Genomic DNA, 46,214 nt, shown 5'->3' with positions numbered 1-46,214 from the left:
AACGTTCATGCGTTGGAAACAAGAGATTTTACAGTCATTCATGTATCCATTTCATAATGGTATATCGAGGGAATAAACAATACGATAAAGGTTTTAAAACGAGATTCCTTTAGAATCAAAGACTTTGGACGATTTAAGCATGAAACTTCATGGCAGCAAGCGGTTAAAAAGGCTCTGTAGAGCGCAATAGCGTAGCAGAGGAAATAAGCGAGACTCCTGCGGAAAAACGGGCGGCCGAGACCCCACAGCGGGTTTTGCGAGGGGGCTCGGGCGTTCGTCCGCGGAAAGCGAGTTTATTTCCTCTGCGGTCTGAGTAAAATAGCTGTTTTTAGATTGAGCCTTTCGATAAAGAGAGGGTGGAAGAAAAATCACACCGCCACATTTGACAGAGAACCTGCATTCTGAGGAAGTGGAAGCCCGTAGTATCTTGCCGTAGCAATTTGGAGCACGCCTCAAGACAACAGGAGAAAACCAGAATATACAAATAAAAACCGAACGAATCTGATTGCATTTAGAATCCGTTCGATCTTTACTTTGGTGGCCACGGATTTTCTGCAGGGTATAACTGTTCAAGCAGAATAAATTTTGATAAAGTAATGTATAGGTGTAAAGGAGGTCATAAGATATGCCAGTGTTTTTTGCTATTTTCGCTTTGTTCGTACTATTTCTATTTAATTCTTTAACCCATAAACTTGTAGTAAGAACAGAAATGTCTCAGGAACGACAGCCGAATGTATTCAGAACAATCAATATATTGATAACCATCTTGTTGATCTCTTCTTATGTAGAGGTGTTATTCACTTAAATCAACAGACAAGAAGATTCGCCCTCGCAAGCTTAAGTTAAACCCTGGAGTACCGTTTTCGCGCACAGAGGTTTTACTTAGAATTTGAGAGGGCAGGGGCAACATTGCACCAAAATTACTCACTTTCAAAAAGGGATGACCGGGAGCGAATACGCCCACTGGTCATCCCTTTTTACAACCGGAAAAATGGTAATTTCTCATTGTATTAAAGCCATGCTGCTCCGACAATGATCAGCAAAATGAATAAAACGACAATTAACGCAAAACCGCCTTGGTATCCTGCGCCCATCCATAACACCCCCTTGTTGTCTTTTGTTCCATCCTATGCAACGGAGAGTCATCTAGCATAGGCGTATGCCCGAAATTTAGTAAAAAGTGTGTAATTATAGGAATGGACTATTTTTTTCACTGCTAAATGTGTTATATTATTTCAAGAGCTTGTCAAAGCTTGTACGAAAAGTTTTTGGAGAGTAGGAGTGTTTATATAATGAAAAAAATCGCATTATCGGCATCCTTGGCATTCGGAATCCTGGCTCTGTCCGCTTGTTCTTCGGATGACCCGGAAACAGTGGCGGAAACAGATTCAGGCAATGTCAGTAAAGAAGAGTTCTACCAGGAATTGAAAGATCAGAATGGCGAAACTGTCCTGCAGCAACTGGTCATGAGAAAAATTCTCGAAGGCAACTATGACGTGAAAGATGACCAGGTACAAGAAGAACTCGATTCATTAAAAGAACAATACGGGGACCAATTTGAAATGGTGCTTCAGCAAAGCGGTTTCTCTGATGAAGAGGAATTCAAAGAGGTTCTGCGTTTGAATATGCTTCAAGAAAAAGCAGTTACCGAAGATGTAGAAGTCTCTGACGAAGAAATTAAGCAAAGATATGAAAACATGCAAACGGACCTTGTGGCGAGACATATTCTTGTCCAAGATGAAGAAACAGCTAAAGAAGTGAAGCAGAAGTTGGATGACGGCGGGGACTTTGCCGAATTGGCAAAAGAATACTCTACCGATACTGGTTCTGCTGAAAATGGCGGTGACCTGGGTACATTCGGTGTAGGCGATATGGTACCGGAATTTGAAAAAGCTGCCTACAATCTGGAAGTGGACGAAATCAGTGATCCTGTACAAACTTCCAATGGCTGGCACATCATTCAAGTAACCGAACGCAAAGACGCTGAAGAGGAAGTCGAACCACTTGAAGATATCCGCGATCAAATCCGCAGAGACATCGCTTCGACAAAAGTAGATGACGCGGCTGCACAAGAAAAAATGCAGAAATTGATGGAAGATGCAAATATCGATGTGAAAATCGAAGACTTTAAAGACCTCTTCGAAACTACCACACCAGAAGTAGAAGAGCCAGCGGAAGACTCCGGCAATTCAGATTCAGAAGAAGGTTCTTCTGATGAAGGCTCTAGTGAAGACCAGGAAAGCTCTGAAGAATAAATCTCCGAATAGCAAGGGTGGGACAACAAGCTTGGCCACCAAAACAAAAAACCGAGCGGATTTGAACTATCAATCAAATCCGCTCGGTTTTTACTATTTGTGTTCCTTAGATAGACTTCTTATTATCCTCTTGTTTGATGCGTTCTTCGTATGCTATGACAAATCCTTCACTACGTGTTCGGGGTCTAACTTTTATATGATCAAGACGAAAAACAGCACGAAAGCTTTTTTATTTAGAAATTGAAACTCTCCATGTAACGGCATGAAAAGAAAACAGAAATCAACCAGGAGTACGAGCATCACTTGTTTGCGAGTAATTCTACGTCAACGAAGGCAAGGTACGCGACTCCTGCGGGAGGAGCGCGAGCTGAAGATCCACTTGGTAAAGTGCTTTTCTTTACCAAGTTAGCTGAACCCGTGCCCGCGGAAAGCGAAGTACCTTGCCGAAGTAAAGCGTTGCTCTTTAGGTTAGTGAATGTTAGAACGATTTACTTTTTATAACCCAAAAACCGAGCGATTGGAATCGTTCGGTTTTTGGGTTGACCATTATGTTTTTGTCTCGGTTACATGGATGTCATTTGTTTTTTTTCTGGCTCTTCCTCATTTTGCTGTCTCTGTCCCCGTTCATTTTGAATCCGGTCCATGTATATTTTTCCTTCCCGCTCAATAAACTGCATTTCCAGCTTTTTCTCTGCTCTAACGGCTCTAAAAGCCATATATCCACTGAAGAAAATAAAAAGGATGAACATATAAACCCACCAAGGAATCCCCAATATCATCGCATAGCCCTCCTTGTCCCTATTTGCTATTTAAAATATATGCAGGGACACGTCAAATATGCCAGGACGGTAGTCAGATTTCGGTTTGAATCTGTTTGGTTTCCAATTTTTTAAACATATACCAATATACTAAAGCACTCAGGACAGCAAACATTCCTAAAGTCGCAAACACAATTGGATAGGCAAGATAATTCGTCAAAACCAAGCTTAAAGGCGCCATTAATTTGCCGACTGTAAAACGAAGGCTTGCTGCTGAAAAATACTGTCCGCGCATATGCTTCGGAGCTAGCTTGGCGACGAAGCTTTCCTGGATGCCGACCACCATCAGCTCGGCCATAGTGAATAAGGCCATGGCAAAAATGAACATCCAAATATTTTCCGTAACCCCATATAAGAATATGCCGACAGCATAAAGAAGACTGGATGCCACGAACACTGGCTTTTCCTTGAACCGGTTCATTATGCGGGTAATAAATACTGTAAATATAGCTACCAGCAGTCCATTTTCGGCCAGAACCAGGGCAAATGCTTTTTCTCCACTAATACTCAGCCCGAAATCTCCCAGATGGAACAAGGTCTGGTTATCGATGACTTCGCTTGTGTACACCGCTATGAGGATGTCGAGTTGCATAAAAGTCTGTGCCACGAGAACGCCAGCAATGATAAACAATAAAAAAGTGCGATCTTTAGCTATGATCCGATAATCACTTAGTTCATCCCATACAGCTTTGTACCAACGGACCTTCGCTTCTTTCTTCCGAAACTGCACTGTCACCGTTTCTCCCAGGAACCGCTGCAGGATAATCGACAACACCCCGGTCAAAAATGCACCGGCCAGCAGCATTTCAAACCGGTAACTGTAAAATAAAAAGCTGCCGATGATCGGACCGACTACGACGGCGATATTGATCGACGTATAAAATACAGCAAATACGGAAGCACGATGTTTTTCCGACACAACGTCTGCCACCATAGCGTGCGATGCCGGCCAATATAACGCTCCCCATATTCCGAGAAGACTGAATGCTAAAAATGTCCCTATCGGCGATTGATACCAAGGAGAGTTTGCAAATGCAAATAAGAGAAAGGTCAAAAACTGTCCGAAGGAGGAAATGACCATCATCCGTTTCCTGCCGAATCGGTCTGCGCAGTAACCTCCTGTCAAACTGGCTATCACGGAAAACGCCTGCGATAACACTAACAGCCAGCCGGCCTTGTCCTTTCCAAAGGAATTTTCAAATAAAATGGTCATAAACGGAAAATAAGACCAAAAAAGAAAATTTGTTGTCCCTTCTCCAAATAAACGGATTTTTAAGTTGCGATCCCAATCCTTCCACTTCATCGTTCTTCGCCCCTGTTTCTGTCTAATTTTCCATGCCTTTTCTATTCGTCCTGAACAATTGCCGGTCTTTCGGCACTGATTTTTTCATTATACCAGAAATGAAATGTTAAAAAGCACGTAACATTCCAGAAAAAATTCCAGCGATAGAAATTGATATTCATCCGTTCGGCATTGCGTTACAATAGGGGGAGAATCTATGCCCTTTGTGGTAGTTAAAGAAGTTTGAAGATAAATGGAGTGATAGAATATGGCTGAAAAAGCCACCTATTTTTATGAGTTTATCCCGATTGACTATACAGTAGATCAAGCAAAGCGGGAACAAATTCTTGCTGAGTTCCCCCCGCCTGCGCTCCCGGACAGCAGTGAATATTTTGTGCTGGACGACCAAGTACCTGGCAGCACTGTCAACCTCCGGCTTTTACTGAACGACTTTCAAGTCCAGCTCACTAAAACCAATAAACAGTTTTTGAAACTCCGATTCAGCAATAATGCCGGAGTCATCAATGCAAAGATGTGGGACAATCAAGGCTCTGTCGAACAAAACCAGCCACTTTTGGAAAAGTTCGCTGTGTTTGATGTGGAAGCTTTGGTCGATGAATTCAGAGGATTTAAATCGCTCACTATCCAACAACTTACACCTTGCGAAACAAAGATAAACCCTTTTTCTCTGTTGCCATATACTCATCAAAGCATCGAAGACTTAACGGTGGAGTTGTTCAGCTACTTGGATGAGTTACAACACCCTTACCGCCAAATCGCCCGTGCCGTCATGACCCGTTTTTGGGATCAATTCCGGATCAGGCCGGCTGCAAAAGGATATCATCACAATTATTTGGGGGGACTGTTAAAGCATACTGTAGGTCTGATGCGATTCGCCCGCTACATACTGAAACAAGAAGAAAACCATTTTCAGGCAGCAATGAAGCTGATCAATGTAGTGGAGAAAGCGTACAAAAATGAACTTTGGTCGCAATTCCAGTCGGACAATGGCCTTCAGCAGTTAGTCTGGAAGGACACGATTGATCATCTCTATCGACAACTGCAAGGGATGATGGATCATAAAGAAAAACAACCGGACCATGATGTAATCATGACGAGTATATTGTTTCATGATATCGGCAAGCTGCTTGAATACGACCATGCAGGCAAGACGTTCGATACTTTTCACTTTTTATTCCCGACAGCGGCACACACGGGGCAGGAAAATCGGAAACAGGCCGGTATTACGATGGACGACCTGGGAGTGATGGTCGGGCATATTCCCTATGGAGTCCTTCTGTTGAATAAAATAATCGAAACAGAGGGGATTTCTTTATCTCTGGAAGCCATCCATCAAATGGCCCATTGTATTTTGTGTCATCATGGGCTTCCGGAATGGGGATCATGCATTCAAAAGCCGCAAACAATCGAAGGATACATCATCCATTTTGTCGATTACTTGGACAGCCGTTATGAAAACAGCGAAGCAGTCAAGTGAATGGCACCTTCTTATTTCCAAGCATTTCGTGAAGTCAATTTAAACATTAGACAAACCAAGTGAAAATTCATCGTACATATACCGAACGAATTCGAATGCTAGTTGCTTTGCCAACATGTATTGATATCAGCTATGTACTTAAAAACCCTTGCCAGGCAGGCAAGGGTTTTTGAATTCCTAGTTTTTGGGGACGTACTTGAAAATTTCGCCGGATTCGACAACCTGGATGAATTTCATCAGCCAGCGATAATAATTTTGAGCATATTTCAGTCTGTCGATATCACTGGCAATTTTCTGCTTCAAATGGTCATCATCAGTCTGAGCATGAATTTGTTCCAGCTCATGAATAGCTTCTTCCGCTTCCTCGATGTTCGTCTCTGTATGATGACGCCACCGGTTCCCGAACAAAGAGGTAAAGGATTTGTACCAATCCTCTTCAGATTTATACAAGTCCTTTCGCACCCCTTTTTTATAAGCCGGCTGAACCATTTTCATCTCAGACAAGGACCTGACCCCTGTCGACATACTTGTCTTGCTCATTTCCAGCGCGTCACGCATATCATCAAGGGTCATCGGCTCCTCCGCAAAATACAAAGCGCCGTACAGACGGCCGACTGAGGAAGTAATCCCGTAAAGGTTCATGTTTTTTGCAATCACTTGTATGAATTTTTCAATGGTTTCTTCATATTCAGACCATTCGCTTGATTTGTCACTATTTGGCAATGGAATACCCTCCAACCACTTTATCTTCAGTTATTTTATCATTCCTTTGCCGATTATGCTAATTCAATTACTTCTCTATTTTCTAAATCGATAACAGGTATCTCTCCCAAGGTTTTTTGGATTGATTTGCTGCTGGAAAATAGAATGATTTGTTGCTGTTGTTCTGAAATATTTTTAAGAATGCTGCCAAACTCCCGTTTTCGTTTTCGATCAAAATGGACAAAGGCATCGTCTATAAAAAAGGGCATATTTTCTGCTTGATATACACTGCTTAAGGCAAGCCGGAGAGAAACGTAAAGTTGATCGGCCGTTCCTTTGGACAATTCATCCACTGCATACCGGAATCCTTCCTGGTCTGTTACGGAAAACGGACGGCCGTCTTCTGGTGGAAAAATATCCACATACTTGCCGTCTGTCAGTTGATGAAAGTGAGCTCCAGCGGCTTTGAGTGTGTGCGGCAAGTAATCTTTTTGATAGCTTATCTTAGTCTCCATCAGCATTTCTTTGGCCGTTTGGTAAACCGCCCATTGTTTCACTTGTTTTTTCAACTGTTCGATTTCTCCAGAATACCGGTGCTTGAACTGAGAAAAATGTTCCGACCGCTCCATCCTGCTAATCTTGGAGCGAATGTCCGATAACTGTTGCCTTGCTGCATCCATTAGGGATTCCAGCTTTTCCAATTCTGTTTCGAATTGTTCCAATGCCTGTTTCGCTTCTGCCTGATCGGGTAGATTGTCAAGGTAATGGTTTATCTCTTCACCTGACAACAGTGGAGCAAGTTGATTGTAATAACTGTCCATTTTCTCCTTAATGGACAGGGCCTCTTGCTGTTGTCTTCCAAGACGCCGGAAATCCTCTTCGTTTTCAACACCTGCAGTCTTGAGCAGCGAGCCTGTGTCCTGTTCATAAGGCTGCATTTCCTCCAACAGCTGTTCTCTTTCCCTTACAGCTCTTTCCAACCATTCCTCATACTGTGACAGGGTTTGCCTGTTTTGTCTTTGTTTTTCCAGCTGCTCCTGAAGTTGACGGACAAACTCACTCGTTTCATCGGATTCATCCAGCCCTGTCTCTTTAAAAAACGCTGTTAAGGTTTTTCTGTATTCGTCCAACTGTTGAAGGAGTTCCTCTTGCTCCATGTCTAAACGGATAAGGGAATGGTATTTTTCCATACAGGCATCCAATTTATGAAACAGTTTCGGCCAATAAGCCGGATCCACATCAATAAGAAAAGGATAGCGCCTTTTTTGTTCTCTGATCTGCCGTTCAACCTGCTGACGTTTTTCTTCGAGAAATTTTTTCCGCTCGGAAACCTTCAATAATTGTAACGAACGCTGTTTGATTTGTCCGCTGATGGAGTGCTGTTCATCCAATAGCTGATAATGACGGCGAAGCTGCTGCTCGGCCTCCTTGTAATCGGACGCCGTCCACTGTAATGCAATCGGTTCACCTTCGGATGAAGGGCTGGAAAGCCTCCCGGATGATTTTTTCACTTTCCATACTGGTACCATTCCGGCCAGGAACAAAATCAGGCCGACCGCATAAAAACTTTTAATATCGGATAAGAATGCTGCTGCTCCAAACAACACGGCTCCTATTACAGCTGAACCAGATAACGTCCAAGCCTGTCTTTTCTTCCACTTGTCGACCTCAGGAAAAATCGGACGCCCTTCAGATGATTCAACATATTCTTGCGTACGTTTTGCATCGACGATTTTTTGTAATTCTGCAGCTTTTGATTCCTCGAGTATTCCTGTATCCAAACGTGCCTTTTCTTCCTGCAAGGAACGCAGCTGTTCCTGTGTACTCCGTTCTTCGCGTTCTGCGCTCTCCCATTCTGCTTCCGTCTGCTGCACGGCCTCTTTTATTTGATTCCAGCTGTCCTCAAGATGAAAAGGCATGGAAAGAGAACCAAGTTGATCCCAGTTTAAATCAAGGTGAAGATCGTCTATCTGCTGTTCTAGTTCCGCAACCGATTTTTTCCGTCTCTTCTTCAGATAATCAAGCTGGCTGGCCTGTTGCTGATACGTATTGGAAGCAGCAGCTAACGCCTCTGCCTTTTCCCGTTTCTTTTGCTGCCATAATTGCTGCTGAAGTGTCGATATTTCGTACCGGTAATCCCGTTCATTGCTTTCCAGAACCGCCAACCTGCTCCGCAACGGCAGCAGCTGTTCCTGGAGATATTCATAACGCTCCAGACCATTTTCCGGAAAATGACTGACTTCGGGAAGCTGCTCCAACTTGGCTTGTTCCCCTGCAAGCATGTAAAGAATCGGCAAAGCCTGTACTAGTTTTCCTTGTTTCGTCCTTGCCGCTTTCGTATTCTCCAAATCCCTCTGTAACATTTCTATATTTCCAACGAGTCCGGCTTCCGTTTTCTTTTGCTGCTGGTAGGATTCCTCCTGTTCCTGCAACTGATTCCACTCTTGCTGCATCGATGTTAATTTATTTAGCTGGCTGTTTATTTCCGGATTCTTTCCCTGTGGTTTGAACCGTTTGTCCAACTCGTTTTCCAGCTGTTTTTCAACGGTGTATATTTTTTCAGTACCGGTCATTCCTACGCCAAGGAGAAGTTCCCCGAGCTCATCCGGCTTCATGGCATGGAGTTCCATCAAGTCATCGGCATCAAATGAAAACACGGATTCAAAACTATCCCGGTTCATGCCATTTAACTGTTTGCTCCACCAGTCACTTCCCTTGATGCTTCCGTCAGATAGATAACAAACAGCTTCTCCATTCTGTTTTTCGTGCGTTCTTTCGACATAAAACATACCTGCTTCTTCTGTCCACAGTTTCAATCTTCCTCCGATTTTCCCGCCGGTTTTGGGTCGGTGGAATTCACGCTGTTTCGGCGGGAGGCCGAATAGGATAAACAACATGAATTGACGGATTGTCGATTTACCAGATTCGTTTGGCCCACTGATCAGAAACAGGTTTTCCTCCGGGAATTCAACCCGGAAGTCCTGCCATTTACCAAAACCATATATATGGGCTGCTAACAGCTTCATTGCTTCACCCTCATTTCTTTAACAGCTGATTCATCAACAAGTTTTCAGCCATCCGTTTGATTTCCGACTGCTCTTCTTCCGTAAATCCGGACAGATACTTCCTTGCCTTGCGGTGATGCAGGATCGGGTGTAAATAACGGGTGATGTCATCTGTCTCCTGAAACCGTTTTGCCAATTCACCCGCAAAATGATGTCCTTTCTCCAGCTCCTCCTGGTTCCAACTGTGTTCGACTTGGATCGAGTACCCTTGTATATAAGCCCATCTATTGTCGAACTGATCGATTTCATTACAAAAATCAACTGTATCATCCAGATAACCAGTTTGATGCCAATCTTCGAGGACGGAACAATTGCTAAAAAAGGTCAAATGGAGAATCGCCTTTCCGTAACGATTTCGACAATCTTCCAGATGCCTTTCGATAACCGGAACCATCTCTTGTGGATCAGTGCAGGAGGAGACATCCACCGTGAGGTTTTCAAAGCGGATTTGCTGCAAAGAATGAAAAGTCGTTTCTGCCTCTCCGTTTTTCAACTCAACATGATAACAACCTTTTTCACCTGATTCTTTTTTTGATCGTCCCTGGATATTTCCCGGGTACACGACCGGGGGCAGCTGGTTCAAAACATCACGAGAATGGATATGTCCCAGAGCCCAATAATCAAATTCCTTTTCCGTCAGGTCACGCAAGTGGAACGGCGCATAAACATCATGTTCCTTGTCGCTGTGAAGGCTTCCGTGGAGCATGGCGATATGATATGGGGCTGTTCCTTCTATGGTGTACTCCTGTGTTTTATTTTCCGTAACCGCTCTTTCCCGATAACTGAAACCATAAATCTTGGCAGCAGTCTTACCGTTTTTCCGGAAAGGAAGCGAACGGACCTGCTGGTCGGTAAATACATGGACATTTTCAGGAAATTGATCTGTAAACTGGCTGCCCTCTGTAAAGTCATGATTTCCATAAGACATGTAAACCTCAATGTGGTGTGCGTCCAGCTTTTCAAAGGCTGCTTTCAACTGCATCCTTGCCAACAGACTGTGCTGATTTTCATCAAACACGTCACCCGCAATCAAAACAAAATCGACTTGCTTTTCGATTGCCAGACGGACAAGTGCTTCCAAAGCATCGAAGGTACTTCCTCTGATTTGCTCAAAAATCGCCGCTGGTACATTTCCCAAGCCTTTGAACGGGCTGTCCAAATGCAAATCGGCACTATGTAAAAAAGATATTTTTTCTTTGGCCATATAAATTTTCCTTTCAAAATTGGCTGTACCTCTTCATTTTAGCAAATCCAAAAGCCGAATGCACGTTCGTCACGAAGGTAAGCAGTGGTCTTCCGATCACTAAATGTAACTTGAAACAACGTGTCCGATATCAGCCGGTAAAAAGGGGTCAAAGCAAAAACCGAACGATCATTCGAAATTAAAGCAATCGAACTCGTTCGGTTTTCATCGTTTTATTAAAGTTGTTTTATTTGATTACTTTTCCAAAGAAACATGTCGCATCCACTCCAGCCAGGCTTCCACGGGACGGCTTCGCCCCGTGTCCTTCCCGCTGGAAACTGCGCTCCAATGGATGGAACGCTCGATTCTGTTGTGTGATCTCCTGCGAAAGTGTTGTCAATCAGGAAACCTCTTATGATTTTTTGGAAAGCTGTAGTGCTTTTTTGAAGTCTTTTAAGGAAGATGCTTTGCCGTACATCAAAACACCCCCGCGATAAACACGGGCTCCCAATGCCGCCAGCAAGCCTATCGAAGCAAGCATGATGACGATCGACAAGGCAACTTCCCATGTTGGTATATCCAGCATGCCCACTCGCAGGAACATCAACATCGGAGTAAAAAACGGGATATAAGAAGTGACTGTCACGAAACTGGATTCAGGTACATTCAATCCGAACATAGCGATGAAAAAGGCGATCATCACCAGGAATATCATCGGCATCATCAACTGCTGCACATCCTCGATGCGGCTGACGAGTGAGCCAAGCATCGCCGCCAGCGTCGCATACAACAAGTAACCAAGCACAAAAAATACAATCGCGTAGATAAAAGTGGAAGCAGTCACTCCGGACAGGCCAAAATATTCAAAAACTCCGCCTGTCATTTCTGATTGTTTTTGTTGCAGGACGATATAACCGACTACAATAAATAAACCGACCTGTGTCAAACCGAGAAGTGCTATCCCAAGTATCTTGGCAAACATCTGACTCACCGGCGAAGCACTGGAAATCAAAATTTCCATCACCCGGGATGTCTTTTCATTGGCAATATCCATGGCAATCATATTTCCATAAGTTATCACCGATATATATAGTAGAAACAATATAATATATACGAGACCGCGCGCCTCACTCAATTCTTCCTCTGTTTTCGCACTCTCCTGCAATGCGACTGCTTCAAACGCAACTGGTTGATAAATTTCTTCGAGCTGCGACTGATCAATGCCTGCATTGTTCGTCGCCATGGCTACTTTGATTTGCTGCAGCTGCTGCTCCAACGTATTGCTCAATTCCGATGAGGCAATTTGATTAGCGTAATAGGAAGCCTGCGGCAAGTTTTGTCCATCATAGCTTATGGAAAGAAACGCCTCATAATCTTCTTCCTCTACTGCCTCTTTCGCTTCATCTGCTGTACCTCCGTATTGCTTCAGCGTAACATCAGAAGCTGTGTTTTCCACACTTTCTTTGAGCGGAGAAAAGATTTCTCCCGTCTCATCGAGAACTGCTACTTCCCTATTTTCCTCACTATCAAACATTTCGATAATCGAAGTGATATTGGCCAATCCCACGATAACGAGTAAAGCGATGATATTGGTGATCAAAAATGACTTCGTTTTGAAACGGGTCATGTATGTATGGGACAAGACGATCCAAAATTTATTCATAAGATGCACCTGCTTTCTCAATAAAAATATCGTTCAAGGACGGCTCTTCAAGTGCAAACCTTCTCACGAACCCTCGATCGTGGAGGGCATTCAGTACTTCTTGTGATACTGCTTCCTCATTGATTTGGAGCTCGCACCCTTCTGTCGTTGCTTTATAATGAACGACACCGGTGATATCCTGTAAAAATGTCAAATCAAAATCTGCATGGATGAATAGGTTTTTCTTGCCAAACGCACGCTTGATTTCTTTTAAGGAACCGTGGACAACCGGACTGCCATGCTGCATGATGCACAAATACTCGCAAAGCTCTTCCACATGCTCCATCCGGTGCGAAGAAAACACGATTGAAGTGCCCTGACTTTTCAGGTCCACTACAGCCTGCTTAAGCATTTCTACGTTGACGGGATCCAGACCGGAGAACGGTTCATCCAATATCAGCAGCTTGGGCCGGTGAATGACTGCAGAAATAAATTGTATTTTTTGTTGGTTCCCCTTTGATAGTTCCTCGATCTTTTTGTCCAAATAATCAGGAACCCGGAACTTTTCCAGCCAACCTTTCAGTTCGCCGATAATTTCATTTTTTTGCATGCCACGCAGCCGGCCAAGATAAACAATTTGGTCTTTCACGGTCAGCTTTGGATATAACCCCCGTTCTTCTGGTAAATATCCGATGGCATCACTGTTGCTGTAATTGATTTTTTCGCCATCCCAATCGATGCTGCCCTCTGTAATATCCAGCAATCCCAGTATCATCCGGAATGTTGTCGTTTTACCTGCTCCATTGGCACCAAGAAAGCCGAAAATTTGGCCTTCCGGAATCTCAAGCGACAGATTGTCGACCGCTGTGAAGTTGCCAAACCGCTTGGTAACATTACTGATTTTCAATGTCATAGAACATCTCCTCTCTCCATCTCCCCTGTAATTACGTACTGTATAATAGAAAAGTTCCGTATTCATTATATATTTTTCTGCCGAAAGGGTATAGAGTTATAAGCAGTTTTTCCTAAGGCTTTTTGTTAGGCTGCGTTCATAACTGTAGATATAAAGGAATTTGACCAGGTAACAAAGAATTAGTATATGGAATGATCATACAGGAGGGTAACTAGTGAAAGCTTATGTATTGACTGTATTTGACCAAGAAGGAAAAAAACTGCTCGAGGAAACGTTCGAAGCGGCGAGTGACAAAGATGCTGAACAAATCGGCACAAATCGGCTCGAAGATCTGGATTACAGCAATTATACTCATCGCTGTGTTTCACCTGACGGGAAATTGGTATTGTTTCATCGCTGAGCGCTCTGAGTACGTCCGTCTTAAGCAAAAAAGGAGTGGAAATCACAATCCCTTGCGACTAGCTTCAACGGATGCCTTGAACACTGGGGAGCAGGGGCTGTCATGCCAATCGTATTACTTTTCCAAAGAAGAAAAAGTGGCCAGGACAAAAGCATGGCCACCAAAGCAAAAACCGAACGAATTAATCGTTCGGTTTTATGCTGGTCACTATGCTTTTGTGTCAAGCTCTTCTAATTCTTACTGTTGCTGATCCGGATTACCGTACAGCTCTTCCAAAGGTTTCGTAATGATTCTGCTCACATCATTGATGACGACATTCAATCGTTGTTCTTCTTCCATCAGCTTCGAAATCTCTGTATGCTGCTGGACCAATTCTACAACACCTTTTGCTTTTTCGACTTCTTCTTCGGTGATTTCCTGGCCTTGCATTTGTTTTTCTTGAAGCTGCATTTGTGTCGTACGGAAATCATCAAACATTTTCTTCGCTGATTCGTCGGCCATCACCTTATCATAAGCTTCTTTCAGCCCTTTGAACTCATCGCTTTCACGGATTGCCTTTTCCAAATCATAGGCACTGTCATAAATATTCGCCATTTGTAAAATCCTCCTATATTTGCGTTCTCACGCTACTTTCCCCACTATAACAAACCTAAAATGCAATGTATAGTGATAGGGATGAGAGATTGCAGGACTCGATTAGTTCATCAGCATAACAATGATTCCCTGGATAAAACCGATTGCTCCCCCAAGCAGTGCACCCAGATAGGTAATCATCTTGAACTCCCGTCTGGATATATCCAAAACAAGCTGTTCAATTCTTTTGGTCGGAAAAGCCTCTACTTCTTTTTCAACGATTTCGGCCAGATGCAGACTGTCCATCAATTCTTCCATCCTGTCGCCGAGAGCACCGGCAGCCTTGTCGACCATGTTTGGAACCATATTAGTCAGAACTTGCTGTTTAAACGATTCTGTCCAGGCTTGAACGGTTCTGTTCATCCAACGGTCGACCGGAACAGACCGGGAAACCACATGGCCGACCACACCAGCGACTTCATCCGCCCCCACTTTTTGTTCTAGTTGGCCGATCGTTGTCTGATAGTAAAGACGTTCTACTTCCCGTCCGAGCATTTTTTCGATGATGGCGCCTGCCTCCTCGGACCGGGCATAATCGACTAGTAATGGCTGAATTTTGTCGGCAAGTCCTTCATTCCCAAGAAAAGAGGAAATCATATTTCCGAAAAAACCCTTCCCATCCAAATAACTCTCCACGACTGTTCCTATTTTATTTTTTGCCTCCGCGCTCGATAAGTACTCCACCAGTTTGTCCTGGGCAAATTCACCGGCACGATTCACTCCGTCCTTCATTTTTTGTTCCCATTCCGGCGGCAAAAAATCATGTAACGTCTTCTCATGCATCGATGAAACAAACTCCCGGTATTGGCGCTCAGATAACTTGGCAATTTTTTCTCGTATTTCCTGCTCGTTTACAGTGAATCCCGCAGACGCCAATGCTTCTTTTAAGGTTGCTTTGCTTTCAAGCAGGCTCGCTGCTTCCTTTTGGGCCCAACTGGTCAGTTGTTTTTGGAACAGGGGCTGCTGCAACTTTTTCCTGATTCCGGATGGAGTCAGCAAGTGTTCTACCACCATACGCCCCAGTTGTCTGGCCAGCTCATCCCTCCGCTTTGGAATCAAGCCAGGGGTGAACGGAAGCTTCCAGGATCCCAGATATTTGGCTTCATATGGACGAAACAACATTTTAATCGCCAGCGAATTCGTCAATCCGCCAATGATTGCTCCTATTACGATCATCATGATGATCAATACAATTGCAGACACTTTTACATCGACCTCTCTTTATCAATTGCTTGCCAGAGTTCCCACGCATGTGACGGGAACTTCCACATATAATTGGTAAGAAGAACATGCTATCAACGGGAGGGGATTTTTCGATGGAGACGTTCAAGATAAAATTTTATCCTGGCAACCAAAGCCGGATGATTGTTCCTTACCGCCAGTTAAAAAAGTTTCAGGCAATAAAGGAGATACAGTATGGCCCCATTCACTCCCCAGTTGAAACGCTTGTCCATGACAAAGACTCGGAAACGCTATACATCTCTTCCCGTTTGAAGGGCATGCTCAATCTGCACAAAAGTTCTTCCTTCACAGTGAAACTTCATAAAGAACGCTGCACCTTTCTGTTGGCAATGGGCATCTTTACTGCCGGTTTCTCCGGTAACCATTTCCTTACAGATGAACGTGCCCCCATTTTCAAGCAGATTTGCAAAGCAGGAGAAAAGATGGGGATGCAGGCCCTGATTTTTGGCCACCAGCACATCGATCCCGATAAAACACATATTCACGCCTTTTATTTCGAAAAAGGAAGCTGGAAGCAAGGCCATTTTCCGATACCAAAGGTGATTTACAACCGGATACCCAACCGCAAAACAGAACACCATCTTGAAGTAATCTTGGCCAAGTCCGTTCTGGAAGAACAAGCAGTATTGTTCAACAACAACTTTTTTAACAAGTGGGAAATTTATCAATGCTTGATGAAGGATCCGGCATGTTCTTTTCTTGTACCGGAAACTATTTTACACCCTTCCGGGAAAAAAATCGAAACAATGCTCCAAAAATACAATGTATATATCAAACCGATTCACGGCAGCAGGGGGAACGGTATCATCAAGTGCCGTATGCTGCCTGCCGGAGAACTGGAATGCCATTACTACTTGGAGAATAAACCGCAAGTAAACCGTTACGAAAAATTAGCAGCTTTCTTTCAACAGCATTTCCCAAATGGGTTGGAAGGTTACATAGCCCAGCAGGAAATCGACTTAGTGCAAAAAAGAAAATCCCCGCTTGATTTTCGTGTCCATGTCAATAAGAATCACCGCAACAGTTGGGAAGTCCCCCTCATATGTGCTAAATTCGCCGGAAAAGGGAGCCTTACCACCCATGTGAAACGCGGTGGAAAAGTATTGCTTGTTGAAGAAATATTTGGAGAAGCTGAAGGACAAAAACTTAAAAAGAGACTGGAATCAATGGCTCTGTTAGTAGCCGGGATGATCGAGAAGAATTACACGGAAACCATCGGGGAAATCGGTATTGATTTTGGCATCGATAAAGAAGGCCGTGTTTGGTTATTTGAAGTGAATTCCAAACCTGGATACAGTGTCTTCCAGCATTCAAAGCTGCAGGAGCAGGCCGAGACGGTGCTTGCATATCCGTTTCAGTTTGCCTTTTACTTAACCAATCTCCAAGAAAGAGTGAACAGGGCATGAATCACCAACTTCTTAGCAATCCTATCTCAATAAGGAGGTGGGAAATATGAAGAAAAAAGGAAGTTCTTATTTTAAGGATAAGAAAAACTACGAACTTGATGTAGACCGGATGATCAACGAGGGACTTGCCGGCGGAACGGTGCGTGCAAACAAAGAAAGAACCCAGATTGAACAAAGCCGTGAAATGCCACGGCAGGAACAGCCCTTTCCAGATCCTGATTGATGCTGCAGCCTTTTTCAGAGAAAAAGACTTATATAGCCGGGACAAAAACACGATCATCAAGGCAAACCGAGCGAATCCTCGCTCGGTTTTTTGATTCGTAAGTTCCTTACCTTTGGCAAACTTCCTTTTATCCTGTTGATTCAAGCGCGCGTCGCATCACTACGGTAATATACGGTGCTTTCCACAAGCACAGCGTCAGCAGAGAACACCAACCACTTTTTGCGGGGTTTTCAACTCGTTCCTGCGCCCGTAGGAATCTCCGTACCTTGCCTGCGTTACTTTTTCGTGTTCAGTTTTACAAGCAGATTCATTTTAAATTTCCATTAAGATTTTCTCCCGTTTGTCAGCTCGTTTTGTTGAAATTAGTAAAGCCATCAACTTTTATGTTATCAGCACTTTTCTTTGAAGACAGAACGTTTCCTCTCATTCTCGCCTTGCCAGCTTGTCCCTTTTGTTATAATGAAAGAAAACTGGAGGAATGAGGCGTTTTTATGATCAACAAGCTGCATGCTGCTTTTCCCGGACTGATTGAATACAGTCCTGAAGATCAGCCTGACATAGATGCTTACAAATGGTTCACCACCGATAAAAATGAAATAGTCGGCATTCCGGAAAAGGAGCTCACGGAGAAGGACTTGCATCTCCTGGAGGCCTTCCTTCGTCCATATCACTTCCATCATGCACCAATCAACCACCAGGAACTTGCCTGGACGGAACTGCTCTTTCATAGCACACCACCAGCTCTATTGCCGGATATAAAAGGAGAAACTTACCGTTTTATCCATTTTCACTTATCTGAAGCCAATATTGAACCCGCATCTTTTCGGGAGGCTATTGCCGGCTTTTATCCGGAATTTGTTCCCATCGTTTGGATTTCAGCAAATGAAGGTATCATCGTTGAACACGGCCGCAAGCAGGAAGATGGGGAAATCAGCTATGGACAAATCACCGATTTGTTAATGAGCGATTTTTATATGAAAGTCCGTCTTTTTATCGGACCGTTTTTCTCCGATTTGGCCCGGGCTCGCCAACATTTTCAAAAAGGTGCTGAATGGTTTGAGACGATACGCGCCTACAACAAAGGCTCTGTCGTATCTTTTGTCGATGCTGTGCCGTACCTCTTCCTTTCGCAGCCGGGCGTACAAAAAGAAGAGATTGTTCACGCTGTTTTCCAGGATACGCTGGAAGAGAAAGAATTGCTTGCTACCATCCAAACATTTCTTGAATGCAACTCCAATGCCACTATGGCTGCCAAAAAACTATACATGCACCGGAACAGCCTTCAGTACCGGGTGGACAAATTCATTGAAAAAACAGGGATCGATGTCAAACAATTCAAAGGCGCGTTAACAGTTTACTTAGCACTTATGATGAATCAATTACGCTGATTTGGTAAGTGTGCACAAAACCTCCTGCACGACTTTGTGCATCTCGTCCATTTACGTTTATCAGACAATTGCGTACACTTATTATCAAGAAATAAAAACGCTTACATAAAGCGGGAGGAGATAAACATGGCTGAACTTAGTCTAAAGAACATTTACAAAGTCTACGATAAAAACGTAACAGCGGTCGAGGATTTCAACCTGGAAATCGCTGACAAAGAATTTGTGGTATTTGTCGGTCCTTCCGGCTGCGGAAAGTCCACTACCTTAAGGATGATTGCCGGTTTGGAAGAAATTTCAGACGGAGACTTTTATATTGATAACACTCGCATGAATGACGTGGCGCCGAAGGATCGCGACATCGCCATGGTCTTTCAAAACTATGCCCTATATCCGCATATGAATGTCTATGACAACATGGCTTTTGGATTGAAGCTACGTAAATTCAAAAAAGACGAAATCGATCAGCGCGTTCAAAACGCTGCGAAAATCCTTGGTCTTGAAGGGTATCTGGACCGCAAACCGAAAGCGTTGTCGGGTGGACAGCGTCAGCGTGTGGCGCTTGGCCGTGCCATTGTCCGCGATGCCAAAGTGTTCCTGATGGATGAGCCGCTTTCCAACCTGGATGCAAAGCTGCGTGTTCAAATGCGCGCTGAAATCCAAAAGCTTCATAAACGTCTGCAGACTACTACCATTTACGTTACCCACGATCAGACGGAAGCGATGACGATGGCCACCCGCCTTGTTGTTTTGAAAGATGGGATCATTCAGCAGGTAGGCGCACCAAAAGAAGTATATGACAAACCGGAGAACGTTTTTGTCGGAGGATTTATCGGTTCTCCTTCCATGAACTTCCTGACCGGTACGTTAAGTGAAGGAGAATTCCAAATCGGGGATATCAAAATCCAGGTTCCGGAAGGAAAAATGAAAACCCTTCGCGCTCAAAATTATGTAGGGAAAGAAGTCCTTCTTGGCATTCGTCCAGAAGACATGCACGATGAGCCAGTCTTTATCGAGTCGACTCCAGGCACAAAAATCACCGCTACCATCGATGTTGCCGAATTGATGGGATCAGAGTCTTACCTTTACTCCAAAGTAAATGATCAGGATTTCATTGCCCGGGTAGATTCACGGACAGACATTAACGGCGGAGAAACAATCGACTTGGCCCTTGACATGAACAAAGCCCACTTTTTCGATATAGATTCTGAATTAAGAATTAGATAAGGTTTTTTCGGAGCAGCAAGCATCCCCCCAAGCTTGTTGCTCTTTTTTTCACTTGGGGACTTCCTGTATCACCTCCGTCTTCTGCATATCACAATCCAAACACTGAAATAAGTGGACACAGGTATGACTGCTCCTGGAGTCTTTCACACCGTCGACGGTCTTGACGATTTCCATATCGAGATATGGACTGTAATCCCCCATGAAATCGACCAGTTTCCCCTGGTCCGTCATCTCTCCCCCACACTTTTCGCACGCTCTTTGAACTGTTCTCATTCCATTGCAAAGCGGACAAGCATAAGCATACATGCCGTCATCTCCCTTCCAAATATCACGTGTACCATTACTTTTCCCGGATCTTCACTTTATAAATAACTGTTTTCAAAAACCAGGAGTTTATTTTCTTCTGCTGCTTCCTATTAAAAACGAGATAATGCAGGATTTCGAAATACGTACTGGTTGAGCAAGCTTCCCTATGAAAAGCAACTTATAAAAATTTCTTGGAACGTAAGTAGGAGAGACACCTGAAAAGATGTCTCTCCCTGCCATTATTGATTCACTTATGATTGTTGCGTACCACCCATTTGTTGTTGGGCAGTTCTCACAAGACGTTTGGTGATTTCTCCACCAACAGATCCGTTGGCACGAGAGGTGGTGTCAGCGCCTAGGTTTACTCCGAATTCTTGAGCGATTTCGACCTTCATTTGATCTAAAGCTTGCTCTACTCCTGGTACTAGCAATTGGTTGTTGTTGTTGCTTGCCATGTGTATCACCTCCTGTAACCCTATTATTTACGGGAAGGCGGATAATATTTATCCGCTTGTTTGGTAAATATATCATGCTCAGGAAGTCGTTCTCCAGTGCCATGATATCCAACACTGACCTTCACGCTGAAGATCCGAAGTTTCTTTTTCCTCAAAAAAAGAAAGGAGGAGGCACTTGTAACAAGCGCCTCCTCAGCCATATTATAAAATTGTCAGAGGGGAAAATTAAAATTGTTGTGATCCGCCCATTTGCTGTTGAGCAGTTCTTACAAGACGTTTGGTGATTTCTCCACCTACAGATCCATTGGCACGGGATACTGTATCAGCACCAAGGCTGACGCCGAATTCTTGTGCAATTTCGACTTTCATTTGATCCAAAGCTTGTTCGATACCAGGCACTAGTAATTGATTGGAATTGTTGCTTGCCATGTGTATCACCTCCTGTAATCCTAGTATGGGACAGAACCGACAGATTATCAGGAGAAAACATTGGTAATTCAGCATTAACCTGTAAACCACTCAGGCACTTGCGTCTTCTCGCGTCTTCTTTTTCCGGTGATAAATGGCATTGATTTCTGCGCCGACGACAAGCGTCAGGCCTGTCAGAAAGAACCAAAGCAAGAGGATGACTACGCCGCCAAGACTACCATAAGTAGCAGAATAGTTGCCGAAGTTCCCTAAATAAAAGGAAAATCCGAAAGAAATGACCTGCCATAGCACTGCTGCACAAACAGCTCCTGGTACTACCTGTCGGATTGGAAAATCAATGTTTGGCGCCAGCCAGTACAGTGCTGTTAAAATCACAATCATCACCACGATACTGACCACCCAGCGCAGCACATTTATCAGTACTTCTGTTCCACTCGGCAAATTGATCACCGAATTGACAAAATCGAGCAGAACACCGCCAAAAATAGGAAGAACCAATGCTACCGCCAATGCAAGCACCATTCCCAATGTCAAACCAAGGGATAATAATTTCACTTTGATAAAAGAGCGTGTTTCTTCCACATTGTACGCATGGTTGGATGCATCGATAAAAGCGTTGACAGCCTTGGAGGCTGACCAAAGAGTCCCCAGAATACCAATCGTCAGCAAACCGCCGCGCTGATTAGTGACGACGTTCACGACAGTATCTTCAAAAGTACCGGCGATTTCAGAAGGAACGACATTTTCCACAAATCCTACAGCTCGTTGTGGATCGATTGATAAATATGGAAGAATCGACAACAACAAAATCAATAAAGGGACAATCGCAAGCAGATAATAAAACGCTTGGGCTGCCGCCAATGTGGTTGCATCATCTTTTTTAAATTCTTTGCCCAGTTCTTTGCCGTAAGCAATCACTTTACTCATTAACCTTGACCTCCTATCGGAAACATATTCTTGCTTGGTATATCCCCGATAAAAAAACTGTTCAATCATTTTTATTTATTTCCGGGCACGTTTTCGACTTCCTTTGTTCTTTCATGGATCATGCGCAGAAAAAGAAAAACCGAACAAACTCGAAAAGGTGTTTCGAATTATCGTCCGGTTTTTTCATTCTATGTTATTTAATCTTTCTTTCGGCTTACTTTGGATAGGTCATTTCTTTTGGGTTGATGTATTCGTCAAACTGCTCCGCCGTCAACAAGCCTGAATCAACCGCTGCTTGTTTTAGTGTGGTGTTATCTGCAAAGGCTTTTTTAGCAATTTTTGCAGCATTTTCATAACCAATATGCGGATTCAAAGCCGTTACCAACATTAGTGAATCCTTCAGGTTTTTCTCGATATTCTCAAGATTAGGCTCCAAACCTTTTACGCAGCGCTCATTAAATGAAAGCATGCTGTCCGCCAATAGTTGGGCCGACTGAATAAAGTTGTGGGCAATAACTGGTTTGAAGACATTTAGTTCAAAATTTCCTTGACTCGCGGCGAAACCGATCGCAGCATCGTTTCCCATAACTTGGACTGCGACCATGGTAACAGCTTCGCTTTGGGTTGGATTCACTTTTCCAGGCATGATCGAGCTGCCTGGCTCGTTCGCCGGAATAGTAATTTCCCCGATGCCACAACGAGGACCGCTGGCAAGCCAACGTACATCATTGGCGATCTTCATCAAGTCTGCCGCCAAAGCTTTCAACGCACCGTGCGAATGAACCAGCTCATCATGGCTCGTCAACGCATGGAATTTATTTGGAGCAGATACAAAATCCTTTCCAGTATATTCATTTATTTTTTTACAAACACGTTCCGAGAATTCTGGATGGGCGTTTAACCCTGTACCCACTGCTGTACCGCCGATCGCCAGTTCTTTTACATATCGGATGCTGTCGACCAGCATCGCTTCTGTTTTTTCGAGCATCCGGTGCCAGCCGCTGATTTCCTGTCCCAGTGTCAGCGGGGTGGCATCCTGTAAATGGGTACGACCGATCTTCACAATTTCCTGAAACGCTTCCATTTTTTCTTTTAAAGTTTGTTTCAAGGTGTCAAGGGAAGGAAGGACAGTATCCTCTAATTTGAGCACAGCCCCGATGTGCAAAGCGGTGGGATATGTATCATTCGAACTTTGCGACTTATTGACATCGTCATTTGGATGCAGCTTGTACTCACTATTCTTTTCATCCAACCACTGGTTTCCCACATAGGCAATTACCTCGTTGACATTCATATTGGATTGCGTGCCGCTTCCTGTCTGCCAGACAACTAATGGAAAGTGTTCCTTCAGTTCCCCTGCCAAAATTTGATCGGCTGCAAAGGCAATCGCTTCCGCTTTATCTTCTTCCAACAGGCCAAGGTCACGGTTCGCCATTGCAGCGCTTTTTTTCAAAACTGCAAAGCCATCAATGACTTCCTGTGGCATTTTCTCCGAACCAATCGGAAAGTTTTGCTTGCTTCGTTGTGTTTGTGCGCCCCAAAATTTATCAGCTGCAACGTGCATTTCTCCCAATGTATCTTTTTCAATCCGATAATCCATCACAGACATCCTCCCTTTGATTATACTACTTCTTCATTGTACCAAATTTTCAAGAAATGTAGAAAACCGACGGTTCGTTGACAATATTAGGATTTAATCTTCCGACTATTTATCCTATTCACGCTTCATGATAAAATAAAGATAAAGCAAGCGAAGGGAGAGACTTTCAGGATATCGTTTCTTCGTCGATGCTCAAGCATTATAAGTGGTGAAAGAGAGCCTTCCCAGCAAGGCTCTCTTTCTTTTTTTCGCCCGTCTTGAAATCGACACAATCTTTTCGCAGAATAGACATTCTTTTTTGCTGGATCATTCGATATAATAGCTTGCAAACAGTTTACCCTGCCAGGGAGGAATTGAAATGCCAAACAGTTGGACACATATATTGTTTTGCGAAGAAATCGCCGATTCTTTGACGGTGGAAAATCCATTCATTCAACAGGATTCATATATGAAAATCGGCGCACAAGGTCCCGATCCATTTTTTTACCATGATTTTTTGCCATGGAAAAATCCGTCGGCTGTAAACCGAATCGGTACCCTTTTGCATACTGAAAAATGCGGGGATTTCCTGACAGATCTTATCACAGAAGCAAAAAACAAAACACTCGACGTCCAAGCCTACGTTTTCGGCTTTGCCACCCATCATATTCTTGATCGGAACGCCCATCCTTATATTCATTACAAAGCGGGATACCGAGGCAGCAACCATCAGCGTTTAGAAATTATCATCGATACACTGGTCGCAGAGAAAATGCGTCGTTTAAAAACTTGGAAAGCTCCCGTCTACAAGGAGCTTGACACCGGCCGCCGTCTGGGAAAAGAGGTTTCGGAATTACTGACAAATTTGATCAACAAACATTATCCCGACCTCCCTGAGGACCTTGGAGACCAATACGTCGAGGATGCCTATCGCGACATGAAACGCGCTCTGCAGCTGCTTTACGATCCTCATGGCTGGAAAAATGCTTTATTTCCTTCATTGGTTTCTGCTTTTTCCCATCGTCCAGTGACAGACCATGTCGATTTTCTCAACGAGTCAGGATCTACCTGGTATCACCCTGCAACACAAGAGCCTTCTGAGGAAAGCTTTTGGGAATTGCTCGAACAGGCAAGACTGGAAGGAATCGAGATCATGAATGAAGTCATCCGTTATTGGAATAGCCCTTCTGAATCCAATAAAGAAAAGTGGAGGGCATTGATCGACAATGTTTCTTACGACACCGGCAAGGCCCTTCACTTGGGATTGACCAATCAATACAGTGATCCAATTGTTTGAATGGCGGTTTGTTGTCAACAGCCGGAAATGAGAAGCCATTCGGTCATCGGCAGTAGTTTGGACGCCTCCGTTTTAACACTGCCGGACTTTTTTTATCAATCATCCCGTCAATATACTTCCACTTTTAAGTCATCGTTCGTCTGTTTATTCGCTTCCTCAACCCCTTTATCTATATTCACCAGTTGCAACAGCACAATTCCCGCTATAAAGAAAAGCAATAAGGAAATAATACCGAACCTGCTTGAACCAGTTAATTGTCCGACGAAACCAAACAGAAACGGTCCGAAAACAGCTGCGAATTTTGAAGAAATTCCGTAAAAACCGTAAAATTCTGCATGCCTGTCTGCTGGTATCATCCTCCCGTAAATCGAACGGCTCAATGCCTGTGCACCACCCTGGACCAGACCGACACTAACTGCCAGCAAATAAAAATGAAAAGCGGAAACCATAAAAAATCCTAAAATGACGATGGCCACATAGGCATAAAGAGAAATCAGCAATGCCTTCTTCGCCGAAATTTTTCCGGCAAGCCAGCCAAAGAAGAAAGTAGAAGGAATGCCAATAAACTGTGTGATCAACAGGGCGGTTATCAATGAATTGGTATCAATACCGATGTCTTTTCCGTAAATGGTTGCCATCTTAATAATGGTGGAAATTCCATCATTATATAGCCAAAAGGCCAACAGAAATATCAAGAGCTGCCTGTACTGCTTTAAGTCCTTCAATGTGCCTGCCACCCGCTTGAATCCAATCGCGGCATATGATTGACTGCGCTGCTGTTGATGTTTCTTTTCTTCCCGAATGTTCCGGAATAGCGGAATGGAAAAAACAAACCACCAAAGTCCGACAGTGGCAAAGGATACACGGCTGGCTACCGCTTGATCCGGCATGCCAAACCAATCATGCTTCAGAAGCATCAGGACATTCACAGCCAATAAAAGACCCCCGCCAATATAACCAAAGGCAAATCCCCTGGTCGATATGCTGTCGATATTGTCCTCTCCTGCTATTTCCGGCAAAAAAGCATCATAAAAAACATTACCGCCTGAAAAGCCGATTGTACCGACGATCAAAAGAATCGAAGCAAATAAATAGTCACCTTCCCCTACAAAGGCCAGAAGAACACTTGCAATCATTCCCATAAAGGCAAAAAAACGCAAAAACTGTTTTTTGGCTGCTGAGTAGTCACTGATCGCTCCCAGGATCGGAGACATCACCGCGACGAGCAATACCGCCAATGACTGGGAATAGCCCCAGTAGCTTGCTGCCATGTTTTCCGGAAGCCCTTGGGCAGCCACATCGTAATAAAACACCGGTAAAATGGCCGCCATGATAGTGGTGGCAAAAGCGGAATTTCCCCAATCATATAGTAGCCAGCTGCGCACCCGTTTATTTTTCATCCCTCTTCTCCCTTCCCTTCCTCTTTACACAAGCATAACAGAATAGCGATCAAATTTTGTTAAGATTCTGTCTATTTTTTCAAAAAGAGATTCCATCCATTCGATGACAGAAAAGGAAAGCTGCGAAAGCGACATTCAGTATTACACAGATATGTTATGGAATTCGATTTATGTACACCTGCGGCAAAGACGAGCCGTTAAACAACAAGTAGAAGCAGTGGTTCCAATACGCTGCTTAAAGCGTTACAAAGCCAAGTTTCCATTACCTTGCGGAGCAAGGTTTATTGTCTCGCAATGGCCTGACTCGGCTTAAAGGGTGAAAAAAAAACCGAACGAGTTCGAATTAATCAGAATTTCGAATCATCGTTCGGTCTGTATGCTTTTATTGCAGTACAGCTCGCGCTGTATTATTCAGAAAACAGGTACTCTTCCAAAGTCGTATTTCGCTGATAAATTTCCTCGGCGGCCTTTTTCCCGACATAACGGATATGCCAAGGTTCATAACTGTAACCGGTAATATCCTCTTTCCCTTCTGGATAACGAATAATAAAACCATAGTTATGGGCATTCTCTGCCAGCCAAGTCCCTTCATCGGTCTGTTTAAAAGACTGTTCTAGTGAAAAAGCCATCTCAGCGGACGTCACATCCATTGCCAGGCCAGTCTGATGCTCACTATTCCCGGGTTTTGCCGAGAATTTGTCAGCTTCCTCCTGCCCCATACTATCGACGTTTTGCTGATAAATTTCTTCCTGGCGTTCATAAGAGCGGTATCCGGAAGCGGCAACCAAATCCAGACCTGCCTCCTCTGCTCCACTGAACAATTCCTCTAGTGCATGGGCAGCTTCTTCGCGCATATAGCGTTTTTCCAAATCTTCTTCAAAATAAAACGGTACATCCGGCGCCATCAGGTCAGGTGGCTCATAACCGTCTGGAAGTTTGAACTGTTTATTGACTAGTACCAAAGTACTTTCCGGGTCTTCAACGGTTACGACTTCCCCGTCCTCCGGTTTTTCCAGTTTCCCACTGCTACTGTCGTTGTTTTCATCGCCTTTTTTCCCTTCCTGATCCTGTCCGGATTCCTGATTTTCATTTTGTGTATCGGATTGGTCAAGGGCTTGCTTATCATCCAGTTCCGTTTGACTGGCTTGGTTATCTTCGCCCGGTTTCGGCTCTTCATCCTGCTGACAGCCTAGCAATACGGCCCCGAGAGCCGCTGTTATGAGTAATGCTTTTCCCTTCATGATAAACCCCTTCATTTCTGGTTGTGTTTTCTATGATACGTTTCTAAGTGTAACATAATGGAGAAGGCTCTTTTAGAAAAAAATGCTGTAAAAAAATCCCTGCCTGAAAAAAATGGCAAGGATTTATCTATTCACCTAACGCTGCTTATTCCTTAACATACGACTGATATTGCTCGCTTAAGGAAAGGAAAGCTTCTCTGTCACTTGCATCAATCGAGTTGTTGATTTGAGCTTCTAAGCGTGATTTGTTCCAGTTAAAACATAATTCATCGAGAAGTAATTTAGTAGCAAGCTTAATTTCATAGGAGATTTCACGTCTGGCCACGATTTTACTTTTCCTATTGGTTCCAAAAGCCTGTAATCTGTAATTGATTTTATGCTTTTTCATGGAACACGCCCCCTTGTTCCTTTTTTTTATTATCCTAGAAAATTAGTTATAATGCAATAATTTTCTGAATATTTATTTACCAGTTCCCTTATTTTTTTCTCCCAAAACTCCCAAAAAAGCCCATTTATCAAGATGGACAAGCCTTTAAGTTGCATTTCACGAGGAACAATCAGCCATCGTACTATGAAGAGCACGAGCTGAAGTCCACTTGGCAAAGGGGATTTTTTACCAAGTCAGCTAAAGCCGTGCCCACGGAAAACGAAGTGCCTGGCCGGAGTTGAGAGCCGCACCTTTCGTTTAAAAAGGATAGAACGGTTTCCCTTTTTCTAATCCAAATTTGTTTCACCTTGCTTTTGTCCGAGTCTCGTCCGGTTATGGTCACGTCTTCTCTCCATCTGCTTCTGGTCGGATAGTTTTAAAGGAAAGAAAGGCCGCGACGACTGCAAGACATGCAAGCAACACTACCATCCATGTCAAATCAACCTTCATTAACAACGCGATGATCGGTGGTCCTGCTGCAACACCTAAATAGCGCGCAGAACTGTAAATACAGGTGACAGTCCCCCTGACCCCCTTTTCAATACTTTCTGTGATCAAGGCGTCTAAACACGGAAGACCAGCTCCTATTCCAATTCCACAAAGCAAGAAGACAATCAATAAATAAACAAATTGATCAGAAAACCGGACGGCTACCACCGACAGTCCGGACAACAAAATACCGGAAAAAGTTATCCATTTCATCTTCACCAGGTCATCCTTGATCACTTTTCCTGTTGTATAGGAAGCAAGACAGAGGGCAGCAAGTGGACCTGCTAAGTATAAGCCCTTTTTTATCCCAGAAAAGTGGTATTGATCCTCTAAGACACTTGATAAATAAAACAAAATACCGAACAAAATAAACATAAGAATCGCACCTATAGCGAATACAGCCGACAACCATCCACCATGCCGGTGGAACGTTTTCCGGGTATTCTTCCAAAATTCTTTGAAGTGCGGTCCTTTTTGGTCATTTTTCGGCTTACGTACCAGTAGTAAAATCAGGAGTAAGGAAATAGCACAAAAAACAGGGATGGCCCAAAATGGCAAAAACCAAATGATTCCAGCCAGCAACGATCCTAAAATTGGACTCAGTACCTTGCCAAATGTGTTGGAGGTTTCAATTAATCCAAGTGTTGCACTTACATCCTTCTCCCTGCGGAACATGTCCCCAACCAGCGGAAGAACAATCGGTGCCGTTCCTGAGGTACCAATCCCTTGAAGAATCCGACCAAGCAAAATATACGGAAACGGATCACTCATCCTCCAAGAAGCATATCCGGATAGGAGTCCCCCCAGTCCGACTATGATAAGAGATGGAATGATCACGACTTTCCTCCCGAATCGATCGGACAGAAATCCCGCCAGGGGAATAAAAAAGATGGCTACAATGGAATAGACCGTAATAATATAACTTGATTGCAGTTTGGAAATATCCATTTCTTTTTCCATTAGGGGGAGTACCGGAATAAGCATCGAGTTCCCCAGCGTCATGATCAGTGGAATCGAAGCCAGTGAAACGATTGCCCATCTTTTTTCGTGTATTTCGCTTTCCTGATGCGAATTGTTCGTGGCGTGCATGGCAATGTTCCTTTCTAATTTTCTCTCCTTTCATGTTTTCCTAAGAGCCGCTTTTTCATGCAAGAAGCAGGTATGTCCCTTCATGGAGAAAAAGTGTTTTTCCATAAATAAGGGAAAACTAGTTTATAGCATCCTGGTCTTAACCTTTGTTCAATCGAAGTCCTTAAGAAAGGGAATGTCCTGCAATTTTTGTTGACAGGACATTCCCTTGGACTTTTACTTATTCTGCAATTTTTTTGGTCACTTCAACCGTCCTTTTTGCCTGGTGCTTCACAGCTGCCTCTACATCCTCTACCATGTTGCCGTCCTGATCGACACTGACACTAATGCCATACGGGTTCCCTCCGGCAGCAAACGTCACCGGATCCGTATAGCCGGGACCGACGATGATTGCTCCCCAATGGAACATAGTCGTATATAGATTCAACGTCGTTGCTTCCTGTCCACCATGCGGATTTTGAGCTGATGTCATGGCGCTTACTACCTTGTTGACAAGCTTTCCTTGAGCCCATAATCCTCCAGCCTGATCGAAGAACTGCTTTGCCTGGGAAGGAACATTCCCGAATCGGGTTGGCACACTAAAAATAAATCCATCAGCCCAGTCGAGGTCATCATTGGTCGCTTCCGGCACATCTTTGGTTGCCTCATAATGCTCTTTCCATGCCGGATTTTGGGCAATCGCTTCTTCTGGTGCAAGTTCCTTGATCTTTCTGACTCTGACTTCCGCACCTGCATCCTTTGCTGCCTCTTCGGCCCATTGTGCCAATTGATAATTGGTCCCCGTAGAACTATAATAAAAAATTGCCATTTTCACCATGATACATTCTCCTTTCCATTTTACCTGCTAGTATTCTCCTTTCTTACAGGAGTATGCACTTTTTTATACCCCATACCAGCAAATGGTAAGCTGTTTTATATTATCTTTGACTCGTAAAATGCTATAAATCCGGCTGAGATGAAGTGCGTTTTTCCCGATCCTCTGCCTCCCTTTCATGTTCGTGACCGGGACGGAAGAACTTTTTCCAGTTCTGTTCACAGCAAAAAAAGAGAGGCAGACCAATAAGGTCGTGCCTCCAATTAGACTACTTTACTGTATGAAGGAAATGTCCAATAACACTCGCCCCAGCCTCTTTGGACAGCAAGTTCATCGAAGGTCCGAGCTTGACTGTTATAAAAATTGATGATTGCCTCTTCGATGGTTTCCTGTTGAGGATTGTAGGAGAGTGAAATTGGTTTGGAGAAGCGCATTCCATCCACTAAACCTTCTATGATTACCGTTTCTTGATACATGCTCTCACTCCCTTGATATAAAAAGATTAATAAGATGATTCCTTGTATTTCTTTACCCTTAAATGTGTACAATTAATCTTATGCAGTCTGGACAATTCTAAGCACCGGCGTTTCACCGATTAAACTAAATTGCCTGGGGTCAACTATAGTGACTGGAGCAAGCTTTTTTTCTCTGGACTTACTGAAGTTTGATTTGATAAGCTATGTTTGCTGGAAAAGCGACAGGAAGCGGAGGCAATTATTTCATGGGTCAATATGAAAATTTAAAAAGAGGCGAACGGGGAGCCTGGATCAGCATCGTTGCTTATTTGATTTTGGCTCTTTCCAAGTTAATCATCGCTTCTATCGGAAACTCGGATGCCCTAAGAGCGGACGGGCTTAACAATACAACAGATGTCGTTGCTTCCGTTGCCGTATTAATCGGCTTGCGGATTTCTCGAAAGCCGCCTGATGAAGACCACCATTATGGTCACTTCCGGGCTGAAACAATTGCATCCCTGGTTGCAGCCTTCATTATGGTTACCGTCGGATTTCAGGTCATTCTCGATACGATTCAGAAAATCATCGACCATTCCCTGGCTCAGCCCAGCATGATTACCGCCTGGACAGCTTTGGGCAGCGCCTTGGTTATGCTCGCAGTCTATCGATTCAATTTACGGCTTTCCAAAAAAATAAACAGTTCTTCTCTTCATGCGGCAGCGCAGGATAATAAATCAGATGCACTGGTTAGTATTGGAGCCTTCGTCGGGATTGCCGGAGCACAGTTCGGTCTGTATTGGCTGGATCCTGCTGCTGGTCTGATTGTCGGCGTCATCATTTGCAAAACGGCATGGAATATTTTCCGGGACGCCACACATACTTTGACAGATGGTTTCGATGAAGGAGAACTGCTGACGATAAAAAACAGCATAGCCAGTGATGAAGAGGTAAAAGAAGTAAAAGACATCAAAGGCCGTCTTCATGGCAACCAGACCTTGGTGGAAGTAACGATATACGTAGAACCTTCTCTCGACGTACAAGAAAGTCATGAAATCACCGAGAGAATAGAGGATTTGCTCCAGGAAAAACATGACGTCAATCATGCCCATATCCATATTGAGCCTGCGCCGGATGCCATCACAGATGGATAGCCTATGACTATGTAGCTGTGATGGCACTATTATTCTAAGCAGAAGGTTAAAAAGCTCAACTATAAATTATTAGCGGAAAATGAAAAAACCGGGCGAGTTCGAAGCTTAGGCTCTGAACTCGCCCGGTTTTTTGCTTTGGCCGTGCAGTAACTTTTTCAACCCCGCTGTTCCAGGCTTTGCAGTTTTTTCAACAGCCCTTGAATATTTTCCCAACCGAAAGCAGACTCCTGATAAGTACCTTCACCGATGGTTGTATCTTCTTTCTCAATTTGACGCGCCCCATGTTTCGCATAGAATCTGCTCGAGGGATTTTGGGTAAGCACCCACACCAGCATGGATTGATACCCTTCCTTTACCATTTCTTCCGTAAATGCAGCCAGCATCCGGGTCCCAAGCCCCTGCCGTTGATAATCTGCCAGTAAGTAAATAGCATATATTTCCCCATCAAAGCCAAATCGTTTCGTCCGTTCTTTGCCTCCTGACACAAAGCCGACAATCTCACCGTCAGTATTTTCCACCACCAAAGCGACTTGGCCGGAGGTTGGCATTTTTAAAATCGTCTCCCACAAGGCTTTCCGGTTTTCGAAGGTGATATTGGACATATCTTTTTCATTAATCAGCTCAAAATACGTTGATTTCCAACTGTTCACATGCACATTGGCAATTTGTTCAGCATCCTCTAATTCAGCTTTTCTGATATGGTACATCCTTTTTCCCCTCTTTCTGTATCTATACTTTCCGCTATATCGGGCAATCTTGGATATCCACGCCCTCCTCCTTTTTATATTGTCAGAAGAAAGACAGTCACAATGGCACCGATAACAACAAGAATGATATTAAGACCCAGGAAGGCCAAAATGACAGCCACAGCGCCGCCAGCCAATCCTATATGCGGTTGATCGGGTTTCACTGTCAATATTCCCGGAAAAATCAATGCTCCCAATGCTGCGTAGGGGATGGCATTAAGCCATCTGTTCATCCATTCTGGAAAATGGATCTTATCGACAATGTATGCAGGCAATATTCGCGGAATCATGGTAACGAGTGACATGCCAAGGATGATCAACAAAATCATTGCTTTTCCTCCTTTAACAGAAAGACGCCGCACAGCCCGCCTATAAGCGTTCCTGATACAATCGCCCAGCCATCACTGATGAATTGACTGCTAAAGGCATTGACGAGCATCGCAATGACTGCTATCAAACCGACCCGCAATTCCTTCCTGACACTGGGCAAAAGCAATCCGATAAACATCGCATATAAAGCGATTCCCATACTCTGGCTCAAAACTGCCGGGATGACGTCACCTAGAACCCCGCCTAAAAACGAACCAGCCACCCATGCAGAATACGCAGTTATCATTAATGCCGCGTAAAAATACATCCCTTTTTCCTGCTTGGCCTCCTCTGTGTGCATCGAGGCGACCGAAAAAGTTTCATCCGTCAAACCCAGTGAAAGAGGCACCTTCCATTGCAAGCCGATGAAACGGAGGCGGTTCATAAATGAGAAGCTCATTACAAAATGACGGAAGTTCAACACAAACGTAGCAATGATTATTTCGATGGCACCGGTGCCTGCCGCTATCATAGCGGCCCCCATAAACTGGCTTGCACCGGCGAAGACGAGCACACTCATCAGAGTGATCTCGGCAACCGTCATCCCGGCCTGTTTTGCCAATACACCATATGTAAGTGCAACTGGTAAATAACCAAGCATGATCGGCACCCCTCTGGCTACCCCTTTCCGGACCATATATAGACGAGCAGATTCCTCTGTTCTTACTACTGCTTTTAATGACATGTGCCGCCCTCCGGTGTAAAAAATTTTTCATTCATTATACCGGATTGCTAGTTAAATAGAAAGAGTTTCAACTATTTTCCACTTAAGAAGGCGTTGACAGTGATACAAGCTTTATTGTATGATTCACGGAAACAGATTACCATAAAAGTTTTCCGCAGATTCCGAAGTAGACTTTACTGCTGTCAGTCGATAGAGACCGGGCGGTTGGTGAAAGCCCGGGCAGGGTAAAGTTGAATTACAGGATCGCAAGAAGCGGCAGTTTTAAAAGCTGGATGGATTCGTTCATCAATTAGGGTGGTACCGCGGAGTAAAAAGCTTCGTCCCTTTCAGGGATGGAGCTTTTTTATTTTTATCGTCTCCTCGCGGGTAGAAAACTCCCTGAAATCCAAAAGATAAAAGCTGAAAACTACAAAAGGAGTATGCTTATGTTTCAAATCAATCCCAAACAGACACCGCCATGGCAGGAAGCCGCCATGTTGCTGGTATTGGTCATCGCCATTATTGGTTTATTTATTATCAAATTAGAAACAGTTCCGCACATTCCTCTTATTCTGGCTGTCATGACTGTAATAACCTACGGTCTTCTAAAGAAAATTCCATTTGTCGATTTGCAGTCAGGAATGGCTGAAGGGGCACGGACAGGTATCGGCGCCGTATTTCTATTTTTACTGATTGGCGTCCTGATCAGCAGCTGGATGGTAAGCGGCACTATACCAGTGTTAATGAATACAGGCATCCAGCTCATCGGGGGCACCTGGTTTTTTGCCATTGCTTTTGCCGTTACGGCCCTGATTGGCACTGCCTTGGGGAGCTCCTTAACGACAAGCGCTACAATCGGCGTGGCTTTTATCGGCATGGCCGAAGCAATGGACTTATCATTAGCAGTTTCGGCAGGGGCGATAGTATCCGGAGCATTTTTCGGAGATAAAATGTCACCACTTTCGGATACTACCAACCTTGCTTCAACCATCGTCCAAGTCGACCTTTTTCAACACATCCGGAACATGGCCTGGACAACCCTGCCGGCATTTTTGATCACTTTCATCATTTTTGTTTTTCTATCGCCCAACCGCCAGATAGGCGGGACTCAACTTGAACAATATCAGCAGGGGCTTTCCGGTTCTGGATTGCTGCACTGGTATGCCTGGCTCCCGCTTCTCCTCCTGGTGGTACTTACTTTGTTTAAAATTCCGGCATTCCTGACTATCGCCGCCAGCAGTCTGCTTGCGACGCTGCTCGCGGGCTTTAGCGGAACCATGGATTGGCTGGAGATTTGGAAAACCTGGTACTCCGGGTACATGGCTGATACCGGCATCAAAACAGTCGACGGCCTTCTGAGCAGAGGGGGGATGGAATCCATGTTCTTGACCATTTCCCTCGTCCTTTTAGCTCTGGGGTTAGGTGGTCTGCTGTTTGTAACTGGCATCATTCCCTCTTTGTTAAAATCGATTCAGTCCAAACTGACAAGTCTACGCAGAGTGACACTGACCACTGTGTTGACAGCAATCGGGGCAAACATCCTGATTGGCGAGCAATATTTATCGATTCTTTTGACTGGAGAGGCTTATAAAAAAATATATGATGAACAGGGAATTGCCCGAAAAAAGTTGTCGCGAACATTGGAAGACGCCGGCACGGTCATCAATCCACTCGTACCATGGAGCGTCTGCGGTGTCTTTTTGGCAGATGTGTTGGGAGTGTCCGTATTGACATACCTGCCATTTGCGTTTTTCTGCATGCTTTGCCCCGTGCTGACCTTGGCGATAAAAGGAGATCGTTAAGGGAATCAGGCTTTCGCCAGCATTTTATTCAGTCTTTCCAGTCCGATCAGCAGTCGTGGCGACGGTCTGCAGAACAGTGACTCCGGCAGTACATGAATCCGGTTTTGCCGGACAGCGTCCAACTCTTTCCAACCAGGACGTTTTTTGACTAATTCCGGACGCATCTTTTGTTCCTGAATACCAACCCAGACCAGACAAATATGGTCTGGGTTCCTGCTCCTTACTTCTTCCCAGGTCGTTTGTACACTTGCCCCCGCTTCCGATTCAAAAACATTCCTGGCACCGGCCAGCTCGCTGATTTCCGAGAGCCAATTTTCTTTACCCGGTGTAAAAACCGGCTTTGGCCACCATTCCCAATAAAGAGACGAACGATAGGAGGAATCAGTCCCCGCTTTAAAGGAAGCGGTTTCATTTTTGAATTCCGCAGCTTTCTGTTTTCCCAAGGACTTTTCCCCAATTGCTATGCCTGTTGACTCCAAGTCATTTGCGATTTCTTCTAATGAATTCGGGTTTAAAATAATGTAAGGAATACGCCGTTTGTCCAACGCTTCGATATTTTTTTCCATGCCTGGTACGCTGAGGGAAGCTAAAACCAAATCGGGCTCCAATCCGGCAATTTTGTCAACATCGATTGATAAGTCGGGACCGACTTTTGGTAACCGTTTCACCCGTTCCGGATAATCAGAAAAATCATCTACCGCAATCAGGGTATCCACTTTGCCTAAATAATCAAGCAGTTCTGTATTGCTCGGACAAATTGAAATAACTCTCACACAATTTCCCCCTTTATCAAATAAGTCAAAGCAACCCACTCCGCCAGAGCCAAAAAAGAGAAAGCAAGTGCTGCTTTCTCTTAGATGTCATCCTGACTGGTCAAGATTTTCGGACCTTCTTTGGTAATTACTACAGTATGTTCATACTGGGCGGATCTCCCTTGGTCGGTTGTCCGTGCGGTCCAATTGTTGCTGTCCATTTGACTGTGCCAGGTGCCTTCATTCAGCATCGGTTCGATTGTGATAACCATACCCTCTTTTAAACGCGGGCCTTTTCCTGCCAAGCCAAAGTGGGGAATATGAGGATCTTCATGTATCGTCGGTCCAATACCATGACCTGTAAAATCACGTACAACAGAAAAGCCTTCTGCTTCCGCGTACGTTTGGATGGCATGGCCGATATCTCCAATCCGGCTTCCCGCCTGCGCCTTTTCTATTCCTTTGTAGAGAGAGTTTTCGGTGACTTCCATCAACCGTTTCCCTTTCTCGTCAACATCGCCGACGGCATACGTCCAAGCCGAGTCGGCAAGCCCGCCATTTAAGTTGACCACCATATCAATCGTCACAATGTCACCGTCTTTCAGTGCCTCATCGCGAGGGAAGCCGTGGCAGATTTCATCATTGACCGAGGCACATGTGGCAAACTGGTAACCGTTATAGCCTTTCTGTTCGGCAGTTGCGCCATGTTCAGCCAAATAAGCCTCGACGAATTTCTCTATTTCCATGGTGGTTATGCCCGGTTTCATTCTCTTCGCTATTTCTTTATGGGTGGATGCAAGCAGCTTGCCAGCCTCCTGCATCATTTCGATTTCTCGATTGCTTTTACGTGTAATCATCTATGACTTCCTTTCTGCATCATCTATTTTATCATGAGGGAAACGGCAGGTAAATCATCTTCCGAATCAACTGCATAAGCAGTATATGAAAGGAGCGTGGAATGCGCTAACTATCGCCATCGTACGATTTCATCCTTTATAAAGTTTATCATGACGGTCCATTTCCGTAAAATAACCTGTCCTTGAAATTCTGTCACTCGTTACAGGATTCGTTCCAAAAAAGGTGGTTAAATATTCACAACATTCTGGGATGCTATGGTAAACTGAAAATCTATTCTAGTAACTACAGGAGGAATTTGATTGGAAGTACACAGACTTGGCCCTGAACATGCAGCAGAATACTGGGAGTTGAGGCTGGAGGCTTTGCGTGAAAGCCCTGGGGCATTTTTGACTACATATCAAGCTGCCATAGCAAAGGAGAATCCAGTTGACTCGACAGCCAAAAGACTCGAAGCTGTTTCTAATTATACATATGGTGCGTACATGGAGAGAAAAATTGTCGGTGTTGTCACCATGCTGCGAAAAGAACAGGAGAAAGTGGCTCACAAGGGAGACATTCTGGCGATGTACGTGACCAAATCAGCCAGAGGGAATGGAGTGGGATATGAATTGTTAAAGAAAGCAAAGCAGGATGCAGCGGAAATCGGCATAGAACAACTTGGCCTCAGTGTAGTAGCTGATAACCTTGCAGCTCAACATTTATATAAAAAAGCGGGGTTTACGTGTTACGGAGTAGAAAAAAATGCAATCAAACAGGAAAATGAATATGTCGATGAAATACACATGGTCTGTTTTCTTTTAAATGAAAAAAATGACCTTGGACCGTCGGGACTTGAATGAAAACAAAAGCATAGCTGTCTTTGCAAAGGAGTTCTAAAAGTGAAAAATGATGATCAAAGCAAAACAAAGAGCTTCCAACTGGAAGCTCTCCTGTGTTGATTAGGTTTATCTAAATGGACCGGTCGAGCTTATTAGTATCCGCCGTAGCCGTAGCCACCGCCACCACCAAACCATGATGACCCGACAATAATAAGCAAGATGAACAAGACAACAATCAACGCAAAACCGGAACCATATCCGTAACCTGCTCCTCCACTCATTTAAACAATCCCTCCTTTTTCCGATGTACTATAGCGTATGTTGCTTCTCTGAAGTCGGAAGGGCGTTTATCGAATTTGGGTATTTGACCAGTATAACAAGTGCTTTAACCTGCAAGGAGGCGGAAGTGTGCTCCTCGGAAACCTCAGGTTACATTCAAAGCGATAGAATAACACATTGCCTCCCGAGGAGAGGTGGGAAGCCGTTCTTCCGCAGTATTTTCGAATGGAACGTTTTGAATAGCTTTTATAAAATTGAAATCGACAGGAGGAACAGACATGGAACCAAAATGGCTAACATGGGCGAAGGAAATCCAGGCATTGGCACAGGCCGGTCTAGCATATTCTCGCGATGTATATGACCAAGAGCGTTTTCAGCGCCTGCGTGAAATCAGCAAAGAAATTGTCGCCGGCCATACAGACATTCCCTATGTTAAATTAACAGACTTGTTCACAAATGAAACTGGGTATCAAACCCCTAAAGTGGATATAAGGGCTGTCGTGTTGGAAAAAGGGAAACTTTTACTGGTTCAGGAAAAATCAGATGGAAAATGGGCTCTGCCCGGTGGATGGGGAGATGTCGGGCTCACTCCCGGCGAAGTCGCTGCCAAGGAAACATTGGAAGAGGCAGGATTAAGAGTAAAGCCAGTCCGGATGCTCGCCGTTTATGATACCGTCCAGCACGATCACCCGCCGATGCCTTATCACGTATATAAATTGTTTATTCAATGCGAATTGCTGAATGGGAGGCCCACGGGTGGATTGGAAACAAGCCGTGCCGAGTTTTTCAATGAAGACCGGCTGCCGCCCTTGTCACCCGGACGAAATACTCAAAAACAAATTTTCCAATTATTCAAGGATGCCGCAGACCCGGATGCGCCCTGCCGCTTTGATTGAAACATCACCTAAGCTAATTGTGTCCATCGCCACACCTGCATGACACACATCACCCTCCGACCAGCTTAAGAAGAGCCTTGGCGTTTCGTTCTTTGCCACAGAAATCAGGGGGGATGCGCCGGAACTGCACATTATTATCTACCATTTCATTTGATTGCTTCTTGGACAATAAAAAAAGGCTGCCCCATTGATTTTCCCTGTTGGAGCAGCCATATCTTTTATAAAATGATATTTCGACTTTTTCAACATACCTAACTATTTTTAGCTTCCCCTTGTTTGACCCAGTTGATCAGTCCGCCATGAAGCATGACATCGATTTGACGTTTAGATAGCGAGTGTTTAGCTTCTATCGGTCCTTTCCCTTTCACCTCGACCTCCAATGCGTTCGTAGCCGGCAATGTCTGATGCAGGTTTTTCACGCGCAGCACGTCTCCGTGTTCGAGCATGTCATAATCTTCATCATGAACAAACTCTAACGGCAAGACACCAAAGTTGACGAGATTTTGCCAGTGAATCCTCGCATAATCCTTCACTATGACAAAGCGAAGTCCCAGATAACGTGGTGCAAGCGCAGCATGTTCACGGCTGGAACCCTGACCGTAGTTGCTGCCGCCGATTATGACATGACCGCCGGCTTCTCTGGTTTCCATCGCCCGCTCATAATAGGTACCGTCCAAAATTTCAAAAGTGAACTTGCTGATTTCCTCCAAATTACTGCGATAAGGAAGGACACGGCCGCCACCTGCTAAAATTTCATCGGTCGAGATATCATCCCCCACCTTGAACAAAACAGGTAATTCCATCTCGTCCGGCAATGCTTCAAATTCAGGGATCTTCGATATATTAGGCCCTTTTACAAGCTCTGTTTTTCTGGCCTCTTCCAAGGGAAGCGGCTTTTCCAGCAATTCATTATTAATTGTAGGCTGCTCGGGAAGTTCTACCTTCGGATACTCCATTTCCAAGTCGCGTGGATCGGTGATTTTCCCTGTTAATGCCGAAGCCGCTGCCGTTTCCGGACTGCACAAGAATACAGCGTCTTCTTTGGTGCCCGAACGCCCCGGGAAGTTCCGCGGGGTAGTCCGCAAACTGTTTCTACCGGTTGCGGGAGCCTGTCCCATTCCTATACATCCATTGCATCCAGCCTGGTGCAGCCTGCCTCCAGCCTGAATCAGTTCAAATAATAGACCGGATTTTGTCATATCAGATAAAAGCTGTCGAGATGCCGGGTTGATATCCAGGGAGACACTGTTGGAAACTTGTTTTCCTTTCACAATTTCTGCCACAATCGCTACGTCCCGGTAGCCAGGATTTGCCGAAGACCCGATGTACGCCTGATAGATAGGTTCGCCCGCCACTTCTCGAACAGGGACCACATTTCCCGGACTGGAAGGTTTGGCAATCAATGGTTCCAAACTCGATAAATCAATTTCTTCCTCTAAATCATAGGAAGCATCCTTATCGGCTTTTAGTTCAATCCAGTCTTCACCTCGCTCTTCCATCTCCAGAAACTTACGCACCTCTTCATCAGATGGAAAAACAGTAGTAGTTGCACCTAATTCAGCCCCCATATTGGCAATCACATGGCGATCCATCGCCCCAAGTTGACTGACTCCCGGCCCGTAAAACTCAATAATTTTTCCAACGCCGCCTTTTACACCGTGCCTTCTTAATAATTCCAGAATGACATCTTTGGCACTGACCCAGTCCGGTAACTCACCAGTAAGCTTCACACCCCATATTTCCGGCATTTTCACGTAGAAGGGCTGACCGGCCATGGCAAGTGCGACTTCCATGCCACCTGCCCCCATCGCCAGCATCCCTATCGATCCTGCAGCACAAGTATGACTATCGGAACCTACCATGGTCTTTCCCGGCTTCCCGATCCGCTGCATATGAACCGGGTGGCTCACACCGTTTCCCGGTTTGCTGAAATAGACTCCGAATCTTCTTGTTGCACTTTCCAGAAATAGATGGTCATCCGGATTTTTATGGTCCACTTGGATAAGATTGTGATCGACATACTGAGCCGAGGCTTCCGTTTTCACCCTATCTATCCCCATGGCTTCCAATTCAAGCATAACCAAAGTGCCTGTTGCGTCTTGGGTCAAAGTTTGATCGATTTTCAGTCCGATTTCTTCTCCCGCTTCCATCTTTCCCGATACCAAGTGATCCTTCATCAATTTTTGCGCAACATTAAGTGCCATGTATATCTCCTTTCTTCAAATTTTTTCGCTCCTATTTCATGATGTACTAGGGTTTTCGCAGCAAAAAACTGCCAATATGTCCTATCAATCTTTTTCCTTACTTGAATCGCTTTCAAACCTTCATGATAAAAAATTTCTTACTTAGCTGCTATTTTCTTTGTGCTTATGTTTAAAGGGATACTGGCTGAATAATTCGCCACTTCCTATGGAAGGTTCTTCATCACCACCACCGTGTGGCCACCGAAGCCTTAAGCCTTCCAAACTGTCAGAAGAAGGGCGACAAAAGGTGGGAAAGCTTCTACAGATTCATCCGCGTTTAAAAGAAGTTTATGCATTAACACACCGGTTGGATGAATGGTTTAAAAGAAGACAGCCGGAAAAGGTCTGGAAGAATGTCTGGAATCGCTATGTGCTTCACATATAGAGGCATCTCATCGTACAAGTAAAACAATCTGGTGGTCGAAACAAGAGATGTTACAGTCATTCGTAATGAGGATATCGGAAGAATAAACAATACGATAAAGGCTTTAAAACGAGATTCCTTTGGGAGCAAAGATTTTTAACGATAAAGCATAAAATTTTATGGCAGCACACGGTAAAAAAGGCTCTATAGAGCGAAATAGTATAGCAGAGGAAATAAGCTAGACTCCTGCGGAAAACGGGCAGCCGAGCCCCCACAAGCAGGCTTTGCGAGGAGGATCGGGCGTTCGTCCGCGGAAAGAGAGTTTATTTCCTCTGCGGCCTCAGGAAAATAGCTATTTTTTGTAGTGAGCCTTTCGATAAAGAGAGCGTGGAGTGAAAAATCACACCGCCCCGTTTGACAGAGAACCTTTTATGTGGCTTGATAAGCTCTTCGCACTTCCATAGCATGATATTGCTGCCAGCAGCATTATTCAGCGTCCTTGATACTGTATATCTTTCCACTTTCCAGCCGGACTCCCAGGTTTAACACGGAAACCAGATGGTCTGCGACAATTTCTGCGCCACGTAACTGATTTTCTTGTTTCAATTGCTTGAACTGTTCTACATCTTGAAATTGTTCTTCACTGGATGAGCGGATTGCTCCCTGCATGTCCGTATCCATTTTTCCAGGATCATACAACACGGCTTTGTTTCCGGTTTCTTTCGCATTCTGTTCGAGAGCGACCGTTTGTGTGAACCGGTTGATTGCAGCTTTTGTACTGCTATACGCACTCCACCCATAAACAGAACGGTTCGCTGCACCAGAAGTGACATTGACTACAACTAATGGAATAGACGATTTTTCGGCTTCGGCTATCAGTAAACTTGTCGTTGTCATAGGAGCCAGTTGATTAACTTGGATATGGTTGGTTAAAGCGGACACATCGTAATTGCCCGCAGTATCGATCGGACTCACTACACCAGCGTTATTAACTAAAAACACCTTTTCGAAGGTGCCATCAAATGCTTTGTCCGCTACCTGTTTAAAAACCTTTTCAACATCCTGGATATTTGCCAAATCACATGTGTAATAATGATAATGCTCCTGGTATTGTTCAGCAGTTTCCCGGAGTTCCTTATTATCCTTCCGGGAAATACCGATGACATTCATTCCCTGCAGCAAAAGGCGCTTAGTCAAAGCTGCGCCAAGACCGCGTGAAGCTCCAGTAACGATAGCTAATTCCATGGATGGTCATCCCCTTTCTTCACTACTTCTGTCAACTTTTGATAAATCGCTGTAATTTCGTCCAGTTTCATTCTGACCAGGCCGCTCGAAGATGGAGCTACGAATTCATGACTGTTGCTCACAGGATTATCCTGCATTCCCCAAGAAACCTGCCGCTTCTGACTGAACTCCTGATAAACACCCTTCCCGACAAAACATACAACGCCGGGCTGATAACGGGTGATTTTATCCAGCAAATCCATCCTTCCCTGCTGATATTCTGCCTTCGTTATTTCCGCCGCTTCTTTTGTAGGTCTTGCGACAATATTCGTTAACCCATACCCATATTCCAATAGGCGATCATCTTCCTCTGCGGTTAACTTGACAGGCGTAAGACCGGAACGATACAGGATTGTCCAGAAACGGTTGTTGGGGTTGGCGTAATGATGACCTGTTTCAGAAGACTTTATACTCGGATTGAATCCTACAAACAAGACCTTCAAATTTGTCCGTAAATGATCTGGAATAGGTTTTAACATAGACGTTGCTCCCTTTCTTTCCATTTTAGTTTGAATACGAGCAATAGACTAAGCCATGCTATAAGTAAAAGGAGTTTTTATGTTGGAAAAAGACAAGAAAACGTATAAACAAAGCTATGAGTCAGACGGAAAAATGGGAAAGGACCAACATCGCGAGAAAGGAAAAACACCTACCTACAAAGATGAGAAAATGTTTTTTAATACGACAGAGGCAAGTGAATAGTCGATGATGAAAGGCAGCACTCTAATAGGGCGCTGCCTTTACTAAATGGATTTCTCGACAGTCATATTTTTCAAACCATTCTTGATAAATTCGTTCTCGTATCCTTCTGCGATTTTTAGTCTTCTATCGATGTCCTTTTGTTCAAGTTTTCCTTTCGGCCCAAGCTCACGCAGCAAGTCACGGTTGGCCAGTCGATAAGTCAGTTCTTCCCAAAAATTATAGTCTTCATATTCCTTTATATAACGATGGAGCTTTTCCTCCAGTTCTGCTTTGAGATGATAAAAATCATCTTCCTTGTCATAGATAATATCCGTTGATCCTGCGTTTTTATAAACGAATTGTTCAAGCTCTTCATAGTGGGAAACTTCTTCATTCCGATGGGCATTCACCAGCCAATTTCCTAAATAAACAAGCTCGGTCAACTTTTGGTACTGACTCTCCGTCATTTCGATTTTCATTTTACTCATCGTTTCTCTCCTTACCCAATAATCTGTTTGCCTTCCTGTGCCAGCGCAAAGTGAATCGCATGTTTCAATGTTGAAAAACAATTTAACCCTTTCATGTTTACATTTGCCTCGATCAACTTCATGCTCAAGTTCGGCGAAATACCGACAATTGCACTTTTCATTCCGAGCAACCCGGTGGATTGTGTCAAACTTTGCAAAAGAGAAATGGAGTACGCATCCAAATCGTCATCCAATCCAATGACATCCAGGATCAAAAAATCCGCATGATAATCCGGTAAGTTTTTCATTGTTCTGCTCAGCAAATCGTCGGCTCTTGCTTCATCATACTTACCTATCAGCGGCATCACTACAATTCCATCTAAAACCGGAATCAACGGAGACGAGATTTCTTTTACAAGTGTGGATAAAGTTTCCGTTCTCTCATCCACCATTTGTTCCAAACGATTTATTTCCTCTTGCTCCTTTATCCTTGTGAAATGATGAATGTCCTTGATGGGATGCATGTATAACGCGAATGTTTTTCCAAAACGGAGCCATTCATCGTCCGTCCCCCTTCATTGGCAGTAATGCTAAACGACACTGCTACTGTGTCAATTTTATCATTTCCTGTCGAATTCCCAAAACAATGCGTTTATTTCCATGAGAAGGGGTTGCTTCTCTTTTTCTCCTTTTACTGTAGAGCTTCGCAGCATTTTCGTTGTCCGTGTTTCAACCATGATGGGGCCATATAAATAGCCCTCCGTGATTGCGGAGGGCTTGCTGTATCGCTCTATTTATGATGTTTTGTTACCTTTCATTATTAATGACTTTCAGATAACCTGTGTCTCTCTCTGATTGTCGCCATGTTATTTTTCGCTAACCATTTATGGTAGAACCATTCACCTGCGGCTATTACAATCGCTGTGATCAATGCCGGTAAAAAGGTACTTTCTGCTCCGATGACTGCAAGTCCGATCCAAAGCACTATTAGCGCTAATCCAAAGTCAGCTGCAGTTGCCATCATGTTGCTTGTACGCGGAAATACCATCATATCACCAAGAGCATATGCTGCTGCTATTAAAATAATCCCCAATACAGTAGTACTCCAGAAAGAGACGTCAAAAATCAACGTCATAACAATCCACATGATAGGTAAAACCATTAACGCTTTCATGCCAAGGGCTTTTCCGTGTTCCATAAAAATACCTCCTTATTTTGTATTTGGTAACGTTATTCCGCATTTCTAAACAGGCTAAACGGTTAAGCTTGATTTTAGTAAAAATGAACTATTGATTTTGTGTTTTTTATTTGCTAGCACTTACTGACTGTCAGGCTGTTCCTTCTATAAGCCGGAGCTGCAGTTAAGCATAAGGGAAAGAAAGACATACGAAAACCCCCTTGAACGAGGTTGAACTCATTCAAGGGGGTTTTCGTTTTGCCTGGCGGCGTCCTACTCTCGCAGGGGCAAAGCCCCAACTACCATGGGCGCTGGAGAGCTTAACTGCTGTGTTCGGCATGGGAACAGGTGTGGCCTCTCCGCTATTGCCACCAGGCCTGCAGGATGCAGGTCGTTCTGTGTTGTTCACAGGACGTGAACGGGCTTAACAGAACTTCCTCGGTGATTAATTAAGAAAAGTGTACCTTCAAAACTAGATAAGAAGGAAGACAATCAACGAATTTCACACGTGCTAGTGCTTTAATCCAGCTCCGACTCCCAGGTCCTCGCTGTGTAAGCAATTCCTCTACAAGGCTGAAAACCAGCCTTTTCGCGGTCTTACTTATCCAGTCGGACCTTAACGGTCGTCTCCGCTTTTTGTTTCAATCCAGCTCTGCGGGCTAGATGCTCGCGTCATAAGTCATTCCCCTACAAGCCCATAAAGCAGGGCTTTTCGGTGACTGGCTTATGCGTGTCGCATCTGACCAAGCCCGCTACGCTTTTTGTTTTAAGTTAAGTCCTCGATCGATTAGTATCCGTCAGCTGCACGTGTCACCACGCTTCCACCTCGGACCTATCAACCTCATCGTCTCTGAGGGATCTTACTCATTTAAAATGATGGG

48 protein-coding genes and 2 rRNA genes are annotated in these 46,214 nt (G+C 44.3%); 14 read left to right on the top strand and 36 right to left on the bottom strand.

Features of this window, described 5'->3' with window-relative positions:
- Positions 1 to 625: 625 nt before the first annotated feature.
- The gene (locus tag ABVF09_RS19430; protein ID WP_026569119.1) at positions 626 to 805 is read left to right on the top strand and encodes a hypothetical protein; all 180 of its coding nucleotides are present in this window, start codon (positions 626 to 628) and stop codon (positions 803 to 805) included.
- 205 nt (positions 806 to 1,010) lie between these two features.
- On the opposite strand, the gene ABVF09_RS19425 is transcribed toward ABVF09_RS19430, so the two are convergent.
- Positions 1,011 to 1,094: a YjcZ family sporulation protein gene (locus ABVF09_RS19425; RefSeq protein WP_074598165.1), complete on the bottom strand. Its 84-nt coding sequence runs from the start codon at positions 1,092 to 1,094 to the stop codon at positions 1,011 to 1,013.
- Positions 1,095 to 1,292: 198 nt separating this feature from the next.
- Here ABVF09_RS19425 and ABVF09_RS19420 point away from each other — a divergent pair, with 198 nt between their 5' ends.
- Positions 1,293 to 2,255: a peptidylprolyl isomerase gene (locus ABVF09_RS19420; RefSeq protein WP_371069867.1), complete on the top strand. Its 963-nt coding sequence runs from the start codon at positions 1,293 to 1,295 to the stop codon at positions 2,253 to 2,255.
- 563 nt (positions 2,256 to 2,818) lie between these two features.
- Here ABVF09_RS19420 and ABVF09_RS19415 read toward each other — a convergent pair.
- Both ABVF09_RS19415 and ABVF09_RS19410 read right to left on the bottom strand, forming a co-directional pair.
- Positions 2,819 to 3,034, bottom strand: a complete 216-nt coding sequence (locus tag ABVF09_RS19415; RefSeq protein WP_026569117.1) for a sporulation YhaL family protein — start codon at positions 3,032 to 3,034, stop codon at positions 2,819 to 2,821.
- 73 nt (positions 3,035 to 3,107) lie between these two features.
- Entirely contained in the window at positions 3,108 to 4,376 is a 1,269-nt protein-coding gene (locus tag ABVF09_RS19410; protein ID WP_371069866.1) for an MDR family MFS transporter, read from the bottom strand.
- Positions 4,377 to 4,623: 247 nt separating this feature from the next.
- Here ABVF09_RS19410 and ABVF09_RS19405 point away from each other — a divergent pair, with 247 nt between their 5' ends.
- The gene (locus tag ABVF09_RS19405) at positions 4,624 to 5,853 is read left to right on the top strand and encodes an HD domain-containing protein (protein ID WP_371069865.1); all 1,230 of its coding nucleotides are present in this window, start codon (positions 4,624 to 4,626) and stop codon (positions 5,851 to 5,853) included.
- A gap of 177 nt (positions 5,854 to 6,030) precedes the next feature.
- On the opposite strand, the gene ABVF09_RS19400 is transcribed toward ABVF09_RS19405, so the two are convergent.
- From ABVF09_RS19400 to ABVF09_RS19375, 6 genes are all read right to left on the bottom strand, one after another.
- Complete coding sequence (locus ABVF09_RS19400) at positions 6,031 to 6,576, bottom strand: GbsR/MarR family transcriptional regulator (protein WP_026569114.1); 546 nt, start codon at positions 6,574 to 6,576, stop codon at positions 6,031 to 6,033.
- Between the two features lie 53 nt (positions 6,577 to 6,629).
- Positions 6,630 to 9,581, bottom strand: coding sequence for an ATP-binding protein (locus tag ABVF09_RS19395; protein WP_371069864.1), 2,952 nt, complete (start codon positions 9,579 to 9,581; stop codon positions 6,630 to 6,632).
- Positions 9,582 to 9,591: 10 nt separating this feature from the next.
- Positions 9,592 to 10,824, bottom strand: coding sequence for a metallophosphoesterase family protein (locus tag ABVF09_RS19390; RefSeq protein ID WP_371069863.1), 1,233 nt, complete (start codon positions 10,822 to 10,824; stop codon positions 9,592 to 9,594).
- 226 nt (positions 10,825 to 11,050) lie between these two features.
- Positions 11,051 to 11,203: a hypothetical protein gene (locus ABVF09_RS19385; RefSeq protein ID WP_371069862.1), complete on the bottom strand. Its 153-nt coding sequence runs from the start codon at positions 11,201 to 11,203 to the stop codon at positions 11,051 to 11,053.
- 12 nt (positions 11,204 to 11,215) lie between these two features.
- Complete coding sequence (locus tag ABVF09_RS19380; RefSeq protein WP_371069861.1) at positions 11,216 to 12,466, bottom strand: ABC transporter permease; 1,251 nt, start codon at positions 12,464 to 12,466, stop codon at positions 11,216 to 11,218.
- Positions 12,459 to 13,358 (bottom strand): ABC transporter ATP-binding protein, encoded by a 900-nt coding sequence (locus ABVF09_RS19375; protein ID WP_026771785.1) that lies wholly within the window; start codon positions 13,356 to 13,358, stop codon positions 12,459 to 12,461. Before ABVF09_RS19375 ends, ABVF09_RS19380 begins: the two co-directional genes overlap by 8 nt.
- Positions 13,359 to 13,572: 214 nt before the next feature.
- Between ABVF09_RS19375 and ABVF09_RS19370 the strand changes: the two genes are divergently transcribed.
- A complete protein-coding gene (locus ABVF09_RS19370; protein WP_026771786.1) occupies positions 13,573 to 13,758 on the top strand; it encodes a YhzD family protein in 186 nt (61 codons plus the stop codon).
- A 237-nt stretch (positions 13,759 to 13,995) separates the two neighbouring features.
- On the opposite strand, the gene ABVF09_RS19365 is transcribed toward ABVF09_RS19370, so the two are convergent.
- Positions 13,996 to 14,352 (bottom strand): YlbF/YmcA family competence regulator, encoded by a 357-nt coding sequence (locus ABVF09_RS19365; protein ID WP_026771787.1) that lies wholly within the window; start codon positions 14,350 to 14,352, stop codon positions 13,996 to 13,998.
- A 102-nt stretch (positions 14,353 to 14,454) separates the two neighbouring features.
- Positions 14,455 to 15,594, bottom strand: coding sequence for a DUF445 domain-containing protein (locus ABVF09_RS19360; RefSeq protein WP_026569110.1), 1,140 nt, complete (start codon positions 15,592 to 15,594; stop codon positions 14,455 to 14,457).
- 113 nt (positions 15,595 to 15,707) lie between these two features.
- Between ABVF09_RS19360 and ABVF09_RS19355 the strand changes: the two genes are divergently transcribed.
- The 4 genes from ABVF09_RS19355 (at position 15,708) to ABVF09_RS19340 (ending at position 19,874) form a co-directional block, all read left to right on the top strand.
- Entirely contained in the window at positions 15,708 to 17,039 is a 1,332-nt protein-coding gene (locus ABVF09_RS19355; RefSeq protein ID WP_371069860.1) for a YheC/YheD family endospore coat-associated protein, read from the top strand.
- Between the two features lie 46 nt (positions 17,040 to 17,085).
- On the top strand, positions 17,086 to 17,262 hold the full coding sequence (locus ABVF09_RS19350; RefSeq protein WP_162832888.1) for a hypothetical protein: 177 nt from the start codon (positions 17,086 to 17,088) through the stop codon (positions 17,260 to 17,262).
- 491 nt (positions 17,263 to 17,753) lie between these two features.
- Entirely contained in the window at positions 17,754 to 18,650 is an 897-nt protein-coding gene (locus tag ABVF09_RS19345; RefSeq protein WP_153462346.1) for a PucR family transcriptional regulator, read from the top strand.
- 126 nt (positions 18,651 to 18,776) lie between these two features.
- Positions 18,777 to 19,874, top strand: a complete 1,098-nt coding sequence (locus ABVF09_RS19340; RefSeq protein WP_026569108.1) for an ABC transporter ATP-binding protein — start codon at positions 18,777 to 18,779, stop codon at positions 19,872 to 19,874.
- A 48-nt stretch (positions 19,875 to 19,922) separates the two neighbouring features.
- Here ABVF09_RS19340 and ABVF09_RS19335 read toward each other — a convergent pair whose 3' ends face one another.
- From ABVF09_RS19335 to fumC, 5 genes are all read right to left on the bottom strand, one after another.
- Positions 19,923 to 20,180, bottom strand: a complete 258-nt coding sequence (locus tag ABVF09_RS19335) for a hypothetical protein (RefSeq protein ID WP_026569107.1) — start codon at positions 20,178 to 20,180, stop codon at positions 19,923 to 19,925.
- Positions 20,181 to 20,431: 251 nt separating this feature from the next.
- Complete coding sequence (locus tag ABVF09_RS19330) at positions 20,432 to 20,635, bottom strand: alpha/beta-type small acid-soluble spore protein (protein ID WP_026569106.1); 204 nt, start codon at positions 20,633 to 20,635, stop codon at positions 20,432 to 20,434.
- A 225-nt stretch (positions 20,636 to 20,860) separates the two neighbouring features.
- Positions 20,861 to 21,064 carry an alpha/beta-type small acid-soluble spore protein gene (locus ABVF09_RS19325; protein WP_026569105.1) on the bottom strand — a complete coding sequence of 68 codons (204 nt, stop codon included), beginning with the start codon at positions 21,062 to 21,064 and terminating at the stop codon, positions 20,861 to 20,863.
- Positions 21,065 to 21,154: 90 nt separating this feature from the next.
- Positions 21,155 to 21,991 carry a YihY/virulence factor BrkB family protein gene (locus tag ABVF09_RS19320; protein WP_026569104.1) on the bottom strand — a complete coding sequence of 279 codons (837 nt, stop codon included), beginning with the start codon at positions 21,989 to 21,991 and terminating at the stop codon, positions 21,155 to 21,157.
- Between the two features lie 214 nt (positions 21,992 to 22,205).
- On the bottom strand, positions 22,206 to 23,591 hold the full coding sequence (gene fumC / locus ABVF09_RS19315; protein ID WP_153462348.1) for a class II fumarate hydratase: 1,386 nt from the start codon (positions 23,589 to 23,591) through the stop codon (positions 22,206 to 22,208).
- A 358-nt stretch (positions 23,592 to 23,949) separates the two neighbouring features.
- On the opposite strand from fumC, the gene ABVF09_RS19310 reads away from it, so the two are divergent.
- On the top strand, positions 23,950 to 24,867 hold the full coding sequence (locus ABVF09_RS19310; RefSeq protein WP_371069859.1) for a zinc dependent phospholipase C family protein: 918 nt from the start codon (positions 23,950 to 23,952) through the stop codon (positions 24,865 to 24,867).
- 107 nt (positions 24,868 to 24,974) lie between these two features.
- Here ABVF09_RS19310 and ABVF09_RS19305 read toward each other — a convergent pair whose 3' ends face one another.
- From ABVF09_RS19305 to ABVF09_RS19280, 6 genes are all read right to left on the bottom strand, one after another.
- Positions 24,975 to 26,267 carry an MFS transporter gene (locus tag ABVF09_RS19305; RefSeq protein ID WP_153462350.1) on the bottom strand — a complete coding sequence of 431 codons (1,293 nt, stop codon included), beginning with the start codon at positions 26,265 to 26,267 and terminating at the stop codon, positions 24,975 to 24,977.
- Positions 26,268 to 26,674: 407 nt separating this feature from the next.
- Entirely contained in the window at positions 26,675 to 27,508 is an 834-nt protein-coding gene (locus ABVF09_RS19300; RefSeq protein WP_037329100.1) for a M15 family metallopeptidase, read from the bottom strand.
- A 145-nt stretch (positions 27,509 to 27,653) separates the two neighbouring features.
- Entirely contained in the window at positions 27,654 to 27,896 is a 243-nt protein-coding gene (locus tag ABVF09_RS19295) for an IDEAL domain-containing protein (protein ID WP_026569099.1), read from the bottom strand.
- Between the two features lie 378 nt (positions 27,897 to 28,274).
- Positions 28,275 to 29,513, bottom strand: a complete 1,239-nt coding sequence (locus ABVF09_RS19290; protein WP_026569097.1) for an MFS transporter — start codon at positions 29,511 to 29,513, stop codon at positions 28,275 to 28,277.
- A 220-nt stretch (positions 29,514 to 29,733) separates the two neighbouring features.
- Positions 29,734 to 30,330 carry an NAD(P)H:quinone oxidoreductase gene (wrbA, locus tag ABVF09_RS19285; RefSeq protein WP_026569096.1) on the bottom strand — a complete coding sequence of 199 codons (597 nt, stop codon included), beginning with the start codon at positions 30,328 to 30,330 and terminating at the stop codon, positions 29,734 to 29,736.
- A gap of 260 nt (positions 30,331 to 30,590) precedes the next feature.
- Positions 30,591 to 30,803, bottom strand: a complete 213-nt coding sequence (locus ABVF09_RS19280) for a hypothetical protein (RefSeq protein WP_026569095.1) — start codon at positions 30,801 to 30,803, stop codon at positions 30,591 to 30,593.
- 245 nt (positions 30,804 to 31,048) lie between these two features.
- Here ABVF09_RS19280 and ABVF09_RS19275 point away from each other — a divergent pair, with 245 nt between their 5' ends.
- The gene (locus ABVF09_RS19275) at positions 31,049 to 31,933 is read left to right on the top strand and encodes a cation diffusion facilitator family transporter (RefSeq protein ID WP_026771795.1); all 885 of its coding nucleotides are present in this window, start codon (positions 31,049 to 31,051) and stop codon (positions 31,931 to 31,933) included.
- A 155-nt stretch (positions 31,934 to 32,088) separates the two neighbouring features.
- Here the strand turns inward: ABVF09_RS19275 and ABVF09_RS19270 are convergent, their stop codons facing one another.
- The 3 genes from ABVF09_RS19270 to ABVF09_RS19260 form a co-directional block, all read right to left on the bottom strand.
- A complete protein-coding gene (locus ABVF09_RS19270; protein ID WP_371069858.1) occupies positions 32,089 to 32,640 on the bottom strand; it encodes a GNAT family N-acetyltransferase in 552 nt (183 codons plus the stop codon).
- A 74-nt stretch (positions 32,641 to 32,714) separates the two neighbouring features.
- Positions 32,715 to 33,008, bottom strand: a complete 294-nt coding sequence (locus tag ABVF09_RS19265; RefSeq protein WP_026569092.1) for an AzlD domain-containing protein — start codon at positions 33,006 to 33,008, stop codon at positions 32,715 to 32,717.
- Positions 33,005 to 33,733: an AzlC family ABC transporter permease gene (locus ABVF09_RS19260; RefSeq protein WP_371069857.1), complete on the bottom strand. Its 729-nt coding sequence runs from the start codon at positions 33,731 to 33,733 to the stop codon at positions 33,005 to 33,007. The genes ABVF09_RS19265 and ABVF09_RS19260 overlap by 4 nt, the downstream gene beginning before the upstream one ends.
- Before the next feature lie 425 nt (positions 33,734 to 34,158).
- On the opposite strand from ABVF09_RS19260, the gene nhaC reads away from it, so the two are divergent.
- Entirely contained in the window at positions 34,159 to 35,514 is a 1,356-nt protein-coding gene (gene nhaC, locus ABVF09_RS19255; RefSeq protein ID WP_026569090.1) for a Na+/H+ antiporter NhaC, read from the top strand.
- Positions 35,515 to 35,519: 5 nt separating this feature from the next.
- Here nhaC and ABVF09_RS19250 read toward each other — a convergent pair whose 3' ends face one another.
- Both ABVF09_RS19250 and map read right to left on the bottom strand, forming a co-directional pair.
- Positions 35,520 to 36,287: a cobalamin-binding protein gene (locus ABVF09_RS19250; protein ID WP_371069856.1), complete on the bottom strand. Its 768-nt coding sequence runs from the start codon at positions 36,285 to 36,287 to the stop codon at positions 35,520 to 35,522.
- A gap of 80 nt (positions 36,288 to 36,367) precedes the next feature.
- Positions 36,368 to 37,123 carry a type I methionyl aminopeptidase gene (gene map / locus ABVF09_RS19245; RefSeq protein ID WP_026771800.1) on the bottom strand — a complete coding sequence of 252 codons (756 nt, stop codon included), beginning with the start codon at positions 37,121 to 37,123 and terminating at the stop codon, positions 36,368 to 36,370.
- A 300-nt stretch (positions 37,124 to 37,423) separates the two neighbouring features.
- Here map and ABVF09_RS19240 point away from each other — a divergent pair, with 300 nt between their 5' ends.
- On the top strand, positions 37,424 to 37,963 hold the full coding sequence (locus tag ABVF09_RS19240; protein ID WP_371069855.1) for a GNAT family N-acetyltransferase: 540 nt from the start codon (positions 37,424 to 37,426) through the stop codon (positions 37,961 to 37,963).
- Between the two features lie 131 nt (positions 37,964 to 38,094).
- Here the strand turns inward: ABVF09_RS19240 and ABVF09_RS19235 are convergent, their stop codons facing one another.
- Positions 38,095 to 38,223, bottom strand: a complete 129-nt coding sequence (locus ABVF09_RS19235) for a YjcZ family sporulation protein (RefSeq protein WP_074598195.1) — start codon at positions 38,221 to 38,223, stop codon at positions 38,095 to 38,097.
- Between the two features lie 276 nt (positions 38,224 to 38,499).
- Here ABVF09_RS19235 and ABVF09_RS19230 point away from each other — a divergent pair, with 276 nt between their 5' ends.
- Entirely contained in the window at positions 38,500 to 39,117 is a 618-nt protein-coding gene (locus tag ABVF09_RS19230) for an NUDIX hydrolase (protein ID WP_026771801.1), read from the top strand.
- Between the two features lie 251 nt (positions 39,118 to 39,368).
- Here ABVF09_RS19230 and ABVF09_RS19225 read toward each other — a convergent pair whose 3' ends face one another.
- From ABVF09_RS19225 to mug, 3 genes are all read right to left on the bottom strand, one after another.
- Positions 39,369 to 41,321 (bottom strand): aconitate hydratase, encoded by a 1,953-nt coding sequence (locus ABVF09_RS19225; RefSeq protein WP_371069854.1) that lies wholly within the window; start codon positions 41,319 to 41,321, stop codon positions 39,369 to 39,371.
- Between the two features lie 889 nt (positions 41,322 to 42,210).
- Positions 42,211 to 42,969 (bottom strand): (S)-benzoin forming benzil reductase, encoded by a 759-nt coding sequence (locus ABVF09_RS19220; protein WP_026569086.1) that lies wholly within the window; start codon positions 42,967 to 42,969, stop codon positions 42,211 to 42,213.
- Positions 42,960 to 43,487, bottom strand: coding sequence for a G/U mismatch-specific DNA glycosylase (mug, locus tag ABVF09_RS19215; protein WP_026771803.1), 528 nt, complete (start codon positions 43,485 to 43,487; stop codon positions 42,960 to 42,962). The genes ABVF09_RS19220 and mug overlap by 10 nt, the downstream gene beginning before the upstream one ends.
- 82 nt (positions 43,488 to 43,569) lie before the next feature.
- On the opposite strand from mug, the gene ABVF09_RS19210 reads away from it, so the two are divergent.
- Entirely contained in the window at positions 43,570 to 43,710 is a 141-nt protein-coding gene (locus ABVF09_RS19210; protein WP_162832889.1) for a hypothetical protein, read from the top strand.
- A 41-nt stretch (positions 43,711 to 43,751) separates the two neighbouring features.
- Here ABVF09_RS19210 and ABVF09_RS19205 read toward each other — a convergent pair whose 3' ends face one another.
- From ABVF09_RS19205 to ABVF09_RS19185, 5 genes are all read right to left on the bottom strand, one after another.
- On the bottom strand, positions 43,752 to 44,177 hold the full coding sequence (locus tag ABVF09_RS19205; protein WP_026569084.1) for a hypothetical protein: 426 nt from the start codon (positions 44,175 to 44,177) through the stop codon (positions 43,752 to 43,754).
- An 11-nt stretch (positions 44,178 to 44,188) separates the two neighbouring features.
- The gene (locus tag ABVF09_RS19200; RefSeq protein WP_371069868.1) at positions 44,189 to 44,608 is read right to left on the bottom strand and encodes an STAS domain-containing protein; all 420 of its coding nucleotides are present in this window, start codon (positions 44,606 to 44,608) and stop codon (positions 44,189 to 44,191) included.
- A gap of 368 nt (positions 44,609 to 44,976) precedes the next feature.
- The gene (locus tag ABVF09_RS19195) at positions 44,977 to 45,354 is read right to left on the bottom strand and encodes a DUF2512 family protein (protein ID WP_026569082.1); all 378 of its coding nucleotides are present in this window, start codon (positions 45,352 to 45,354) and stop codon (positions 44,977 to 44,979) included.
- Positions 45,355 to 45,593: 239 nt separating this feature from the next.
- Positions 45,594 to 45,709: ribosomal RNA gene (gene rrf, locus ABVF09_RS19190) — 5S ribosomal RNA — on the bottom strand.
- Between the two features lie 391 nt (positions 45,710 to 46,100).
- Positions 46,101 to 46,214 (bottom strand): 23S ribosomal RNA (locus ABVF09_RS19185); the annotation flags it as partial.

The organism is Sediminibacillus sp. JSM 1682029 (assembly GCF_041366435.1).
Lineage (GTDB): Bacteria > Bacillota > Bacilli > Bacillales > Amphibacillaceae > Sediminibacillus > Sediminibacillus terrae.
This window is presented reverse-complemented; position numbering and strand designations above follow the sequence as displayed.

Coding starts and splice junctions, on each gene's coding strand:
- ABVF09_RS19320 (WP_026569104.1), bottom strand. CDS start 21,991: ATGAGTAAAGTGATTGCTTACGGCAAAGAACTGGGCAAAGAATTTAAA.
- ABVF09_RS19380 (WP_371069861.1), bottom strand. CDS start 12,466: ATGAATAAATTTTGGATCGTCTTGTCCCATACATACATGACCCGTTTC.
- map (WP_026771800.1), bottom strand. CDS start 37,123: ATGATTACACGTAAAAGCAATCGAGAAATCGAAATGATGCAGGAGGCT.
- ABVF09_RS19405 (WP_371069865.1), top strand. CDS start 4,624: ATGGCTGAAAAAGCCACCTATTTTTATGAGTTTATCCCGATTGACTAT.
- ABVF09_RS19395 (WP_371069864.1), bottom strand. CDS start 9,581: ATGAAGCTGTTAGCAGCCCATATATATGGTTTTGGTAAATGGCAGGAC.
- ABVF09_RS19275 (WP_026771795.1), top strand. CDS start 31,049: ATGGGTCAATATGAAAATTTAAAAAGAGGCGAACGGGGAGCCTGGATC.
- wrbA (WP_026569096.1), bottom strand. CDS start 30,330: ATGGTGAAAATGGCAATTTTTTATTATAGTTCTACGGGGACCAATTAT.
- ABVF09_RS19420 (WP_371069867.1), top strand. CDS start 1,293: ATGAAAAAAATCGCATTATCGGCATCCTTGGCATTCGGAATCCTGGCT.
- mug (WP_026771803.1), bottom strand. CDS start 43,487: ATGTTAAAACCTATTCCAGATCATTTACGGACAAATTTGAAGGTCTTG.
- ABVF09_RS19365 (WP_026771787.1), bottom strand. CDS start 14,352: ATGGCGAATATTTATGACAGTGCCTATGATTTGGAAAAGGCAATCCGT.
- ABVF09_RS19300 (WP_037329100.1), bottom strand. CDS start 27,508: ATGAAGGGAAAAGCATTACTCATAACAGCGGCTCTCGGGGCCGTATTG.
- ABVF09_RS19340 (WP_026569108.1), top strand. CDS start 18,777: ATGGCTGAACTTAGTCTAAAGAACATTTACAAAGTCTACGATAAAAAC.
- ABVF09_RS19280 (WP_026569095.1), bottom strand. CDS start 30,803: ATGTATCAAGAAACGGTAATCATAGAAGGTTTAGTGGATGGAATGCGC.
- ABVF09_RS19270 (WP_371069858.1), bottom strand. CDS start 32,640: ATGTACCATATCAGAAAAGCTGAATTAGAGGATGCTGAACAAATTGCC.
- ABVF09_RS19230 (WP_026771801.1), top strand. CDS start 38,500: ATGGAACCAAAATGGCTAACATGGGCGAAGGAAATCCAGGCATTGGCA.
- ABVF09_RS19430 (WP_026569119.1), top strand. CDS start 626: ATGCCAGTGTTTTTTGCTATTTTCGCTTTGTTCGTACTATTTCTATTT.
- ABVF09_RS19375 (WP_026771785.1), bottom strand. CDS start 13,358: ATGACATTGAAAATCAGTAATGTTACCAAGCGGTTTGGCAACTTCACA.
- ABVF09_RS19195 (WP_026569082.1), bottom strand. CDS start 45,354: ATGGAACACGGAAAAGCCCTTGGCATGAAAGCGTTAATGGTTTTACCT.
- nhaC (WP_026569090.1), top strand. CDS start 34,159: ATGTTTCAAATCAATCCCAAACAGACACCGCCATGGCAGGAAGCCGCC.
- ABVF09_RS19330 (WP_026569106.1), bottom strand. CDS start 20,635: ATGGCAAGCAACAACAACAACCAATTGCTAGTACCAGGAGTAGAGCAA.
- ABVF09_RS19290 (WP_026569097.1), bottom strand. CDS start 29,513: ATGCACGCCACGAACAATTCGCATCAGGAAAGCGAAATACACGAAAAA.
- ABVF09_RS19325 (WP_026569105.1), bottom strand. CDS start 21,064: ATGGCAAGCAACAATTCCAATCAATTACTAGTGCCTGGTATCGAACAA.
- ABVF09_RS19235 (WP_074598195.1), bottom strand. CDS start 38,223: ATGAGTGGAGGAGCAGGTTACGGATATGGTTCCGGTTTTGCGTTGATT.
- ABVF09_RS19345 (WP_153462346.1), top strand. CDS start 17,754: ATGATCAACAAGCTGCATGCTGCTTTTCCCGGACTGATTGAATACAGT.
- ABVF09_RS19200 (WP_371069868.1), bottom strand. CDS start 44,608: ATGGTGGATGAGAGAACGGAAACTTTATCCACACTTGTAAAAGAAATC.
- ABVF09_RS19410 (WP_371069866.1), bottom strand. CDS start 4,376: ATGAAGTGGAAGGATTGGGATCGCAACTTAAAAATCCGTTTATTTGGA.
- ABVF09_RS19415 (WP_026569117.1), bottom strand. CDS start 3,034: ATGATATTGGGGATTCCTTGGTGGGTTTATATGTTCATCCTTTTTATT.
- ABVF09_RS19205 (WP_026569084.1), bottom strand. CDS start 44,177: ATGAGTAAAATGAAAATCGAAATGACGGAGAGTCAGTACCAAAAGTTG.
- ABVF09_RS19355 (WP_371069860.1), top strand. CDS start 15,708: ATGGAGACGTTCAAGATAAAATTTTATCCTGGCAACCAAAGCCGGATG.
- ABVF09_RS19220 (WP_026569086.1), bottom strand. CDS start 42,969: ATGGAATTAGCTATCGTTACTGGAGCTTCACGCGGTCTTGGCGCAGCT.
- ABVF09_RS19260 (WP_371069857.1), bottom strand. CDS start 33,733: ATGTCATTAAAAGCAGTAGTAAGAACAGAGGAATCTGCTCGTCTATAT.
- ABVF09_RS19310 (WP_371069859.1), top strand. CDS start 23,950: ATGCCAAACAGTTGGACACATATATTGTTTTGCGAAGAAATCGCCGAT.
- ABVF09_RS19265 (WP_026569092.1), bottom strand. CDS start 33,008: ATGATTTTGTTGATCATCCTTGGCATGTCACTCGTTACCATGATTCCG.
- ABVF09_RS19225 (WP_371069854.1), bottom strand. CDS start 41,321: ATGGCACTTAATGTTGCGCAAAAATTGATGAAGGATCACTTGGTATCG.
- ABVF09_RS19305 (WP_153462350.1), bottom strand. CDS start 26,267: ATGAAAAATAAACGGGTGCGCAGCTGGCTACTATATGATTGGGGAAAT.
- ABVF09_RS19295 (WP_026569099.1), bottom strand. CDS start 27,896: ATGAAAAAGCATAAAATCAATTACAGATTACAGGCTTTTGGAACCAAT.
- fumC (WP_153462348.1), bottom strand. CDS start 23,591: ATGGATTATCGGATTGAAAAAGATACATTGGGAGAAATGCACGTTGCA.
- ABVF09_RS19425 (WP_074598165.1), bottom strand. CDS start 1,094: ATGGGCGCAGGATACCAAGGCGGTTTTGCGTTAATTGTCGTTTTATTC.
- ABVF09_RS19335 (WP_026569107.1), bottom strand. CDS start 20,180: ATGTATGCTTATGCTTGTCCGCTTTGCAATGGAATGAGAACAGTTCAA.
- ABVF09_RS19350 (WP_162832888.1), top strand. CDS start 17,086: ATGAAGAAAAAAGGAAGTTCTTATTTTAAGGATAAGAAAAACTACGAA.
- ABVF09_RS19390 (WP_371069863.1), bottom strand. CDS start 10,824: ATGGCCAAAGAAAAAATATCTTTTTTACATAGTGCCGATTTGCATTTG.